This is a genomic window from Qipengyuania citrea (assembly GCF_009828015.1).
GTDB lineage: Bacteria > Pseudomonadota > Alphaproteobacteria > Sphingomonadales > Sphingomonadaceae > Qipengyuania > Qipengyuania citrea.
Map to the genome: position 1 here is coordinate 115,344 of NZ_WTYG01000001.1, position 56,368 is coordinate 171,711.

The following is a 56,368-nucleotide window of genomic DNA, read 5'->3' on the forward strand; positions in this document are numbered from 1 at the left end:
CGCTGGACGGTGCGCTCGACGATCTCTTCCTCGCCGCCGGTCTGGTTCCACAGTTCGATGAAGCTGGGGTCCTCCGATGCGGGCCGCTTGGATTCCTCGAGATTGTCGAAGCTCATGCGGATCGGGATTGCCACGCCTTCGCCGCAGATGATGCATTCCCGGTTGCGCAGCGCGGGGATCGCATCGAGAAAGCCGCGCGCGCCTTCGGGCATCGCCGCGCGGACGAAGTCCTGGTCGCGGTCGTTGTTGAGCCGCATCGACAGGATCGTGCCGCACTGCGACAGCACGCCTTCGGCAAGGTCGGACGGACGCTGCGTGATCAGGCCCAGGCTGATACCGTACTTGCGGCCTTCCTTGGCGAACCGCGACAGGATGGTGCCCACCGAATTGCCGTCGGCATTCTGTTCGTTGGGGACGTACCGGTGCGCCTCCTCGCACACCAGCAGGATCGGCGAGGTGCGTTCGTCGCGGCTCCAGATGGCGAAGTCGAACACCAGCCGGCTGAGCACTGCGACCACGGTCGCGGTGATGTCCGACGGCACGCCGGAAACGTCGATGATCGAGATCGGCTTGCCGTTCGAGGGCATCCGGAAGATCTTGGCGATGAAGTCGTTCATCGTGTCGGCCACCAGCATGCCCGAGAACATGAACTGGTAGCGCGGATCGCTCTTGATCTCGTCGAGCTTGTTCTTGATCCGCATGTAGGGCGCGGAGTTGGTCGCCTTGTCGAGCTTGCCCATCGCATCCTGCAGCTCGTTCGAGAGATCCGAGAGCAGGTAAGGGATCGGCGAATCGACGGTGATCTTGCTCATGTTCTCCGCCAGCCGGCTCTTCTGGCGCGACTTGAGCAGGCACTTGGCCAGAATATCCGCATCGACCTGCCGCTCGTTGCCATTGCTGGTCAGCAGCACTTCGCAGTGCTCTTCGAAGTTCATGATCCAGTACGGCATCTGCAGGTTCGACACGTCGAGGATCATGCCAGTGTTGCGGAAGGCCGAGGCATATTCGCCATGCGGGTCGACCATCACGATATGGCCGTCGGGCGCAGCTTCGCAGATCCGGTGGAGGATCAGCGCCGCGCTGGTCGATTTACCCGTACCGGTCGAGCCAAGCAGCGCGAAATGCTTGCCCAGCATCGCATCGACATAGATGCCGGCGCGAATGTCCTTGGTCGGATAGACCTTGCCGATGGTGATCGCGCTGCGTCCGTCGCTGGCATAGACCTGCCGCAGGTCGGCCGTGGTCGCAGGATAGACCATCGCGCCGGGTACCGGATAGCGGGTCACGCCGCGGCGGAAAGCGTGCAGCTTGCCGGTCAGCTTCTCTTCCGCGCCTTCGCCGAGGAAATCGATATTGGCGAGGATCGACCCCGCCTTGCGGTCCTGCTTCTGGTTCCGCACGCTGGCGAGCAGCCAGCTGTTGCCGACACGGATCTTGATCTGCGATCCGACCTGCCCGGCCATAGCAATCGTGGGATCGGCATCGGCCGCGCATTCATTGAGCCGCGCAAGGTCGATCGCCACCTGCGAACCCGCGCCCGAGATTTCCAGCACCACGCCAATGGGCTGATCGGCGTTCTCGCTGGTCGTCGGTGCGGGCGCCTGCGAAGCCGCTCGGCTCGGGGCGGCTGCCTCGTCGGCTGCCGTACCGTCGCGCCGCGCCTGTTCCTGCGCCGGGGCGGCCGGTTCGTCTGCGGTCGCTGAAGGCGGTGCCGGCTGCACTGGTTGGGGCCGGTCATCCGCCTGCGTTTCGGGCGGCTGGCTTTCGGTCCTTTCCGGCGGCTGGTGTACATAGCCCGACGGCGATGGGGCCGGCGCAGGCGCAGCCGCATCGCCGCCACGCATGATCCGGTCGCGCAGCGACCGCCTGTGCTTTTCCGGCGGCTCGGCCCCGGTTTCCTTCGACGGGTCGAACGTACGGTAAATCGGCTTGCCCATATCGGTCATCGATCCGGCGGTATCCTGCGTTGAATGCGCCCATCGCGCACGCAGCATGCCTGACCGAAAGTGCTTAAGATGTGGTCAATGCAAAAGCGCGCTTGCGCGTCAGATAAGCGCGAACAGGCGCCCGGCCGCCCAGCCCATCCCGACCGACAGCATCACCGCCAATAGCCCGTAGACCAGCGACCATTCCTGCGAATAGCGGGCCACCAGCCGTTCGAAACCGACCTTGCGCACTTCGACCTCAGCCTGCGCCGAAGCGATCACGCGGCCATCGCGCACGGCGAAGGTCTCGGCGGTATAGGTCCCCGTCGACACATTGGAAGGCAGCGAGATACGCGACTGGTAAAGCACCTGTTCGCTGATCTGGACGCCCTGAAAATCCTGCTTGTAGAGGTCTTGCCGCGTCTTGAGATCGACCAGTCCGGCCTTGAAGCGCGCCTGTTCCTCGGGTTCGATGACACCGCTGGGCGATAGCTGGATATAGGCGGTGCCGAATTCGTAGATCGCCGCGGTTTTCTCATCGACGATATCGGCGATCGGCTTGGAGGATGCGACCGCGAAATAGGACGGGACCGAGCGGAAATCGCTGCTGGCAGCGTTGACCCACACTCCGGCGAAGCGTTCCTTCTCGCGCAGCCGCACGGGTTCGGACGGTCCCTTGAGCACAACGACGATATCGTAGTCGCTACCCGCCGCGCGACCCTGCGGATCGAGCACCGCCCCGAACAGCAGCAGCTCGGTGCCGGTAAAGCCCTGCCGCACCTGCACTTCGTGCTGGCTGACCTCGGGCACCAATATGGGATCGCGCTGGCCCATCAGCGCGAAAGCGAAAGCAAGGAGCAGCAGCGCTCTCATAGCGGGTAGATCGTGTAGATTTCATCGGGCTGGTAGAACAGGCCGAGGAACATGCGAAAGGCCACCATCAGCACGATGGCGGCGAGGATCAGGCGCAGTATTTCGGGCTTCGCCTTGACCGCAAGCTGCGAACCGAACTGCGCCCCGGTGACCGAACCGACCAGCAGCAGGAAGACCAGCACGATATCGACAGCCTTGGTGGTGAGCGAATGCATCATCGTGGTCGCCATGGTGACGAACAGGATGTTGTAGAGCGAAGTGCCCACCACGACATTCGCGCTCATCCCGAGGATGTACAGCATCGCCGGCACAAGGATGAACCCGCCACCGACCCCCATCAGCATCGTCAGGATTCCCACCGCTATGCCGACGACCAGCGGTGCCAGCGGGGAGATATAGAGGCCCGAGCGATAGAAGCGCCAACGCATCGGCAGGCTCGCGACCAAGGGATGGTGGCGCCGCCGCGCTGCCTGGGCATTGCCCTTCCCGCGCAGCGTCTGGACCGATTCCCGGGCCATCAGCAGGCCGATCGTCCCCAGCAGGATCACGTAAAGCGCGCTAATGACCACATCGATCTGCCCGATCGACCGGAAAAAGCGGAACAATAGCGCGCCGAAGCCCGAACCGATAACGCCGCCGGCGACCATCACCATACCCATCCGGTAATCCACGCCGCCGCGCCCGCCATGCGCCAGCACGCCGGTAACGCTTGCCCCGGTGACCTGGGTCGAAGCCGAGGCCGCAGCGACGGTCGGAGGAATCCCGTAGAAGATCAGCAGCGGAGTCGTGAGGAAGCCTCCCCCCACTCCGAACAAGCCCGAGAGCACACCTGTCAGCCCCCCCAGCGCGACGATCCATAGCCCGTTGACGGACAGGTTCGCGATAGGGAGGTAGACGTCCATGCCTGCGCCCTATCGCAGCGGCGTGACGGATAAAAGCTGAACGATGTCAGAAGCCGGTTGAAAGCGTGATCAAGCCGCCGTTGCCCGGGGCAGCATTGCCCGCGACGCGCCACAGGTAAACGGCTTCGATCCGCGCCGGCGCCTGCCCCACCGTCAGGCGAAAGCTGACCTTAGGCCCCACATCCAAGCGTGCGGCCCCCTTCTGCGCCCCGCCCCGCGCGGTTGCGCCAAGCGCGACATCGCCGAGGTCGAATGCAGCGACGTCGCGTTCCACTACCAGCGCGCCATCGGCGAACGGTGTCGCGAAACTGCCGCCGACGAAACCGGCCTGCCCATATCCGCGTGCATTCAATCCTGCAGGCAACCCGCGCCGCTCGAACCCGCCGGCAACGAACGCGGCCGGTCTGAACTCGGCAGCCTCCCCCGGCCTGTGCGTGGCCCGAACCTCGGCATGGACGGCAAGCGGAACGCGCGCGAACGGGCGCAGGCGAAGCCCAAGGGCGGCTTCGGTCTCCCCATCCTCCACGAGCGCCCTGGTGGCGCGTGCATAGGCGCTTGGATCATGCGCCGTGCCCGGAGCGAGTCGGTACGACAGGAGTGCGCCCATCTGGCTGGCGCCATAGCTTGCCGGACGCACGCCACCTACCAGAGCCCCCGTATCGCCTTGCCGCAACACCACCCAGCTGTCGATCCGCCAGGCGGAGCCGGCGATCTGCGGCGAGAAGGGGTCGCGCGGCGCCGATCCGGCGTTGTCGAGCGCGGTCGCCACGCTGCGCGGCAGCGGCAAGGCCGCCATGCCGGCACTGAAGAGCAGCGCGTGGCCTGCAGCGCGGCGATGCGTATCGAAAGCGCGTTGCCGTGCGGTTGGGTCAGCGAACTGCGCGGCGATGTCCCGGTAACTTGCGCGCACGGCTGTTCGGTCCGCAAGGTATCCTGGTACATCAAGAAGCCGCGCGCCAGCTTCGGGGGCACGCGCTGACAGCGGAATGCTGCGTGTGGCGGGCCGCGGTTCGGCAACCGGCAGATTTGCCCCGGCGAACCGCAACGTCTCGGACAGCCGAAGCGTTTGCGGCCACGGGCTTTCCCACAACAGGAGCCGCGCGAGGCACCAGCCGGCGAGCAGCAATCCCAGAAACAGCACAGGCTGCCCCTGCCGCCGGGCGATCACATCGCTCATGCGACCTGCCCGTCCCGCTGAACGAGAGCAGGATGATCGCGGTGTTCGGTCTTGTCCCACACGATGGGCGCACCGCGCAGCGTGCCGATATAGGCGGCAAAAGCCCGGCGGCCGGCGATGATTGCAATGATGTTCGAGACGAAGGTCCGCGGGATGGCGAGCACCCCCTGCCGCCAGCCATATTCACGCGCCGTGCAGCAGAACCGCACCATGAACCGCAGCATCAGACCGGTCAGGTTGAGCCACAGCAACGCCTGCAAGAGAGGCGAAGCGGGCGGTGCCTGTGCGATACCGATCTGTTCGAGCACCAGTCGCACGGCGATCATGCACACCAGCACGTAAGCGATCACCAGCAGGATGGCGGCGAGCGGCCCGCGGCGGTCGCGCAGTTGCATCCACAGATCGACTGGCTGCCGGCCCCAACCGAGCCGGTCCCATCCCTGGAGCGCGATACCGTGCATCCAACGCGTTTTCTGGCGCACCGCCTGATCGAGCAGCGGGGGGAAGAACGCGCGCGTCGCAACCAACCGTCCTTCGGCAGTACGGACGCGCAGGAACCGTCCCTTCCCGCCTGCCTGGGCGATCTTGAGCCCGAGTTCGTAATCCTCGGTCAGCGATTCTTCGGCAAAGGGTTTGCCCTGGCTGGCGCGAGCCAGTTGGGCGAGTGAACCGCGCGCAATCGCGCAACCAACGCCCGCGCCCGGAATGGCTGCGCCCAGCGCATCGCGCACGACCAAGGCCTTGCCATGCGCCTCCGCGAATTCGTCGGAGTAATGCGAGCCGATCCAGCGGGAATCCGGCTGGGGCAGCGCAAGAACCGGTAGCTGCACGAAATCCGCCTGCCACAGGGCCCGGTCGAGCAGCGGCAGCGCGGCGGGGTCGACCATGTCTTCCGCATCGTGCAACACGATCAGCCGAGCGGTGACGCCCGTTCGCTGTTCATCCTCCTCCAGCGCATCGTAGAGACGGTTGAGGCAATCCGCCTTTGACGTCGGTCCATCCTTCCCGTGCACGACGAGCCGGACCCGCGGGTCGCCGCGCGTCGCCGCGATAATCGAGGCGATGGTGGCGGCGTCATTGCGATAGCACCCGATATAGACGGTGAGCTGCGCATAGGCCCATGCATCCAGCATATGCGTCAGCGTCGAGCCGATGACCTCGGCCTCCTGCCAGGTCGGAATGAAGACGGCCGCCGGCCCTGCCAGGCCTTCAAGCTGATCCAGCTCCCGCTCATCGATTCGCGGGGTCCGGATACGGCCCGTGATGCGGCACCAGAGATACGTGCAATCGAGGGCGAATTCGTCGATCATCCCCAGCGCGAAGAAGGCCGCCGCGAACAGCAGCAATTCGTGCTGCACCAGCAAAAACCATTCGGCCGCTGTGAAAGACGCGAAAAGCAACCCTTTACCCCCCGCCTTTCTCGATACCCGCGACTTTCAACACTTGCAACGCAGACAGCTTTGCGAAAGAGAGCATGCCCGAGATGACCGAACGTCCTTCAGCTTTCCGCCTCGTTTTTGCCCCCGTCCGCGCGCTCTTCGTGAGCGATGCGTCGGCTGGCATCCTGCTCATCCTCGTTGCGGCGGCGGCCATGCTGGCAGCCAACTCCCCGCTCGCGGGCGAATACGAACAATTGTTCTATGGCGAACTGCCGTGGACGCCGATCCCGAAGCTCGACGATCTTCACCTGTGGATCAACGACGGTCTGATGGCGGTGTTCTTCTTCGTCGTCGGGCTCGAAGTGAAGCGCGAATGGATCGAAGGACAATTGTCGACCGCCCAATCGCGGCGACTGCCGATTCTCGCGGCCATTGCCGGGATGGCCGTGCCTGCACTGGTCTATGTCGGCGTGGTGGGCGGCGATGCCGAACTGCTGCGTGGCTGGGCCATTCCCGCAGCGACCGACATCGCTTTCGCGATGGGCGTTCTCGGGCTGCTGGGCAATCGCTGCCCCGCCTCGCTCCGCCTGTTCCTGCTGACCGTGGCAATCGTCGACGACATCGGGGCGGTGCTGGTGATTGCGCTGTTCTACACCGCCAACATCAAGCTGGGCTGGCTGGCTGCATCGGGCGCGGTGGTGATCGCCATGATGGTGCTCAACAAGATGCGCGTCGCGCGCTACTGGCCCTATATCCTGCTCGCGTTGGTGCTGTGGTACTTCGTGCTCAATTCGGGCATCCATGCCACTATCGCCGGCGTCGTCGCAGCGCTGTGCATTCCGATGGTCGGCCCCGACGATCAGACCATGGTCGAACGGATGGAACATGGCCTCGCCCCGTGGAGCGCTTATCTGGTCGTACCGGTATTCGGCTTCGCCAATGCCGGGGTGCCGCTGGCGGGCATGGGCGTGGACCAGCTGCTTGCCCCCCTGCCGCTGGCCATCGCGGCGGGCCTGTTCCTGGGCAAGCAGGTCGGCATCTTTGCGGCCATCTTCGTGGCCGACAAAATCGGCTTCGCGCCGCGTCCCGACCAGGCGACCTGGCCCGAGATCTGGGGCGTATCGATCCTTTGCGGGATCGGTTTCACCATGTCGCTGTTCATCAGCGGACTGGCCTTCGCCGGGCAGCAGCTGCTCATCAACGAAGCCAAGATCGGTATCCTGCTGGGCTCGCTGATTTCGGCGCTTGCCGGATACGCCATCATCCGGATGTCGGCCAAACATCCCGACGATGTGCGCTCACCCTATATCGACTGACCCTTCGGTCGCATGACGAGTGCGCGGCGGGAGCTTACCAGCTCCCGCTGTTCTCCATGCTCGCCCAGGGTTCCTGCGGCTCCAGATACCCGTCCTGCAGCAATTCGATCGAGATACCGTCGGGCGTCTTGACGAACGCCATGTGCCCATCGCGCGGCGGACGATGAATGATGTGTCCGGCATCCATGATTGCCTGGCAGGTCTCGTAGATGTTCTCGACCCGGTAGGCGAGGTGGCCGAAGTTGCGCCCGCCGGTGTATTCCTCGGGGTCACTGCCGTCCTCGGGGGGCCAGTTGTAGGTCAGTTCGACCTCGGCGACGCCCTCCTGCCCCGGGGCGGCCAGGAAGATCAGCGTGAACCGGCCGGCCTCGACGTCGAAACGCCGCGTTTCTTCCACGCCGATCAGCTTGAAGAAGGCCAGCGTGGCATCCGCATCGGTCACGCGGATCATGCTGTGCAGGAATTTAGTCAAGGGACACTCCGTTCGTTACCAACCGGTGGGGCTGTGATCGCGCAACGGCGACCGGCGACCGGCATCAAGCCGCGCCCTGCCACATCGAGCCGGCGCGATGCAATGCGCCATCAACGATGTCGCGGTCGCCCGCCGGGCACCGCGAGAGGCACATAGCGGATAGCTCATACCAAAAGGGGCGCGCCATTGCTGGCACGCCCCCGCTTTCCCGCCCGGTGGTTCCTTAGAAACTGGCGGAGATGGTCCCCACGATGGCATCGTCGGTGAAGCCGTCGACCGACGGGCCTTCGACCCCGACATAGGAGACACCGACTTCGAAATTGCCTTGCGCTACCGCCAGGCCGAGCGCCCAGTCGAGCCCGGTATCGTCGGCTGCACCAGCCAGCAGCGGCGGAGCCAGCGCGCCGTCGGTATAGCCGAGGTGGCCGGTCACGCTGAACGGCGAATCGGCAATTCCGAAACCCACATCGGTATAGATGTAGAGGTTGTCGTCGCCGCCGAGCGAATCCTGTTCGGGCGCATAGGCAACACCCAGCGTCGCTTCCGCCGGGCCCAGGTTCGCACTGATCGAGGCATAGGGTTCGATATAGTCGGTATCGAGCCCGAGGTCCTCGGTTGGATACATGTAATAGAGCACCCCGACGTCGATGCCGACTGCATCGCTCAGCGAGCCACTCCACCCGGCATAGAGATCCAGTTCGACATCACCATAGGACGGGCCGCCCTTGATCGAACTGGCCCAGGTGCCGATGTAGAAACCGCTGTCGTGTGCGACATCGAAACCGCCCTGGATCGCCGGATCGCCGCCCGAGAGCGAGACCCCGCGGAAGCGGTAGTCGGTGGTCAGGGCAACATTGGCGGATGTGGTGAAGCCGCTGTCTTCGGACTGCGCCATCGCCGGCGTTGCAAGGGAAAGGCCCGCCGTAGCGAGAGTTACGGCCATCAGGCCGCGAAAGGACGTGAGCATTACAAACTCCTGTACGAGTGTCGCTTCGTCCCACCTGCGAATCCGCCGGGGCCATTTTATTAGGCCTCTCATCCGGATACAGTTACAAACCTGCACGTAGCTGCGCGTTTGCGCAAGATCGCGCCGCCCAGTTTTCGCATATGCAACAAAAGCTGTGGTTTTCTCGCAACGGCAACACGGCGCAATCCGGGCATTTGTTGCCCCCGTCACGGCAAGCGCCTATCTGGAGCGTCCCCTTTCAAGAACCCGCAGAAAACCAACGATTTTCACCATGATCAAACTCGCCAGACTGTTCAGCAAAGGCAAATCGGCAAAGGTTTTGCCGAAAGTGCCCGAGGGCGAGCGCTACTACGTCATCGGCGACATTCACGGGCGCTGCGACCTGTTCGACGAACTGATTGTCGCGATCGAAGACGACGATCGCCGCGCAGGGCCTGCGCAAACGACGGTGGTCCTTCTGGGCGACCTCGTCGACCGCGGGCCCGAAAGCGCCCGCGTGATAGAGACAGCCATGCAATGGGGCGAGCGGCGCAGCGTCCGCTATATCGCGGGCAATCACGAGGAAATGTTCCTCGAAAGCTTCGAGGACAAGGAGATGCTACGCCATTTCCTCAAACACGGCGGGCGTGAAACCGTGCTCAGCTACGGGATCAAGAAAAAGCGTTATAACGAACTGTCGCTGAAGGAACTGCAGGCCGAACTGCACAAGCTCGTACCCGCAGAGCACCGCAACTTCCTGGCCGCGATGGAAGATATCATGATCGCGGGCGATTATGTCTTCGTCCACGCGGGAATCGATCCCAAGCGCAGCATCGAGGACCAGAAAAGCTCCGACATGCGCTGGATCCGCGATCGGTTTCTCAAGCACCGCGAGCCGCTTAGCCATGTCGTGGTTCACGGCCACACCATCTTCGAAGACGTCGAACACACCGACTACCGCATCGGGATCGACACCGGCGCCTTTCGTACCGGCAACCTGACCGCACTGGTGCTGGAAAACGACGAGAGGCGCCTGATCCGGGCACTCGAAACCGATGGCACGATCACGACCGAGAGTCTGGCGTTCGGCTGACGGCGTGACCGCTGTGCACGGATAGCCGACCACGCTCTCCGCTTCTTCGAGAAAATTGCCAGGGGGCCTGTAAGCCGGGTTCTGTCCTGCGCGCGGTATGCTTGCACACCAGCCACGCGGGGGCAGCCATTCGTCTAGGCTTCGGATTGCTCCGAAGCTCAAGCAGCCAACCCGGGCGGTCGATGCGAAACGCACCTGCCCGCTTGCGCGGGCGCGCCGCCCCTATTCGGCCTTGCTCCGGGTGGGGTTTGCCATGCGGGCCGCGTTGCCGAAGCCCCGGTGCGCTCTTACCGCACCCTTTCACCCTTGCCTGGACCTGCAAGCAGGCCATCGGCGGTTTGCTCTCTGTGGCACTTTCCCTCGGCCGCCATCCGAGGACAGCGACCGGGCGGGCGTTACCCGCCACCCTTGTTTCGTGGAGCCCGGACTTTCCTCGTACCTTGCGGCACGCGGCTGCCCGGCCCCCTGGCGGTACGCGCGATAGGGCAAACCGGGTGTGGCGCCAAGCCCGCCATTGGCCCCGTGCCCGTTCGCCGGTCCGGCACATCGGACGCGCGGGCTTCTTTGATCCCCCACCCCCTCCAAATCATTCGATTTCCTTAACCTTTCCCGCTTAGGCGCCCCACGTTCTGCGAATGGATGCAGAGGGAATTTCAGAAGCTTCATGCGAATCATTGGCTGCATCGTCGAAGACCACAATCTGTGGTTCGTGCTGATCGCCGCGATCATGTGCGTTGCAGGATCGATGGTATCCGCCACGCTCTTTCGCCGGACGATGGCTGAAGAGGGTCCAGCGTGGGTCCATTGGTGTTTCCTTTCTGCCGTAACCGCCGGGGCGGCTACCTGGGCGACGCATTTCATCGCCATGCTTGGCTATCAGACCACCGCCCCGGTCTCGCTCGACGGCGTGCTGACCGTTATCTCCGCGCTCATCGCTGCGGGCGGCATCGGCCTGGGCCTGGTCCTCGCTTCATCGACTTCCGCGCGCATCGCGGTTCTGGGCGGGGGGGCAACCATCGGCTTCGCGATCAGCGCGATGCACTACGTCGGCATGTTTGCCTATCGCGTCGACGGGATCGTCAGCTGGGACTGGCGCTATGTCCTCGCCTCTCTCGCAATCGCCATGGTCTGCGCTGGCTCCGCCATCCATCTGCTGCGCGATCAGGACAACGGATATCGCGTATGGCAGGCCGGAATGTTGCTCGCCTTGGCTATAATCGGCCTGCATTTCAGCGGCATGGCAGCATTTTCGGTGACCGCGATGGCTGGCTATTCGCAAAACGGCGACAGCGATGCCTTCGCTGCCCTGGCTGCGGCCATCGGCATGGTCGCGCTGCTGATCGTGGGCACCGGCATCTCCACCTATTTGGTCGAACGCAAGGCCAGCTCGGACGGAGAGAACCGCATCGCGCATATCGCCATGCACGATGCACTGACGAACCTGGCCAATCGCCGACAGTTCACCGAAGCACTAGCGGGTGAATGCAATGCCATCGATAGCGGGGGCCAACCGTTCGCGCTGATGATGGTCGATCTCGATCGTTTCAAGCCGATCAACGACACACTCGGACATCCCGCCGGCGACCTCGTGCTGCAACGTATCGCCAATCGGCTCAAGTTGGCAGCGCGCAGTGGCGACATCGTTGCGCGGATCGGGGGCGACGAATTCGCGATCATCGCATTCGGGGTCACGGGAGTCGCGACTGCGGCGGAAATCGCCGAACGCGTCGTCGAAGTGCTTTCGCGTCCGATGGTCATCGATGGAAATGTCGTGGAAATCAGCGGCAGCGTGGGCGTGGCGCTGGCGCCCGACCATGGCACCGAGCCCGACGCGCTCGTCCAGCACGCCGACATTGCGCTGTATTCGGCCAAACATCATGGCAAGCAGACCTACCGGGTATTCGAACCGCAGTTGATGGAGGTGATCCAGCGCCAGCGCTCGCTCGAGGCCGCGCTGCGTCGCGCCTCGATGCGCGACGAATTCCGCATCGTGTATCAACCGGTGTTCTGCTCGGCGAAGGGTGAGATTACCGGTGCCGAAGCGCTGCTGCGCTGGACCTGCCCCGAGCATGGCGAAATTTCGCCGACCGAATTCATTCCCATTGCCGAAGAACTCGGGCTGGTTGCACGCATCGGCGCGGATGTCCTGCGCAAGGCCTGCAAGGACGCCGCCTCATGGCCTGCCCACATCGACCTCGCGGTCAACGTATCACCGGTCCAGTTACTCGACCCGCGACTGCCGCAAACCGTTGCGCAGGCGCTGGCCGACTCGGGCCTGTCCCCGTCCCGCCTCGAACTCGAAATCACTGAAACCGCACTGCTCAACAATGACGAGGCAGCGCTGCGCACGCTGACGCAGATCCGCGATCTCGGCGTCCGCATTTCGCTGGACGATTTTGGCACGGGCTATTCCTCGCTCAGCTACCTTCACCGTTTCCCGATCAGCCGCATCAAGATCGACAAGAGCTTCGTCCAGAAGCTGCCTGACGACGTCGGCAGCGCTTCGATCGTTCGGGCAATCGCCCAGCTTGGTTCAAGTCTCAGCATGAAAATCACCGCCGAAGGTATTGAAACCGATTCGCAGCTGTCCTTCATCAAGGAACACGGGTGCGACGAGGTGCAGGGCTTCCTTACCGGGCGACCCATTGCCCTCGCCGACTTCCTGGTCCTTACCGGCCAGCAGGCCGAAAACGTCGAAGCCTAGGAAGGAAGCGAAACATGCCGATCAGCAGGCTGCTCTATACCAGCTCCGCCCGCCTCGAACCGGGCCCGCAGACGATCGACAAGCAACTGTGCCGACTGGCCGGGGAAGCCGCGCTGCTCAACGAGGAAGCGGGAATCACCGGCGTGCTCGTTTATGTCGAAGAGCAGTTCATTCAGGTCCTCGAGGGCGAGAGCGCCGTGGTCGAGGAAGTCTTCGAACGCATCTGCTGCGATTTCCGCCACGCGCAGATCAAGCTGATCGACCTCATCCCGGTCAGGCAGCGGATGTTCGCGCGCTGGCACATGGCGCGGTTATGCGAAGGCGCGGATCCCGAATCGATGCTCGACGACGATTTGAAGAACATTCGCTACCTGCTGGGCGTGAACGCGCGCGCCGCGGTCGAACGAATGTACGAAACGCTCATATCGTATGAGGATATCGACAGCTAGGATCAGCCTGCCGCGGGCGCTGCGTGAGGCGAGCCGAAACCCGGCCTAACGCGTAAGGCCGCGGTCGCGGTCGAGCAGCAGCTGGAACAGGATGGCGCGCACCTCGCCGTCGATTTCGCCGTTGATCTTTTCGGGCCGCCAGCGGCGCTGGAAGGCTTCCACCGCCTTGTGGCCATCGGTTACATCGTATCCGAACCGCTCGAGTGCGAGATAGAAGGCCGCGTCGTTGTCGAACGGGTCGCCCCGTTCGAGCTTCTGGGGCCGCGGCAGGCACAGGCCGTATTCCGCCAGCCGGTCCCATGGGAAGAGTTCGCCGGGATCGATCTTGCGCGCCGGTGCAACGTCCGAATGGCCGATCACATTGGCCCGCGGGATATCGTACCGCTTCACGATCCGCGCCACCAGCGGGACCAATGCCTGGAACTGGGCCTCGTTGAATTCGCGGTAGCCGTATTTGTGACCGGGGTGGTCGAGTTCGATACCGATGCTCGCCGAATTCACGTCCTTGTGTCCGCGCCAATAGGCGACCCCGGCGTGCCAGGCGCGCTTTTCCTCGGGCACCAGCCGGACGACCTCGCCCTGTTCACCGATCAGGTAATGCGCGGAAACCTGCGCTTCGGGATCGCACAACCGTTCGATCGCGAAGCCCTTGTCCTGCATCTCGGTGTAATGAATCACCACCATCTGGATGGGCATGGTGCGTTCGTTGTGGTTCGGCGACAGCACCTCGCGGTCGACCAGTTCGTCTTCGCTGACGGGCAGCTTCTCCCCCGGCGTGCCGAAATCCGAACTCAACCGATCAGCCCTTCGGCTTCGGGCAGGACCGCGCCGAGCACCAGCGCATCGTCACCGCGGTGATACTGCAGCCCGCCGCCGCTTTCGCTGGCAAGCAGGTGGATCATGTGCGCGGCGGCAGTGCGGCTGGTGAGGTCGGACCGATCGAGCGATCCGTCGAGCGCCCTGCCGATGGTTTCATCGAAGGCGATCTTGGGCCCGGCGGCGCGCACCACGATCTCGCAGGCTCCGTCGCGGCGTTCGGCCCCGATGTCGAGCGTACCGCCACGCACCAGCGCATCGATGGCAATCTGGGCGAAATTCAGCAGGACCTTCACCGCCGGCTTGGCCAGCGTGGCATCGGCCAGCGCCCAATTGAGGCTGATCTTGCCATTATCGGTCACCAGCGCCTCGATCAGCGCCTGCGGTTCGGTCACTTCGACGCGGTCGCCGAACCCCCCGGCGGCGCCGAAAGCGAGCCGGAAGAACTTGAGCTTGCTGGTGCTGACATGCGCACTCTGTTCGAGCAGTTCGACCACATTCGCCCGCATTTCGGGATCGGTTTCCATCGCCAGCAGCTCGAGCCCGTTGGACAGCGCGCCCACGGGGCTGAGCATGTCATGGCACAGCCGCGAACACAGCATTGCGGCGAGATCGATCGATTGGCGGTCGTCCATTGAGGTCCCGATTGGTGAAGAATTCATGAGCGTCTTAGCGAGGGGTGACCTCATAGGGAAGCGGTTCGAACCCGGCATCCCCCGAACGCCACAGCGTGATTCGGCCCACCGCGATTATCGCCCAGATCGCCCCGTCGTTCGCTGCCAGCGCGCTGTCGGTCGCGGACGGCCGGGCCAGTCCATTGGGGTGCGAGTGGTAGTAGCCGATAACGCGCGGGCCGCCCGAACGCGCCGCGCGGTGCGCGTCGATCAATACCTGCGGATCGATTTCGAAATGCCGCGCGGGATCAGGATGGACATTGCGCGCCGGCAGCGACCCGGTGACGCCATCCTCCGACCCCAGCAGCACCCCGCAGCATTCCAGAGGGTGCGCACGCTGTGCTTCTGCAAGCATGCAGGCGACGACATCACTTGAGAGTTCGAACGGCATCGCGCATGGCCCTAGCATGGCCGAAGCCGATATCATCACCGGAAAGCTGGCCAGCGGCGGCCGCCTCGACAAGGCGCTGGCTGACGCGACCGAACTGTCGCGCGAACGGATCAAGGGCCTGATCGCTGCGGGGGCCGTCACCATCGGCAAGACGCTGGCCCGCAGCGCATCGGCGAAGGTGCAGGGCGAAGAGCGTTTTGCCATCGCCCTGCCCCCGCCCGAACCGCTGGCCGCACTGGCGCAGGACATACCGCTCGATATCGTCTTCGAGGATACCCACCTGCTGGTGGTCGACAAGCCCGCGGGAATGGTGGTGCACCCGGCAGCGGGCAATCAGGACGGTACGCTGGTCAATGCGCTGCTCCACCATTGCGCGGGCCGCCTGTCGGGGATCAACGGCATTGCCCGCCCCGGTATCGTCCACCGTATCGACAAGGACACGTCGGGGCTCTTGGTGGTCGCCAAGTCCGACGCCGCGCATGAAGGCCTGGCGCGGCAGTTCGCCGATCATTCGATCACGCGCCGGTATCTGGCGGTCTGCGCCGGACACCCCGCGCCGCCGGCAGGCACCATCGCGGGCCGGATCGGGCGTTCGGTTCACGACCGCAAGAAGATGGCGGTGTTGCCCGACGATACGACGCGCGGGAAGCACGCCGTCACGCATTTCGAAACGCTGCGCCACCTCAATCACGCGGCGCTGCTCGAATGCCGTCTTGAAACCGGGCGCACGCATCAGGTCCGCGTTCACTGCGCGTCAATCGGTCATGCGCTATTGGGGGATCCAGTATACGGTCGGACTCCCAAGCCCTTGCGGCAGGTGCTCGAATCACTCGGGTTCCACCGCCAGGCGCTGCACGCGGCACGGCTGGGCTTCAGCCATCCTATCAGCGCTGAAACCTTGGATTTCCGCGCCGAACTGCCAGCAGATATGCGGGAACTCATCGACGAAACCGCACGTTGAAATCGATGAAACGCGTGTGCAATTTGGGCCGTGTCCGCTATACGTAAACCTAGTGGCCCGAAGGTTGGATGCCCGTCAGGGGTCCGACGAGCGAGGTCGACGCAAGAAAGGTCAGGGTACAAGTGAGCAATACCAAATCTTTGAGTGTCCCGGCACTCGGCGGCGAGCAGAGCCTCAACCGCTATCTTTCCGAAATCAAGAAATTCCCGGTGCTGACGCAGGAGCAGGAATACATGCTCGCGAAGCGCTATGAGGAACATGACGATCCCGAAGCTGCGGCGCAGCTCGTCACCTCGCACCTGCGGCTGGTGTCGAAAATCGCCATGGGCTACCGCGGCTACGGCCTGCCGGTGTCGGATCTCATCTCCGAAGGCAATGTCGGCCTGATGCAGGGCGTCAAGAAGTTCGAGGCCGATCGCGGCTTCCGCCTCGCGACCTATGCCATGTGGTGGATCAAGGCGAGCATCCAGGAATATATCCTGCGCTCGTGGAGCCTCGTCAAAATGGGCACCACCGCCGCGCAGAAGAAGCTGTTCTTCAATCTGCGCCGGATGAAGAAGAATCTCGACGCTTACGAGGACACCGACCTCCATCCCGAGGATGTGAACAAGATCGCTACCGATCTCGGCGTGCCCGAGCAGGAAGTGGTCAATATGAACCGCCGCATGATGATGGGCGGCGACGGGTCGCTCAACGTGCCGATGCGCAACGGCGAAGACGGTTCGGGCGAATGGATGGACTGGCTCAAGGACGATGGTCCTTTGCAGGACGAGCTCGTCGCCAATGCCCAGGAATCGGAAGTCCGCCACGACATGCTGATCGAGGCGATGGACGGGCTGAACGAGCGCGAGAAGCACATTCTCACCGAACGCCGCCTGACCGAGAACCCCCAGACGCTGGAGGAACTCAGCCAGGTCTATGACGTCAGCCGCGAACGCATCCGCCAGATCGAAGTTCGCGCGTTCGAGAAAGTGCAGAAGGCAATGAAGGCCATCGCCGGCGAGAAGCTGCTGGCCGGCGTGGCCTGACCGGACATCGCTTCGTCAATCCCTATGAAAAGGCCGCCGACACCTCCGGGTGTCGGCGGCCTTCTTCATTCGAACGGTCTAGCTGGCGGGTGCCAGTTCCAGCACAGCCGCCACCATCGCCTCGGTGCCCAGCGTTACCGACTCGCGCGGGGCGATCTTGAACAGGGGCGAATGGTGCGAAGGCACCGGGGGGCCGCCGGCTTCAGCTGCATCGAACGCCGCCTGCGGTGTGCCCCCGACAGCGAAGTAGTAGCCGGGGACGCCATATTCCTCGGCGACGAAATAGGCGAAATCTTCCGCACCCATCCCGCGCTGCTGCCATGGGATGAGCACCTCGTTACCCAGATCGCGCTGCAGTGCCGCGTTGAGTCGCCGCGCGAGTGCGGGGTCGTTGTTGGTTACGGGGGTTCCTTCCGACACCGCGACCTGCACTGGCATCTCTTCGGGCAGTCCATGCGCCCTGCCCGTATTGACGGCTATGCGCTCGATCGCGGCGAGCAGCTGCGCACGCGTGTCCTCGTCATTGGCGCGCACCGTGAGCTGCAGATCCGCCCGGTCCGAGATAATGTTGTGCTTGGTACCCGAATGGAACGCCCCCACGGTGATCACCGCGGGCGACAACGGCTCGATCTCGCGGCTGACGATCGATTGCAGCGCCGTGACGATCTGCGAGGCGATATAGACCGGATCGCGGCCCATGTGTGGGCTGGCCCCATGCGCGCCGACGCCCGGCACGATGATATCGACCGAATCCGCGCTCGAATACTGGATGCTTTCCGAGGCCGAAATCTTGCCCGCCGGCAGGATCGAGGCGACATGGAACGCCAGCGCGTAGTCGGGCGTGCCGAACCGGTCGTAGAGGCCGTCTTCCAGCATCGCAGCCGCGCCGCCGACCCGCTCTTCCGCCGGCTGCACCACGAACATGAGCGTTCCCGACCATTGGTCCTTCATGGCCATCAGGCGCCGCGCGGTGCCGACCATCGCGGTGATATGCACATCGTGGCCGCAAGCATGCATGACAGGGTATTCCGTGCCGTCCTGACCAACCTGCGTCACCGTCGATGCGTATTCGAGCCCGGTCTTCTCGGGCATCGGCAGGCCATCCATGTCGGCGCGCAGCAGGATCAGCGGGCCTTCGCCGTTGCGGGCCATGGCAACGACCCCGGTCCCGCCGACGCCTTCGGTCACGTCGAGCCCGGCAGCCCGCAATTCGGCAGCCATCCGCTTGGCGGTCTCCGTTTCGAGGAAGGACAGTTCGGGATTGGCGTGAAAATGCTCGAACAGATCTTCGAGATGGCTGTCGTAATCCGCGGCCACCGCCTGTTTTACCTGTGCCGGATCGGCGGCGGCGGGTGTGGCACCCAAGGACAGGGCCAAGGCCGAAGCGGCCAATCCGAAAATCGCTTTGCGCATAGATACTCCCTCACGGCTCCCCATGGCCGAAGGGGCAGGTAAGCATGCATGGTCGCCGGTCGCAAGCAGGCTGATTGCGCCCGCCCGCCCGGCCAGCTAGATGCCCGGGAATGCGCTGGGTGATCCGCTTCCTTTTCAAGGCCCTGATCGGCTTCCTGGGTCTGAGCCTGGCCCTGGTGCTGGTGTTCAAATTCATCCCGGTACCGGTAACCGCCACCATGCTGATGGATTCCAACGGCATCACCAAGGACTGGACCGCGCTTTCGAATATCGACCGCACCATGGTTCGCGCGGTGATTGCCGCTGAAGACGGCAAGTTCTGCAGCCACGAGGGTTTCGACCATGAAGCGATCGAGGACGCGCTCGAGAACAACCGCCAGGGTGGCAGGATCCGCGGCGGGTCGACGATCAGCCAGCAAACGGCGAAGAACGTCTTCCTGTGGCAGGGCGGTGGCTATGTCCGCAAAGGCTTCGAAGCCTGGTTTACCGTGCTGATCGAACAGATCTGGGGCAAGCGGCGGATCATGGAAGTCTATCTCAACGTCGCTGAAACGGGCCTGGGCACCTATGGTATGGAGGCCGGGGCGCAGCGCTACTTCGGCAAGTCCGCCGCTTCGCTGACTCCGCTCGAAGCGGCCCGGATGGCCGCCGCATTGCCGCAGCCCAAGCAGCGCGCCGTCAGGAACCCGAGCGGCTGGCTGGCGCGCCATGGCAACACGATTTCTGCGCGCATCGGTTCGGTAGCCCGTGACGGCCTCGATTCCTGCGTCTATCGATAACGGCGATGGGAGCGGGCCACAGCCATTCGCATGATCACGGGCACGGGCACAGCCATGCCCCCGCCGATTTCGGCAACGCCTTCCTGATCGGCATCATTCTCAACACCGCATTCGTCATCGTCGAAGCAGCCTATGGCTGGATTTCCGGATCGATGGCGCTGATCGCCGATGCCGGGCACAATCTGTCCGACGTCCTCGCGCTGCTGCTCGCATGGGGGGCAAGCGTCGCGGCCAGGCGCCCCGCTTGCGAACGTTTCACTTATGGCTTCAAGAGTTCCACGATCCTTGCAGCGCTGGCCAATGCCGGATTGCTGCTGGTCGCGATCGGCGCGATCCTGTTCGAGACGCTGCACCGCATGGCCGAACCGGCACCGGTCCAGGGGGAAACGATGGCGATCGTCGCGGGCATCGGTATCCTCGTGAATGCCGGTACCGCTGCGCTGTTCCTGCGCGGACAGCACGATATCAATATCCGGGGGGCGTTCCTGCACATGGCGGCCGATGCGCTGGTCAGCCTGGGCGTGGTCATCGCGGGGCTGGCAATCATCTGGACCGGTGAACGCTGGATCGATCCCGCGGTCAGCCTCGTTATCGTCGCCGTTATCGGCTGGGGGACCTGGGGCCTGCTGAAGGACAGCGTCGCCATGAGCATGCTTGGCGTGCCCAAGGGGATTTCGGAGAACAAGGTGCGCGCCTATCTGTCCGGCCTGCCAGGGGTCGACGCGGTGCACGACCTGCATATCTGGCCGATGAGCACGACCGAGACCGCGCTGACCGCGCATCTGGTCATGCCCGCGGGCCACCCGGGCGACGGGTTCCTCCGGCAACTGGCGGGCGAACTGGATCGCCACCACCGCATCGGGCATCCCACCATCCAGATCGAAACCAGCCGCGCGGCGTGCGGGACGGGTTGCTGATGCGCCGGTCCACGTCCCAGGCGCGCGAAATGCTAAAGGCGGCGATGCGCCGCCTGGCCGCCGGCGATCGCTCGGCTCTCGAAGAGGTCTACCGCGCCACATCGGCGAAACTATTCGGCATCTGCTACCGTATCTTGGGCGATGAGAAAGAAGCCGAGGACGCATTGCAGGACGTTTACCTGACGCTATGGCGGCGCGCGGATCGCTACGATCCCGAGCGCGCCAGCCCGATATCGTGGCTGGCCACTTTTGCGCGAAATCGCGCGATCGACCGGTTGCGCGCAGGGAAAGTCCGGCTGGCCGCAGTCCCCGAGGACCAGGCTGGGCCCGTTCCCGACGATCGCCCCCTTGCCGAAGCGATGATGATCGATTCCGAACGCGAAGCGCGCGTCCACACCTGCCTCGAAACTCTCGACGAAACCCCGCGAGAGGCGATCCGCACCGCCTTTTTCGACGGCCGCACCTATGCCGAGCTTGCCGAGCGGATGGATGTACCTCTGGGGACGATGAAGAGCTGGATCCGCCGCGGGCTCGCGAAGCTCAAGGGTTGCATGGAGATGGGCGAGTGAACGCCGACCAACTGCTTGCCGCCGAATATGCGCTTGGCCTGCTGGAGGGCGAGGATCTGCTCGCCGCTCGGGCACGCGAATCCGCCGATCCCGCCTTCGCACGAGATGTCGCAGAGTGGCAGGAGCGTCTCGCTCCGCTGGCCGACGATATCGATCCCCGCATGCCCCGCGAAGAGGTGTGGCAACGCATCGAAGCCGAACTTGGTGCCGATAGCGGCAACGCGCAGGTCGTCGCGCTGCGCCGCAGCCTGCGCCGTTGGCAATGGGCGGGCGGTCTCAGCGCGGCGGCGGCGATTGCGCTCGCTTTCCTCGCGCTGCCGCAATTGATCGGCCCCGCCGGGGAGACCCGCCCGGACCCGGCCACCGAGCGCATGGCCCGGGCACCGATGACGGCAACCATGCCGATAGGCGGCACCCCGCTCAATCTCGATTTTACCTATCTGCCGGACGACCGCAGCTTGCTGGTCGGCGCGGTCGGCCTCGAAGCAGATGGCGTGCACGATCACGAAATCTGGTTCGTTCCGCCCGAAGGCGAGCTGGTCTCGCTTGGCGTGGTGACTCCGGGCGAGGTCGTCGCGCACAGCGTGCCGGAAAGCGTCGCCCGCACCTTGCACGATGGTTCGCAGCTGCTGCTGACACGCGAACCGCTCGGCGGCAAGCCAGAGGATTCCGCAGCCGGTCCGGTTGTCGCCGAAGCCGAATTCGCCACGATCTGATTTTTTTACCCGGCATGCATCCGCAAGGACGCAGCCCTCGTAACTCTTCGCACAGGCAGGACGGGGCCTGACGCAAAGGAGAGTTACAATATGGCGTTTTCTACCTCACTGAAGGCTTCGGCCCTTGCTTCGATCGCGGCGATGGGCGCTTTCGCACTCGCTACCGGGAGCCCGGCGCTGGCCGACCATCACGGCAAGAAAGCCGAAATGAGCCAGGCGAACATCGTCGAGACCGCGATGGGCACGGGAATGCACGAGACACTGGTGGCTGCTGTAAAGGCTGCCGGACTGGTAGACACGCTGGCCGCTCCGGGGCCGTACACTGTCTTTGCGCCGACCGATGATGCCTTTGCAGCATTGCCCGCCGGCACGGTCGACACGCTGCTCCAGCCCGAGAACAAGGGCCAGCTGACCAGCATTCTCACCTATCACGCAGTGGCCGGGCGCGTTCCCGCATCCGCGCTCGCGCAGGCGATCACCGACGCTGGCGGCACTTACGAATTCCAGACCCTCGCCGGCAACACGCTGAGCGCGTCGTTCGACGGTCAGAGCATCGTGGTTACCGATGAAGCCGGTCGCACGACCAATGTGGTCAAGGCCGATGTTAACACCAGCAATGGCGTGATCCACGTGACCGACGGGGTCTTCCTCCCCGGCTGATCGATCCCCCCGGATGCCGTGTAACGACCCTTCTGGCACGGCATCCTCCTGTCCCCCGTCCGGCGCTCCGCAGAGGCCGGGCGGGGTTTTTTTGACCTGAAACCAGAAGCGCGCCGCCTGACCCGGTCAGACGGCGCGCTTTGTGTTCGCTACGAAGGAAGGCCTGTTCAGGCGGCTTCTTCCTTCTTGTCGTCCTTCTTGCCGCCATGGACCTGGACCGGCTCTTTCTTGCCTTCGACCACATCCTTGTCGATGACGATTTCGGTCACCCCGTCGAGATCGGGAAGGTCGAACATCGTATCGAGCAGGATACCTTCGACGATCGACCGCAGGCCGCGGGCCCCGGTCTTGCGCATGATTGCCCGTTCGGCGATCGCGCGCAGCGCTTCGTCGGTGAACGTCAGTTCGACGTCCTCAAGCTCGAACAGCTTGTGATACTGCTTGGCGATGGCGTTCTTGGGCTCCTGCAGGATCGTTACCAGCGCATCGACATCGAGGTCGTGCAGCGTGGCGATGACCGGCAGACGGCCGACGAATTCGGGGATCAGGCCGAATTTGAGCAGGTCTTCCGGCTCGCTCTTCTCGAGCAGTTCACCCACCCGCCGCTTGTCCGGATCGGCGACATGTGCACCGAAGCCGATCGAGCGCTTCTGCAGGCGGTCGCCGATGATCTTGTCGAGCCCGGCGAAGGCGCCGCCGCAAATGAACAGGATATTGGTCGTGTCCACCTGCAGGAATTCCTGCTGAGGGTGCTTGCGACCGCCCTGCGGCGGGACCGAAGCGGTGGTCCCTTCCATCAGCTTGAGCAGCGCCTGCTGGACACCCTCGCCCGATACGTCGCGCGTGATCGAGGGGTTTTCCGCCTTGCGCGTGATCTTGTCGATCTCGTCGATGTAGACGATGCCGTGCTGGGCTTTCTCGACATTGTAGTCGCTGGCCTGAAGCAGCTTGAGAATGATGTTCTCGACATCTTCGCCCACGTAACCCGCTTCGGTCAGCGTGGTGGCGTCGGCCATGGTGAACGGCACGTCGAAGGTGCGCGCCAGCGTCTGCGCCAGCAGCGTCTTGCCCGAACCGGTCGGACCGACGAGCAGGATGTTCGACTTCGCCAGTTCGACATCGCCGGCTTTCGCGCCATGCTTCAACCGCTTGTAGTGATTGTGCACCGCGACCGAGAGCACGCGCTTGGCGCGATCCTGCCCGATCACGTAATCGGCGAGCGTGGCGCAGATTTCGGCGGGCGTGGGAACGTCGCCTTCCTTCTTGCCGGTCAGTCCCGCCTTGGTTTCCTCGCGGATGATGTCATTGCACAGTTCGACGCACTCATCGCAGATGAACACCGTCGGGCCCGCGATGAGCTTCCTCACCTCGTGCTGCGACTTGCCGCAAAAGCTGCAATAAAGGGTCGATTTGCTGTCGGTTCCGCTCAACTTGGTCATATCCTAACGTCTTTCCCACGCCCCGCCGGCCGAAGGCCGACTGTAGGGACCATGGGATTTGGGTCAATATCGTAGGTACCACACTGCCCTTGCTACAGGCTGAAGTGTCAGGGTTGCCAAAACCCTACGACATTCTCGCACCATTCCCCCACGCGCATCGTGCCCGTGCGGGGATTTGCCACCCGAATTACTCGGGCGCGCCGCCCGAACCTTCGGCATCGCCGCCGTCGTTTTCGGGCCGGGTTTCGAATACCTTGTCGACGATGCCGAACTTCATCGCTTCATCGGCTTCAAGGAAGGTATCGCGGTCCATCGCCTTCTCGATATCGTCGAGGCTCTGGCCGGTATATTTCACATAGAGATCGTTCATGCGCTTCTTGATGCGCAGGATCTCGCGGGCCTGAATCTCGATGTCCGAGGCCATGCCGCGTGCGCCGCCCGAAGGCTGGTGCACCATGATCCGGGCATTCGGCAGCGCGATGCGCATGCCGGGTTCGCCTGCCGCCAGCAGGAAGCTGCCCATCGAGGCGGCCTGGCCCATGCAGACGGTCGAGACGCGCGGCTTGATGTACTGCATCGTGTCGTGGATCGCCATGCCGGCAGTCACCACGCCGCCGGGCGAGTTGATATACATGCTGATCGGCTTCGAGGGATTTTCGCTTTCGAGAAACAGCAGCTGCGCGGTGATCAGCGAAGCCATGCCGTCTTCGACCTGCCCCGTCACGAACACGATGCGTTCGCGAAGCAGGCGGCTGAAGATGTCGAAGCTGCGCTCGCCGCGGCTGGTCTGTTCCACCACGACCGGCACCAGCGCACCGGTAAGCGGATCGCGGGTGAACTGGCCCTGGGTGCCGTGGGCGTCGCTGCCGAGCAGGTCGATCATGAGTATTCCTCTTGTCGGGTGAATCGGTCGCCTATGTCGCCATGGTGCGAGCGATGTTCAAGGGCCTTAACCCACGAAAGGCACGGATATGTGGCCCTTGCCCAAGAACGGGGCGCTTTCCTCCGCGCTTCCCCCCGCCCCGGCCCAGAGCCGACACGGAAGATTCCGTTTGTCGGCTGCCGAACGACGCCGGTCGAGCGTCCGTTGGCCTTGACGGTTACAAACGTAGACGAAGTGCCGGAAAGCAAGAACAGGACAGTGGGAGGCTGCCGTTTTCAAGTCATCGACATCAGGGCTTCTGGGCGCTTCGCTCGCGGCATTATGCGCTTGGGTCCATGCCCCGGCGCAGGCGCAGGATGCCGTGGCACCCGCAGCCACCCCGCCCGCTGTCACCGCAGGGGCGCAGGTTTTCGAACCACCCTATTTCGCGCAGTTCGCACCCCGCAACGCGCTCGACATGGTCGACCGGATTCCCGGATTCTCGATCAGCGGTGGAAATAACCAGGGCCAGCGCGGACTGGGACAGGCAACGCAGAATGTGATCGTCAACGGCGAACGCCTGTCGAGCAAGTCGGAAAGCGTCAGCGACCAGTTGCGGCGCATCCCGGCCACCGATGTCGTGCGGATCGAAATCCTCGATGGCAATGCGACCAGTATTCCCGGCCTTACCGGCCAGGTTGCGAATGTCGTCTATACGAGCACCGGAGCATCCGGCCAGTTCAGCTGGACCGCCGGGTTTCGCCCGCACAATACTGCGGCACAGCTTTATGGCGGCGAGATATCCGTCATCGGCAGCAGCGGCGCACTGGATTACACCGTGTCGCTTTCGAACGACAACGATCGCTTCGGTGCCGATGGGCCCGTGGCGATCGCCGATCGCGAAGGTATTCCGCTCGAGCAGCAGTACAGCAAGTTTTCGGGCAAGTTCGACAACCCGCGCCTGTCGACCGCTTTCGCCTACGATTTCGGCGGGAATGTCGTCGGTAACCTCAATCTCAGCTACGGTGAAGACTTCTACGTCCGCCGCGAACCTGAAACCGCCACGCGGGCGCAGGGCCCGGTGCGGTTTCGTGATGTCCGGGTCGACGAGGACGGCCCCGAATACGAACTGGGCGGTGATATCCAGTTTCCCTTGGGGCCAGGCAGGCTCAAGCTGATCGGTCTCGAACGGTTCGAGCGCGACAATTACACGTCCACGCTGATCGACAGCTTTTCCAACGACAGCATTCCAACCGGATCGCGCTTCCAGCAGACCAATGCCGCCGGCGAGCGGATCGGGCGGTTCGAATACGACTGGAAGCTGTGGAATGCCGATTGGCAGCTGTCGGGAGAAGCGGCCTTCAACCGGCTCGAACGGCGCTCGCGCCTGTTCGAGCTCGTGCCCGGCGGCGAGTTCGTCCAGCTGCCCTTCCCGCAGGGCAATGGCGAAGTCCGCGAAGACCGCTACGAAACCAGCCTGAGCATGTCGCGCTCGCTATCGCGCACCCTGTCGCTCCAGCTGATCGGGGCGATGGAATTCTCCACCATCGAGCAGACCGGCTTCGCAGCCAATTCGCGCAGCTTCAAGCGCCCGAAAGGTTCGTTTGCTGCAACCTGGAAACCGCGCGAGGATTTCGACATCTCGATTACCTTCGCCAAACGCGTCAGCCAGCTTTCCTTCGGCGACTTTCTCGCCTCGGTTTCGCTAAACGACGACAACCAGAACGGCGGCAACAACGAACTGGTCCCCTACCAGAGCTGGAACATCGAGCTCGAGGCCAACAAGACCCTGGGACCGTGGGGATCGATCCAGCTGCAGGCGAAGCGTGCCTGGTTCGAGGATTTCATCGACTGGTTCCCGCTCGCCAATGGCGGCGAGGCCCGCGGCAATATCGGCGATGCCGAACGGTTGCACCTGCAGGCCAATGCCACGCTCAATCTCGATCCGTTCGGGTTCGCGGGCGCGCGCCTCGACGTGGAAGTGGTCAAGCGGTTCATGGATGTGACCGATCCCTTCACCGGGCTGTCCCGGCCGTTCTCCTACGATTCCGAGGGCAGCTTCGACATCGACTTCCGCCATGACATTCCCGCGACCGACTGGGCCTGGGGCGTCAATCTGAACCATTTCGACCAGGCGCCGTATTCGCGCCGCTACGAGAACGGGCGCGAGTGGGAAGGGACGGTGTTCGGTGCGGTGTTCGTCGAGCACAAGGATCTCTTCGGCCTCACCATCCAGGCACAGGCGAGAAACCTGCTGGGGGCACGCGATTACTTCCGGCGGACGGTCTATGACGGACCGCGCCCCGACGCCGGCATCCGCTTCACCGAATTCCGTGATCGGCGGATCGGGCCGATCTTCCGGCTGGTCGTCAGCGGAGATTTCTGACTCGCGCGGACCCGCACCCGCGCTTGCGCGTTAGGCAAGCGAGGGAGATCACCTTGGAATTCGATCCGCGTATCCTGATGTTCGTCGTCTTCGGCGCGGGGCTGACGCTTACCGTCACGCTCGAACGCTGGCTGGCCCGCTACTGGCTGTCGCTGCCGATCCTCTATGTGGCCGTCGGTTTTGCCGTTTGGTCGCTGCCGCTGGGCCTGCCGCACTTCAATCCGACCGTCGACGGCTTCGATGCCATCACGCTCGAATATGCCACCGAATTCATCGTCATCGCCTCGTTGATGGCTGCGGGGATTGCGATCGATCGCCCGGTTAGCTGGGCCAATTGGCGCCAGATCTGGCCATTGCTGCTGATCGCCATGCCGCTGACCATCGCCGCAGTCGCGCTGCTCGGCTGGTGGGCTCTGGGTCTCGCACCGGCCAGCGCCATCCTGCTGGGTGCCGCATTGGCTCCGACCGATCCGGTCCTCGCGCGCAGCGTCCAGGTTGGCCCGCCCGGGGAAGATCAGCGACACGATGTGCGCTTCAGCCTGACGGTCGAGGCCGGGCTCAACGACGGCTTCGCCTTTCCCTTCACCTATCTCGCGATCGCCGCGGTCGGGATGACCGCTCTGGGTGACTGGACACTGGAATGGGCGGCGCTGGACCTCGTCTGGCGGATCGTCGCCGGCTGCGCCGTCGGCTATGCGGTCGGCCGCATCGGCGCGTGGTATGTCTTCGAACGCGAAGTCGACGCGCCGATCGAGGACATCGATGAAGCCAGCGACGAGGCGGAGAACCCCAGCTATTCGACCAGCGAAGGCCTGATCGTGTTGGGTACGCTGTTGCTCGCGTACGGACTTGCCGAATTGGCCGAGGGCTATGGATTCCTGGCGGTGTTCGTCGGGGCAGTGACCGCGCGGCAACGCGAAAACCGCAGCCGCTATCACAAGATCAGCCACCATTTCATCGATCAGATCGAGCAGATCGTACTGGTGGCGGTCCTGTTCGGCTTCGGCGCGATGCTTGCCAGCGGCGTGCTCTCGGCACTCACCTGGCCGGCAGCGCTGGTGGGACTGGCGCTGATCTTCGTCATCCGCCCGATTTCGGGCTTGCTCGCGGAGGCCAATTGCGACCTGCCGATGATCGGCAAGCTCGCCGTTGCCTTCCTGGGCGTGCGCGGGATGGGTTCGATCTATTACCTTGCCTATGGCCAGAACAACGCCAATTTCGCGCAGATCGACCTGCTCTGGGCGACCGTGAGTTTCGCGATCCTGGTTTCCATCATCGTGCACGGCGTGGTTTCGGGCCCGCTCATCCGCCATGTCGAAGACCGCCGTGCACATGTCCACGCCGGGCAGGATACCAGCATGGCCGCGCTATCGCCCGATGCCCCGAGGCGGCGCTCGAAGGCGGACTGAAACGCCGCGGAACGGCGCCCCAAACGACAAGGGGCGGCGAACCGCAGTCCGCCGCCCCTCAAGCGATCCGTATGAACGGACTTACTTCTTTGGCGCGGCCTTCTTGGCAGCAGGCTTCTTGGCTGCCGGCTTCTTCGCCGTAGCCTTGTCGTCGGCCTGCTTGTCATCGGCCTTCTTGGCGGCAGGCTTCTTCGCTGCGGCTTTCTTGGCCGGCGCCTTCTTGGCTGCGGGCTTGTCTTCCGCATCCTTGTCGGCCGCCTTCTTGGCAGGAGCCTTTTTCTTGGCTGCCGCCTTCTTCTTCGGCTTTTCCTCGGTGCTTTCTTCCGCCTCGATCGCGGCTTCGAGCTCTTCACGCGTCACTTCGCGGTCGGTAATCTCGGCCTTGTCGAACAGGAAGTCGACGACCTTGTCCTCATACAGGGGCGCGCGCAGCTGGGCGGCGGCCATGGGTTCGGACTGGACATACTGGACGAACCGCTCGCGGTCCTCGGCGCGATACTGCTGGGCCGCCTGCTGGATGAGCATGTTCATCTCGTTGGCATTGACCTCGACACCGTTCTTCTGGCCGATTTCGGACAGCAGCAGGCCCAAGCGGACGCGGCGTTCGGCGATCTTGCGATAATCGTCCTTCTCGTCGTCCATTTCCTTGAGCATGGCTTCGGCATCGTCCGACTGCGCGGCTTCCTGCTGCAGCTGGCCCCAGATCTGTTCGAACTCGGCATCGACCATGCCCTGCGGCACGGCGAAGTCGTGACCGGCTGCCAGCGTGTCGAGCAGCTGGCGCTTCATCTGCGTGCGGGTCAGGCCCGAGGTTTCCTGCTCGAGCTGGCCGCGCAGCAGTTCCTTGAGCTTGTCGAGGTTCTCGAGGCCGAGATTCTTGGCGAACTCGTCGTCGATCGCGGTGTCGGTGGGGACCTTTACCTGCTGGACCGTGACGTCGAATTCCGCGTCCTTGCCCTTCAGGTTTTCAGCCGGATAATCTTCGGGGAAGGTCACAGTGATGGTCTTTTCATCGCCGGTCTTCACGCCCGTCAGCTGTTCTTCAAAGCCGGGAATGAACTGGCCCGAACCGATGACCAGCGGCGTGTTCTCCGCCTTGCCGCCTTCGAATTCGACGCCGTCGACGCGGCCGACGAAATCGATGATCAGCTGGTCGCCGTCGCCGGCCTTCTTGGTCTTGGCGGCGTCCTTGTAGCTCTTGTTGTTCGACGCGATGCGCTCGACCGCTTCGTCGACCTGTTCGTCGGTCACCGGAACGGTCAGGCGTTCGAGCTTGAGGCCCTCCACTTCGGGCGCTTCGATTTCGGGCAGGATCTCGACGTCGACGTTCAGCGTCGCGTCCTTGCCTTCTTCATAGCCTTCGTCGAGCTCGACCTTGGGCTGCATCGCAGGACGCAGCTTGTTCTCTGCCATGACCTTGTCGACCGATTCGCGGATCATGTCGTTGACCGTCTGCGCGTGGACCTGCTCGCCGTGCATCTTGCGCACGAGGTTGGCGGGCACCTTGCCGGGGCGGAAGCCGGGCATTTTCACCTGCGGAGCGATCTTCTTCACTTCGCCGGTAACGCGCTCGTCGATTTCCTTGGCGGGAATCGTGATGGTGTAGGCGCGCTTGAGGCCCTCGTTGGCGGTCTCTTTGATCTGCATGGGTTGAAACTCGTAACTTTCCAAAAGCGATAGGTGCAGGGGGTATCACGACGGCGGCGGCACTGGTGCGGGCGAAGGGACTCGAACCCCCACATCTTTCGATACTGGTACCTAAAACCAGCGCGTCTACCAGTTCCGCCACGCCCGCTAACCCGAACGAAGCTGCGCGAGGCGCTAGTCCTTCGCGTATAGGCGCGTGCCTCTAGTCGGATGCGACCAATTGCGCAAGCGTGGCGACCGATGAAGGAACGCTGCGGGGTGTTGGCCCGTTCAACAGGCATGCGTGACTACGACACCCCCAAGAAACCCGAAGACACTCCGCCCGTGATCAATCCCGGTGCCAAACAGGAAAATTCGCACGATTCCGGCAAGGACGACGGCGAGGAAGCACCATCAGGCAACCGGCCGGCCGGCAGCCCGCCCAATGCTGCAGAACAGGCACTGGCGCCGGCACAGGAGGGTGGCCGCGACGGAGCGGGCGAGGCTGCGCTCGATCACCCCTCCCGCGACTGAGGAACATTACCATGGCGACGCAACCCGATCCCAATCCCGATACGATCAATCCCGGTTCTCCCGACGAAATGCCACCGACAAGTCCGCCGAACGAGGCGCCGATGGAAGAACCGCCGGGCTTCGAACCGCCGCAGCCCGACATCGACACCCCCGATCGCGGCCCGCTGGAAACGCCGCCTCCTCCCGATTGATCTTGCCCGTGGCCGATTGATCTTGCCCGTGGGCGCGCCGCGCAGTATCGGCGCGCGCCATGAGCGAAGAAACCACCAGCCAGACCCCGCCCGACCATCTTTCGGTCAACCCCAAGAGCGAGCACTTCCAGGTGGATGTGCTCAAGCGCGGAGTGGGTATCCGTTTCAAGGGCAAGCAGCGGACCGATATCGAGGAATATTCGATCTCGGGCGGCTGGGTGCGGGTTCAGGCGGGCAAGACCGTCGATCGCAAGGGCAATCCGCTGACCATCAAGCTGAATGGCCCAGTCGAAGCCTGGTACGAAGATCTCGGCGAGGATACGCCGGTCGCCAAGGCCGACTGATCAGTCGGAGAAATTGGCGAAGGCGCTGAGAAAGCGCTTCGAGGTCTGTTTGCGCGCTGGCGCCATGGCAAGCTGCTGGCGCGCCTGCGGCCGGCCCTCTCCGTAGATGAAGCCTGCGACCGGCCAAGCGGTCGTGCCGACTTCCCCGAGCGGGGCGTACCACACGCGCACTGCGCTCCAGTCGTTGGCCGGCGATACGTCAATCGCCAGCACGTCCTTTTCGACCTGCCCCCGGCGCCCGTTGATCGGCGACCAGTTGGCATGATCGAGCAAGACCCGCCGCGTGTCGAGAACGCGGCTCACCGTTGCGACATGACCCAATTGCATGCTGCGATGCGGACGGAAGGCCATGACGGCCCCCGGACGCGGCGCCGTACCGGTGGCATAGCGTCCCTGCGCCTGCTCCCACCAGGTATGGGCATCGCCGTAGATCTGGATCCCCGACACTTCTCGTGCGTAGGGTACGCACTGGAGATAAGCATCCAGTTCGGCACCCCGATTATCGAACGCACCGAAATCGTCCGCCGCGGCGGGCGTGGCACAGGCAAGCAAGGCGAAAGCGGCAAGTTTTTTCCTCATGCCGGCAGAGGTATGCCGCTTATCCTTGCCGACATCCTTCGCGTTAAGGTTAACCGATATTAACCCTCTCCTGCGCCGGAGCTTGCAAAGCGGAGCGCAAAGCGCCACTTCCCGCGCCATCATGGTGCCCAATTCCTCGAAGCCCACGGTGATCATCATCGGGCGGCCCAACGTCGGCAAATCGACTTTGTTCAACCGGTTGGTCGGCAAGCGCCTTGCGCTGGTCGACGACCAGCCCGGAGTCACGCGCGACCGCCGCTTCGGCGACGCGGAGATCGCGGGGCTCGAATTCCAGGTGGTCGATACCGCCGGTTGGGAAGATGAGGACCCGGCCAGCCTGCCCGGCCGGATGCGCATGCAGACAGAAGTCAGCCTCGAGGGCGCCGATGCGGCGATGTTCGTGTTCGACGCACGCGTCGGGCTGACTCCGCTCGATGAGGAAATCGCCCGCTGGCTGCGCGGACAGGCCGTGCCCGTGGTCCTGGTCGCCAACAAGGCCGAAGGCAAACAGGGCGATGCCGGGATCTACGAGAGCTTTTCCCTCGGTTTCGGCGAACCGGCCGGAATCAGCGCCGAACATGGCGAAGGGATCGGCGACCTGTTCGAACGCCTCTGGCCGATCATCGGCGAGAAGGCAGAAGGTGCGGCCGAAACCCTCGAACTGAGCGAGGAAGATGAAGAGGCGCTGCTCGCCGGACCGCTGAAACTGGCCATTGTCGGCCGGCCAAACGCCGGCAAGTCGACGCTGATCAACCGCATGCTGGGCGAGGACCGGCTGCTGACCGGTCCCGAAGCCGGGATTACACGCGATTCGATCGCGGTCGATTGGGAATGGCGCGACCCGCGCAGCGGGGAAGAGCGGGAAATCCGGCTGATCGACACGGCCGGAATGCGCAAGAAGGCGCAGGTCGTCGACAAGCTCGAACGGCTTTCGGTGGCCGATGCGCGCCGCGCGGTCGATTTCGCGGAAGTCGTGGTGCTGCTGCTGGACGCCACCCGCGGGCTCGAATCGCAGGATCTCAAGATTGCCAGCATGGTGCTCGAGGAAGGGCGCGCGCTGATGATCGCAATCAACAAGTGGGATGTCGCCGAAGGTGCCAGCGCGCTGTTCAACGGTATCCGCGAAGCGCTCAACGAGGGTCTCGCCCAGGTTCGCGGAGTGCCGCTGTTCGCAGTAAGCGCGAAAACCGGCAAGGGTATCGACCAGATGATGGGGGCGGCGTTCGACCTGCGCGAAGCATGGAGCCGCCGCGTGCCCACCGCCGCGCTCAACCGCTGGTTCGACGATGCGCTCGAAGCCAATCCGCCGCCCGCACCCAAGGGCAAGCGGATCAAGCTGCGCTATATCACCCAGGCCAGCATCCGTCCGCCGCGTTTCGTGGTGTTCGGTACCCGGCTCGACATGCTGCCCAAGAGCTATGAACGTTATCTGGTGAACGGCATTCGCGACAAGCTGGGGTTCGATGCAGTGCCGGTGCGCGTGGTGCTCAAGAGCCCCAAGAACCCCTTCCAGAAGGAGTAACACCGGTGACGCTCGATCTCCTGGCAGGCATCGGCGCCTTCGACCTCATCGAGCGGACCAGTTCGACCCTGCGCGTGCAGCAGGTCGTCCAGCTCAGCCTCGCCCCGGCCTTCCTGCTTGCGGGGATCGGCGCGGTCATGAATGTCATGACCAACCGGCTGATCTGGGTTGCCAACAAGATCGAGCGTATCCTCAACGCTGGGGAAGATGGCGATGTCAAAGCCATGCGGGCCGAGTTGCCCGCGCTCGAAATGCGGCGCATCTACGCGCAGCGCGCGGTCATGTTCAGCACCGCGTCGGCGCTTGCCATCAGTGTCGTGATCGTACTGCTGTTCATCAGCGCATTTGTCAGGACCGCACTGGGCACTCTGGTCGCGACGACATGGGTGATCTGCATGGGACTGCTGGTCGCAGGGCTCGGTTCGTTTCTGATGGAAACCCGCACCGCGGCAAAGCGCAACCGCGAACGCATGCGCGAACGCCGGAACGCCGCATCGGACTGAAGCCGATCATGCTCGCTTAGCATCGCAGAGCCGCCCGCAGGCGGCCCCGCAACGCGGTCAGCCGCCCTCGCCTTCGCCTGCCGGCTTGCTGTTGAGCTGGACATAGTTTTCCAGCCCCATGCGCGCGATCATGTCGAACTGGGTTTCGAGGAAGTCGACATGCTCTTCCTCGCTCGCCAGGATGTCTTCGAAGATCTGCCCGGTGGCGAAGTCGCGAACGCTCTGGCAATATTCCGCGGCTTCCTTGAGCAGAGGGATCGCCTCCATTTCCATCGCCAGGTCGGCCTTGAGGATTTCCTCAACCGTCTCGCCCACCTTCAGCTTGTGGATCGCCTGAAAGTTGGGAAGTCCGTTCAGAAACAGGATGCGCTCGGCGAGGATGTCGGCGTGCTTCATCTCGTCGATCGATTCGTGCCGCTCGTATTCGGCCAGACGGCTGACACCCCAATCGGCGAGCACCCGGTAATGGAGCCAGTACTGGTTGATTGCGGTCAATTCGTTGGTGAGCGCCTTGTTAAGGAACTCGATGACCTTCGGATCGCCTTTCATGGCGCTGACTCCTTGCCTGCTGAACGGCGCTTCCTATGCGCCCCAGACGGGGCTTATGGCAAGGGTAGAAAGGGATAAAATCGGCGGAATTCCGCCAGTTGCAAGCGATTTGCGTTAGCCGGCGATCACGCCGCGGCGGCCACGCATCCCATCTCGCGTTCTTCCCGGAGGATCTCGTCAGCCTCATCGAGGCAGGTGCCGCAGCAAGCCGGCTTGCCAAGCGCGGCATAGCAGGTTTCGGCATCGCCCGAGACATGGCGCGCGGCGCGGCGCAGGTCGCTTTCCCGGATTGCGTTACAGATGCAGACGTACACTCGAACACTCCTGCGATTGACTCGCAGGAGCACCTCTAGTGAGAGTCGTTCTCAGTAGCAACCCCTCTCGTCACCGCCGCAGGGGGAACAGCCGCCAATAGGTCAGGCACCGCCAGAGCCATTCGAGCGGACCGAAGCGGAACCGGTCGAGCCAGGGCTTCGACCAGGCGAGCATGACGAGCCAGCTTGCCGCCATGACGAGGTACAGCTCGGTACGCCCCAGAGCGCCGAACAATCCGCCGCCCCAACCGTGGAAGACAAACAGCATCAGCACCGATGTGCCGAGGTAATTGGTGAAAGCGGCCCGCCCCGCAGCGGAAACCCGCTCCGCCAGCCAGCCCGAGGCACGCGCACCGACCACCGCCAGGACCGCTGCCAGCCCGAGCACCACGGGCAGGCGGGGCAGTGCCGACAGGCTCATGAATGCAGCCAGCGTGCTCCAATAGGAAAATCCCGCATCCCTCACCCACAGCGCCACCAGCAGGGTAACCCCGCTGCCCAAAACAATACCCGCACTGCCCCAGCGCAGCATCCTGCCGGTATTCATAGCGCCGCTGAACAGGCCGAACCGGTACAGCGCCATGCCGATCAGCATCAGCGGCAGCGTTTCGAACCCAAATACGAAAATATTGAACGGCAGGTCGCCCTTATGGTCGATCACGTTGTGCGCGACGAAATCGCCATAGGAACCCTCGGAGATGATGCGGTATTCGACCATTTCGTGATCGAGTGCACGGCCCTTGTCGGCTGCCAGTTGCTCGCGCATTTCGGCATAGGCCGGCTGCTCGCCGAATTCGGTCTCGGCGATCACATAGGGCGACAGCATGAAGCTGCCGACCAGCACCACGCCTGTGGCATAGCCGAGCAGCCCGACGACCAGCTGCGTTTTGGCCGCCCAGCGGATCGCGGCGAGGGAGACAAGACCGAACAGTGCATAGAAAGTGAGGATATCTCCGCGCCAGATAAGGAAGAAATGCCCGAGGCCGAACAGCAGCAGCCAGCCCAGCCGGCGCGCCTGCAACGCCCGCCCTTTTCCGCGCGACCAAGCCTTTTCCATGAACAGATACAGGCCGACGCCGAACAGCAGCGTGAACAGGCCGCGCATCTTGCCGTCGATCAGCACGAATTGCGCGATCCACATCCATTCCTCGGCCTCGTTGTGCGGCACGAGGAAGGCGTCGGGATACATATAGGCGGCGAAAGGCTGGCCGAAGGCGATGATATTGGCGGCGAGAATTCCCATCACCGCGATGCCGCGAATGAAGTCGAGACTGGCGATCCGGTTTCCCGCCATCGCGCGCGGCACCGCCTGGTCGGGCGCAGCGTCGCTGCGAGTGTCGATCGGATCCATGCATTTCCCCTTGGCCGCTCTTAATATGGGCCGTGGGGGCGAGCGTCTATCGCGGTGCGGTGGCCGGGGGAAGCGCGATCACGAAATGGCTAGCGCGTGACGAGACATTCCTGCCCGCTGCGCTTGAGCGAGGCGCAGGCCGCGGCGGCTTCGCCGCGCGTGGCATATCCGGCCGCCAGCAGGCGCGTGAGATTGCCCGATTTGAGCAGCATCTGCTCGCGCCCGGCGATCTCCGATCGGCCCGCGAGCAGGCCCCACAAGCGCTGCGCATTGCCGGGTACGCCGAAGGCGCCAAGCTGGACTTTCCACGGGCCCGTTGCGGCCGGCGCGACGCGCGTCGCGCTTGTCCGGGCGGGCGTGGAAGAAGGTACGGCGGCAGCGGCGGTCGATGCTGCGGGCGGCACCGCCGGACTGGCAGCCACTGCCACCGCTTCGCGGGATAGCGCCTCGTCCTCTTGCCGCGCGACCACGGTGGGCGCGGGTGCAGCGGGCAGTGTGTAATCCGCGCCTGCAGTCTGCGAGGCGGGCGCTTCAGCAGTCGCCGGCGGCAGGGGGACCGGACGCGCTGCCGCGGTCTGGGGAACGCTGGCCGTGACCACGGGTCCGCTGGGCGCATCGGTTGCGAGTCCGAGGTCTGCTGCAGCAAGCTGACGCGAACGCGCCGCCTCGGCTTCGGCCTTGAGCGAGGCGGCCAGCGGCTGCGCTGCCTGGCGGTCTTCGATCGAGATATACTGGTCCATCTGGGCCAGGGCGCCGCGCGCCTGCGGCAGGCCCGAGGAATTCGCCAGCGTCAGCAGCGCATAGGCGCGGCGCCAGTCCTTCTTGACCAGATCACCGTTGAAATGGGCGATTCCCAGTAAGTACTGGGCGCGGGGATCGCCGCGCATCGACGCGGCGGAGATATAGGGCAAGGCTTCCTCGCGGGCGCCGCGCTGGAACAGCAGCAGGCCATAATTGTCGGCCGCCTTCACATGGCCCTGCGCCGCAGCCTTGGCATAGAGCGCTTCGGCCTGTTCGACATCGGTTTCGACCCCGCGGCCAAGCCGGTAGGCCTGCCCCATGTTGAATTGCGCGTCGGGATCACCCTGTGCGGCGGGCCCGGCCCACTCGCGCACGGCCCCGGCAAAGTCTCCTGCGGTCCAGGCATCGACCCCGGCCTTGACGTCGGCATGGGCAGGCACCGCGGCCAGGCCCGCCAGCGTCAGCATTCCGGCCATCCAAGCTGCTTTTGCCGAATGTCGCATCCTATCCCTTTCGCATTGCGGGGCCCGCGAAACGCGCCCGATTGGCGACATCCTATAGTAAATCGACCGTTAGCAAAGGGTTGCCAGGGATTTTGCGGCCTTGGGCCCATGTCAAACCGCCATCCGGTTAACCCAAAATTAGGGGTAGTCTGCGATCTCCATGACAAGATCGCTGCGGACGATTGCAGCACGAGTGAGTAGATTACAGGCGCAACCCAGGGGGACCAAGTCTTGCGTGTACTGGCATTGGCATCGCAGAAGGGCGGATCGGGCAAGACCACCCTCTCGGGACATATGGCCGTTCAGGCGCAGCGCGCCGGTGCGGGTCCTGTCGTCCTGATCGACATCGATCCGCAAGGATCGCTTGCCGATTGGTGGAACGAGCGCGCCGACGAATATCCCGCCTTCGCCCAGACCACCGTTGCACGGCTGGCCACCGATCTGGCGATCCTGCGACAGCAGGGGTTCAAGCTGGCGGTGATCGATACCCCGCCCGCGATCACCATGGCGATTCAGTCGGTGATCTCGGTCGCCGAACTGATTGTCGTCCCGACTCGCCCCAGCCCGCATGACCTGCGCGCCGTGGGCGCCACCGTCGACCTGTGCGAACGTGCGGGCAAGCCGCTGGTCTTCGTCGTCAACGCGGCGACCCCGAAAGCCAAGATCACATCGGAAGCCGCCGTTGCGCTGTCGCAGCACGGCACTGTGGCCCCGATCACGCTGCACCACCGCACCGACTTTGCCGCCTCGATGATCGACGGCCGCACGGTCATGGAAGTCGACCCCGAAAGCCGGTCCGCTGCCGAAGTCACCGCGCTGTGGAAATACATCGCCGACCGGCTGGAAAAGAACTTCCGGCGCACGGTCTTCGCCGCGCCCAATTCGCAGTCCGCGATGTCCGGCGTTCATCGTCCCGCCGGCGGCTTCGGCCGCCGTGTGGCCCAGTAGTAGCGGAAGGCGGGCTGCCGAATGTCTGACGCCAACTTCGCCTCTCTCTCGTCCACCCTGCTTGCACGCAAGGGTGGAGCGAAACCGGCCATGCGCCCGCAATCGGGCATCGTCGGACCGGTCGATGGCAAGGAAGCCGCGGCCAATCTCGAGGATCTCGGCTGGAACGACATGGGCGACGGCGCCAGTGATGAAACCGATACGCGGCCCCGGCCGCGGCTGGAGCCGGTGCCGGAGAACGTCGTGCCGCTATCGCCTCAAGCGGCGAAGGAAACCGATGCACCCAACCAGGTGCGCGCTTCGCTGAACAAGATCCAGGCGCAGCTCGACGAACCCGCTCCGCGCAAGCCGATCGTACGGCGCCCTGCCACAGCGCAGGGCAAGCGGGCCGCATTCACGCTGCGGCTCGACCAGGAACGCCATCTCATGCTGCGCCTTGCCTGTACCGTTCGCGGACGCAGCGCACAGCAACTGGTGACCGACGCGCTCGACGCGTTGCTCGCCGAAATGCCCGAAATCGCAAGCCTCGCTGCCCAGGTGCAGCGCAGCGAAAAATGAACTCGAACGACGCGGAATCGCCTTCAAAGGGGGGAAGAATGAGCATCGAGACGAAAGCCAGGAACAAGCGGTTCGTCCAGCTCGCCGTCACCACGGCGCTGGCGACCACTGCGCTTACGGCGTGTACGGGCAAGACTGCCCCCAGCCATTCCTATTCGGCCGCGCATGCCGAACAGGCGCTGACCATGGGGAACGCTTCGAAAGCCGTGCGCCATGCCGAAGCCGCCGTACTGGCCAGCCCGCGCGACGCTTATACGCGCACGCTGCTTGCCAACGCCTATCTGACCGATGGGCGTTTCGCGTCGGCCGCGACGACCTTTGCCGAAGCGATCGAACTGGGTGATACCGCCCCGCGAACAGTGATCAGCCATGCCCTCGCGCAGGTAGCGATAGGCGACCAGATGGGCGCTCTGGGCACGCTCAGCCGCTTCGAAGACAAGCTCGATGCAGCCGATTACGGGCTCGCCATGGCGCTGGCCGGCCGGCCCGACCACGGCGTCAATGTCCTCGGCAACGCGCTGCGCGGCGGGCAGAACACGCCCAAGGTGCGGCAGAACCTCGCCTATGCCTATGCCATGCAGGGCAACTGGCGCGCCGCTCGCCTCATGGCCGCGGAAGATGTCCCCGCGGGCGAGGTCGGCGACCGCATGGCCGAATGGGCGGCCCTGGCGCGCCCCGAAGCCTTCACCGGACGCGTCGCCACCGTTCTGGGGGTCCAGCCGCAAGCCGATCCCGGCCAGCCGCAGATGCTGGCCCTGTCCAATCATCCCAGTGTCGATATGCTTGCAGCGAGCGGCGAAGCCGAACCGGTCGCAGCACCGCGCGGCGACTTTGCTTTCGCCGAAGAACTGCCGCCGGTCGAAGCCGCGCCTACGGTAGACGATGGCGCCGATGTCGCATTGGCCGACGCCGGGCTTGCCCCGGCAGGCGGCATCCGCTTCGTCGGTCGCGAAGTGGTGCAGGATACGCCGATCCACGCTGCCAGGCCGGCTGCTTCGCGCACCGCCCGCGCAGCCGCTCCGGCGAGCGCCGCTCCGCGCAGCAGCAGCGGCGATTACAATGTCCAGCTCGGCTCGTTCTTCTCGATGTCGGATGCCAATGAGGCGTGGAAGCAGTTCCAGAAACGCTATCCCGAACTCGCCAGTTCCGAGCGCGTGATCACCAAGGCCCGCGTCAATGGCAAGATCTATTATCGCGTTGCGGCTGCCGGCTTCGCCAAGGCCTCCGCCGATTCGATGTGCCGGACGGTCAAGGGCCGCGGTGACGGCTGCATTGCCTACGCTGCCAGCCGCAAGCTTCCGGGAGCAATCGCCGTGGTCGATGCGGGCGTTCGGGTCGCTTCCCGCTAATCCATCAGTTTACCAAACCACCGAGAGGCCCCGTCCGGACACGATCCGGGCGGGGTTTTCGCTGGCCTAGTGCCTGATCGGCACGCCGCCCTTGTAGAGATGCAGCACCCGCCCCTGCGTCGGCTGGCCGTCGAACGGCGTATTGCCCGCAGTGGCTTCCATCTTCGCGCTCTGGATGATCCACGGCCTGTCCGGATCGATGATGGCGACATCGGCTTCGAGCCCGGGAGCAATCGCGCCCGCCGGGACGCCCAGGATTTCAGCGGGCTTCGTCGCGACCAGTTCGAACGCGCGCCCGATATCGATGACCTCGTCGCGCACCAGCGACAGGGTCATCGCGAGCAGCGTTTCCGCCCCCGCCATGCCCGGTTCCGCATCGGAGAAGGGGAGCCGCTTGTCTTCGGGCCCGCGTGGATCGTGGCCGCTCGCGATCACGTCCACCGTACCGTCGCCGATCGCCTCGCGGACCGCTTGACGCTCGTCTTCGCTGCGTAGCGGCGGCGACAGGCGGGCAAAGGTGCGAAAATCGACCGTGGCCAGATCGGACAGCATGAAATGGGCCGGGGTCACCCCGCAGGTCACCGACACGCCGCGCGCCTTGGCCTGGCGCACAATCTCGAGCCCGGCGCGGGTGGTCACCTGACGGAAGTGGATCCGCGCGCCGGCCATTTCCGCTAGTGCGATATCGCGGGTCAGCGCGATGGATTCGGCTTCGGCAGGGGCGCTGGGCAAGCCGCGGCGGGTGGCCACTTCGCCTGCCGTGGCGACAGCGTTGCCGGCCAGCGCGGCGTCCTCGGGATGCGCGACCACCACGAGGTCGAGCATGGCGGCATATTGCAGCAATCGCAGCATGGTGCCCGAATCGGCGATCCACTGCCGGCCGGTTGCCACGCCGCGCGCCCCAGCTTCGCGCATCAGGCCCAGCTCGGCGATTTCGGCCCCCGCCAGATCGCGCGTGGCGGCGGCGAGCGGGTGGACCCAGAAATCGGGCTTACCGCTCTTGGCAATATAGGAAACACGGCTCGGCAGATCGAGGCGTGGCGACTGATCGGGCATCAGCGCAGCGCGGGTAATCCCGCCGAAATGGAAGGCCGGCTTGTCGATCGCGAAGACGCCGAGATCGACTAGCCCGGGAGCGACCAGCGCGCCCCCCGCATCGATCACTTCGTCACCGTCCTGCGCGGCCGTGCCGACGCCGTCGATGCAACCGTCGACCAGCCGGAGCGCGCCGCCCTGCACGCCAGCGGGCGTGACCAGCCGGCCACCTTCTATCGTCAGCGGTCGTTGCTGCTTCATGCCGCGTCTCCCCACCCGGGGACACCGCGTGAACGGCGTGTCAACACGTCGAGCGCAGCCATGCGGATCGCGACTCCCATTTCCACCTGCCGGGTGATGATCGAGCGGTCGATCATGTCGGCCACCTCGCTGTCGATCTCCACCCCGCGGTTCATCGGCCCCGGATGCATGACCAGCGCGTCTCGCGATGCCTGCCTGAGCCGGGTCTTCGTTAACCCGTAGAGATGGTGGTATTCGCGCGCGGAAGGAATGAACTGGCCGCTCATCCTTTCGTTCTGGAGGCGCAGCATCATGACCACATCGACACCGTCCAGCGCCGCATCGAAATCGTGATAGACCTCCGCGCCCATCGCTTCGATGCCGGCGGGCATGAGCGCCGGCGGGGCACATAACCGCACGGTGGCCCCCAGCGCCTGCAGGCCCAGCAGGTTGGAGCGCGCGACCCGGCTGTGCAGGATGTCCCCGCAGATCACGATCTTCAGTCCGGTGAAATCGTCCGCCGCCTCGCCCCTGTCGCGCAGCGCATGGCGCAGCGCCAGCGCATCGAGCAACGCTTGGGTCGGATGCTCGTGCTGCCCGTCGCCCGCATTGAGCACGGGGCAACCGACCTTGTCGGCGATCAGCTGGGTTGCCCCGCTCGAACCGTGGCGGATGACGATCGCGTCGGCGCGCATCGCGTTGAGGGTGATCGCGGTATCGATCAGCGTCTCGCCCTTTTTCACCGACGACTGGGCGGCATGCATGTTGACGACATCCGCCCCCAGCCGCTTGCCCGCGATCTCGAAGCTCAGCAGCGTGCGCGTGGAATTCTCGAAGAAGGCGTTGATCACCGTCAGCCCGGCCAGCCGGTTCTCGCGCTTGGTCGCCTGCCGGTTGAGCGCGACCCACTGCTCCGCCTCGTCGAGCAGGAACAGGATCTCGTGCCGTTCGAGCTGGCCGATCCCGATCAGGTCGCGATGCGGGAAAGCGAGCGCGCCCGCGGGATAGCGGGCGGCGTGAGGCGAGGTTTCCGTCGATGTCATTGAGACCACGCCCTTAGTCGAGCTGCGTGGGGCGCTCAAGCGCTTTCCAGTGGCGTTGGCCGCAGCGCTGCCCTAGTTCGATTTCCAACAGGAGATTTGACGCATGCAGTTTGCTGGTAAGGTCTGGCGGCTTTTGGTTGGCATCAAGGACGGGCTGGTGCTCGTCTTCATGCTGCTGTTCTTTACCGCCCTGTTTGCCGTGCTGACTGCGCGCCCCAGCCCGGCCGCCGTGCGCGATGGCGCCTTGCTGCTCGATCTGAGCGGCGCCGTCGTCGAGGAGCGGACCGAGATCGACCCGATCGCCGCCCTGCTTTCGGGCACCGCGCCGGTCGGCGAATACCAGGCCCGCGACGTGATCCACGCGCTTGACGAAGCTGCCGGAGACGAACGGATTTCGGCCGTGGTGCTCGATCTCGACCGTTTCCTCGGCGGCGGACAGGTGCATATGCAGGCGATCGGCGAAGCGCTCGACCGGGTGCGCGCCGCGGAAAAGCCAGTGCTGGCCTATGCCACCGCCTATACCGACGACGGCATGCTGCTCGCTGCGCATGCCAGCGAGGTTTGGGTCAACCCGCTGGGCGGCGCAGTGATTGCCGGCCCCGGGGGCGAGCGGCTCTATTACGCGGGCCTGCTTGACAAGCTCAAGGTGAACGCACGCGTCTACAAGGTCGGCGAATACAAGAGCGCGGTCGAACCCTACAGCCGGGCCGGCATGTCCGACCCCGCGCGCGAGAATGCCCGAGCGCTGTATGAGACGCTGTGGGAAGAATACCGCGCCAATCTCAAGAAGGCCCGCCCCGCCGCCGATGTCGCACGGATCACCGACCAGCCTGTCGCTTGGATCGAAGCGGCGGGCGGCGATCTGGCTACCGCCGCCTTGCAGGCGGGGCTGGTCGACAAACTTGGCACTCGCGCCGATTTCGAACAACGTGTGGTCGAACTCGTCGGCGAAGACGACTGGGCGGAGGGTCCCAACGCCTACCCCCACACCGAACTCAACGCCTGGCTCGAAGACAATCCGCTGCCCGATGCCGGGCGGCCCATCGGGGTGATCACGGTGGCGGGCGAAATCGTCGATGGCGATGCCGGACCTGGCACCGCGGGCGGCGACCGGATCGCCAGGCTGCTCGACGACGCGCTCGAGCAGGAGCTTGCCGGGCTGGTCGTACGGGTCGATTCGCCGGGCGGTTCGGTGCTCGCCAGCGAGCTGATCCGCGATGCTATCCTGCGGCACAAGGCGCGCGATATTCCCATCGCGGTGTCGATGGCCAATGTGGCAGCCAGCGGCGGTTACTGGGTGTCCACGCCCGCCGATCGCATTTTCGCCGAACCCGAGACCATTACCGGTTCGATCGGCATTTTCGCAGTGATCCCGACGTTCGAGGAAACCGCGGCGACGGCGGGTGTCACCAGCGATGGCGTGCGCACGACGCCATTGTCGGGCCAGCCCGATCTGATCGCCGGGTTCACCCCCGAAACCGATGCTATCCTGCAGGCCTTCATCGAAGACGGTTACGAGGATTTCCTCGACCGCGTGGGCGAGGCGCGCGGCCTGACGCGCGAACAGGTCGATGCGGTCGGCCAGGGCCGGGTATGGGATGGCGGTACCGCCCGGCAGCTACGGCTGGTCGACGAATATGGCGGTATCGAGGAAGCGCTGGCCTGGACCGCCGAACGCGCCGAACTCGGCAGCGACTGGCACGTGCTCTATCTGGGCGAAGCGCCGTCGACCTACGACACGCTGCTGCGGCAATGGCTGATCGGCGACGGGGAAGAGGCCGGCTCGGGCGGCGATGTGATTGCCCGCATGACGCAGAGCCGGTCGGCGTTTGTCGCCCGCATCGCGGCGGATGCGGATCGCTTGCTGGGAACGCGGGGCGTCCAGGCCTATTGCCTTGCCTGCCCCGCCCCGCAGCCCACTGCAGCGCAGGACCGGGCCGCCACCGGCTGGCTCGCGCGGATTGTGCAGCTGGTGATCGGCTAGGGCGCTTGCCACGCGGCGATTCCCACAGTAAAGGCGCGCCCCTGCCCTTCCGCTGCGAACGCCGCGGACAGCACCGGGCGGGCGCGTAGCTCAGTGGTAGAGCACACCCTTCACACGGGTGGGGTCGCAAGTTCAATCCTTGCCGCGCCCACCATTTTTTCAATGACTTAGAAGAGATGGCCCGCGTTTCCATGAAAAAAACATGAAAAACATAGGTGGACTTCCGCGAACATTGGCAGTGGTCCGCGCTCGCTGAGGGTTCGGTCTTCGGCAGGGGCGACATGCCAGATTTTCGTCACTGAACCAGAAGGTTACCGCTTTTTCACGATTGATTGGCATACAATGCCGACAAGAACCGAGAGAAAGCATGTCTGTCCATCAACCGATTCCTCCGACCAAAGCCATCGAGCTTGTGGAACTCAGAAACCTCGATGGAGCTGATTGTCTTCTTGCCGATTTTGCTGCTGCCGGTCTGATTAAAACATATGCGCTTAAGCGGGAAGTAAGACCCGTTGGAGGTCCGACAGAAATGGTGCGCGATGCCCAAATTCCGCCCGAGGATTGGGAAAGGATTATCGCATGCAAGAAGGTCAGCGTCGCATTGAAAGGTGGAACTGTCCGGCTTGAAGGATCGACTCTCCACGGCGGAACACCTTCGGTGCGAATTACCGGCATCAGCTTTTCCGAAACCTCGCTCGTCAAGGTTCTCGATCGTTACTGCGTCACCACGCCCACTAACTTTGCGAAGCGAACCCCCACTCCGAATTCGGATACGACGCTAAACGAACCCTTTTCGCCCTCCAAAAGTTGCAAGCCAACAAACGAGGATGTCCAGCCGATAAAGCCAGGAGCGCTGACTGTTTCTGTCGCGCAAGCCATGCAAGCGACTGGATTGGGACGAACCACAATCGATAAGCTTATGCGGAACGGCACGCTCCACAGAACGAAAGCCGGCAGGCGCACACTGATTACCGTCGAGAGCATCGAACGATATGTCGGCGTGAAGGTGAGACAATAGAACACACTCGCTGATGTCGCATGATCCTTCCCTCGCAGTCGTTTAACGGCGGCTGCTTTGCGCCCTCATTCCGGCCAATAAAAGAGGGCGCCGATCCGCCTGAAAGCGGACGCGGCTATGAAGTCCTTGAGCCTGCTAGGCCGGATGGTCGATACCCTGCGAACCTCGGCGGGCGCTTCTCCAGGAAGTGCGCCACTCCCTCTTTGAAGTCCGCGCTTTGCAGGCTCAGCTTCATCTCCCGGTCGGCCTCTTCTATTGACGTGGCCAGGTCGACAAACAACGCGTCCCACAGTTGCCGTTTCATTATCTGGAGCGATCGCGGCGACACAGACTCAGCCAGGTCCTGCGCATACGCCTGGGCTTCTTCGAGCAGGCGGTCCCGATTAACCACGCGGTCTGCAAGACCGATCCGATACGCCTCCTCGGCACCAACCTTGCGGGACGAGAACATCAGGTCGATTGCCCGGCTATGACCCACAAGTCGGGTGAGCATCCAGCTTGTACCATGTTCGGCCACGAGACCGCGGCGTGAAAAAGAAGTCACGAAAGCCGCCTCGCTGGAAGCAAACCGAAGGTCGCAGAACAGCAGGAGAGCAAAGCCCAAGCCTGCCGCCGCCCCGTTCACAGCGGCGATCACCGGTTTGCCGATGGAAGGAAGCCATGTCATCGGATGCTGAAAATCGGCGCGCGCGTGTTCGTCAAGCGGCTCGAATCCTGCAGACTCGGTCTTGCCGGTCTCGGTCATCCCCTCGAGCGCTCCCATGTCGACGCCAGCGCAAAATCCTCGGCCCGCGCCTGTGATGATGACCGCTCGGACCTGCGGATCGTCGTTCGCGCGCTCCATGGCCTGCCGGAATTCCCGCGCCATGACCGGCGTCCAGGCGTTAAGCCGTTCGGGTCGGTTAAGGGTGACGGTGGCTACGCGGCCCTGAAGCTCGTAGCGGATCTGGGTGTAATCCACGTTCACTCTCCGCCCTGTGCGCTGTGAAGGAGCGGTTCGGAGCCCGGGCCCAGAACCGAAACCGACATGCCCCATAACCTGAGCTGACCGGCTGGTGATGTGAGACCGCGCTGCGCCGCTCGTTCCACGATGGCCTCCGGTTGGGCGCATCGCACGGCGATGGCGCGCAGGCCTTCGCCGCGACCGTCGCTATCCAGAAGAAAGAGCAGTTCGCCCTCGTCGAGCGCGATTCGCCAACCGGTCCCATGCTCGGAACACGGCAAGCCAAGTATCCTCGACCAGCGCCTCGCCATGATCTCAGGCTCGGGTCCGTGCATCTCGACCGCGACGATCGAACAGTCGGGCGACGGATGACTTTTCCAGTCCGGACCGCCCCATTCCCATTGATCCCATCGAGACATGTAATCGATCGACAACAGGATTCCGCCGACATCCCGCGGATGCAGGTGGGTAAAACCGCAGCCATTCCGATCGAGTTGGTCCACAACCCGAACACCGGCTTCCTCCGCGCGAGATCGGGCCTCGTCAATCCGGTCGGTCTGCAAGATGACCATGTAGCCGCAATCGCCCCCCTGCTTGGCGAGGAGGCGACCCACGGTGGTGCCTTCGGTGAGCGGGGTCAGAAGCTCGAGGAAAGTATCTTCCAGCCGGTATACGGCATTGCGGAGGTTATAGCGGGCGACCCCGGGGTCTTCGTGGGGATGACTCGCGCCAAAGATCGCTTCGGCATCGGCCTGCGCGCCTTCGAGGTCGGTTACCGCAACCGCGATCTGTCGCAATCGAAGGGTCATGTACGTTTCTCCTCACGCCATTTCCGAACAGGGACATTCACTGATGCTGCAGCGCTCGTAGTATCCCCGGGTCTAGAACTGTGAGGCTGCGGTACCCCACCTGCACCACGCCTTGTCGCTCCCACTGCTTGAGGACGCGGTTGATACTCTGTCGCGACGCACCAACCATGGCGGCCGCTTGTTCCTGTGAGAACTGTAAGGCGACGGGGTTACTCGGTGAAAGTGTAGCTAGCACCCGTTCACACGACTGAAGAACTACCCGGGCCAGCCGCGCCGGGAGGGGGCGCAGCACGGTATCGTCGATGCGGTCCAGGGCGTCGCGATACCGCTGGCCGATCATTGCGAGGAACTGCAGCAGATAGTCCGGCCGTTGGTCGACGATCCTATGGACGGCAGCTGCAGGGACGATTGCTATCGTACTCTCCAGGACAGCGTCAGCGTCGTTTCCGCGCGGTTCGCCTGCAAACAGAGAAGCTTCACCAAACCACTGGCCCGGCGTGACGAGACCCAGCACCGCCTCCCGTCCGCTTTCGCTGGTAACGCTCAAACGAACCAATCCACTTTCAAGCCAGAAGAGGGCGTCGGGACCAGAAGCGCGGGAGTAAAGCCGGTCGCCCTTTTTGAACTCTCTACGCCTGGCATGCGTCAGCAAACCGGAGGTCAGCTCCTCGCTCAAATCTCGGCGGCAAGAACTAGGATGGCTCGTCAAAGCGCGTTGGACCCGTGGGGTCTGCGAGAAGCATGCCTAGGCGAGTTCGTCGATCCCTTGCAGGGTGGTGGCCCCCGCCTGTGGATCCAAGCCTCATTCGACAAGCGCAGCTCGCAGCCGATCCCGGCGCTCCTTGAACATGGGGATGTCGTTGTAAGGAATATCGGGATTCGATCCTTCGGCGATGTGGTCGAGGCGACTTTTCACAATCGGCATCAGCTCTGGTGTCGGGTAGATATAGAACCGACCCGCCTCGATACCGGCGAACGTGATCGCGGCGATCTCGTCAGGGGTCAGCGCGCCATTCGCCAGGTCCCTGCTGGAAATGGCCTGAGTGGCCAGCTGAGCTTTGGTTGGCCCACCCTCGTTCGCAAGGCCCGGCGGACGGTTGCGGAAAGACTGATTGATATTGGTGTTCACGTAGGAGGGGCATAGCACCGATGTGCAGACCTGCTCACCAACAAGTTGCAGGTCGTGATAGAGACACTCGGACAGCGCGATCACTGCGTGTTTCGACACCGCATATATCCCCATCCCCGGCGCCGTGACCAGTCCCGCCATGGAAGCTGTGTTGACGATGCAGCCTTGGTAAGACGAATCGCCGGCCGCCGCTTTGAGCATGATTGGGACGAAAGTTCTCACGCCGTTGGCAACGCCATGAACGTTGACGTCAAACAGCCACTGCCAATCCTTCTCGGTGCTCTCCCAGATAGGTCCGCCCGAGGCGACGCCTGCGTTGTTAAACAGCAAGTTTACCGGACCAAAATCATGCGTCACGCGGTCGGCAAGCGCTTCCACGGAGGCGGCATCCGTGACGTCGGTCTGCACCCCGATTGCTACTGTTCCGCGTGCACGCAGATCCCCAACGACCCCGTCCATAGCCCCTGCTTCGACGTCTGCGATGACAACCCGCATTCCTCGTCGAGCCGCCTCTTCCGCAATTGCCTTGCCAAGCCCCGACGCGCCTCCGGTAACTACCGCGACGCCGTTCTCAAACTGGTTCATTTTCTTCGCGCCTTGCTCTTGCTCGAACGGGTGGAGTGGTTTGGTAGCCGTACGAAAATAACGGATCGGTTAGATCGATGCGAGGAATGGCTTCACTCTCGTACAGGTAATCCTGACTGTGCTGCCAATCGGGTCTGTCACCGCGCTTGGGCAACCGATCGAGGCTCCGCAGCAGGTATCCAGGGTTGAGGTATTCGGTGTCGGCCCACGGTTTGAGTTCCATGGATTCCTCTCCGGGCCGCAAACTGGGCACGACGCTTATCGCGCCTGTTCTGTTCATGTGCTGCAGGAGGCGACAGACGAATTGCCCGACCAGATCGACACGCAGCGTCCAGCTGTAATGTCCGTAGCCATAAGTCCATGCCAGGTTCGGCACGCCGGTGAACATGATCCCACGGTACGTAACGGTCCGCGCGAAATCGACGGGAGCGCCATCGACGGTGAAAGGGATCTCGCCCATCACCGCCATCTCGAATCCGGTCGCGGTCACAACCACGTCGCAGTCGAGGCGATTACCCGACTCGAGCACGATCCCGGTCTCATCGAAACTGGCAATCCGATCCGTGACTACAGAAGCTTTTCCGGCGGAGATCGCCTTGAAGAGGTCAGCGTCCGGCACGAAGGCGACGCGTTGCTGCAACGGCCTGTAGGGCGGCGTGAAATGGGTTTCGACATCGAAGCCTTCCGGGAGGCAGGCTTGGACACCGCTGATGAGGACATCTTTGACCTTGTCGGGGGCTCGTACGGCTCGCGCCAAGAGGTCAGCCCGTTCCTTCACGACCTTGCGACGCATGATCTCATGGATCCACGCGTCATCGATCTCGAGGCTCCTCAGTTCGTCCGCGAGGGTGTCGGCATTTCTGCCCGCTGCAAAATATGTAGGCGTCCGCTGGAGCATGGTGACATGCTCGCAACGCTCTGCAAGCGCCGGTATCAGTGTTGCAGCGGTCGCACCTGAGCCGATCACAGCCACCGTCTTTTCTGCAAGGTCGACTTCATCAGGCCAGTGCTGAGGGTGGATTACCTCCCCGCGGAACCGGTCGAAGCCAGGCCAGTCCGGAGTATATCCCCGGCTATGCCGGTAATAGCCCTGGCACATCCACAGGAAGCGGGCGTTAATCTGTATCGCGTCCTGCTGGTCGGTCCGATCGACTTCAAGCTTCCACAAGGCATCTCCGCTCGACCAATCGGCTGATCGAACTGTGTGACCATATCGGATGTATGGCGCTAATCCGGCATCCTCGATCGCTTCACCGAGATAATCGAGAATTTGCTGCCGGGAGGCGATCGGGTCGCCTTTCCAGGGCTTAAACCCGTATCCAAATGTGAAAAGGTCGCTATCCGACCGTGTCCCAGGATATTTGTGGAGCAGCCACGTCCCGCCGTGGCCATCCATCGTCTCCAGGATGGCGAAGCTAAGGTCGGGGCAGTGCCTGCGCAGCAACGTGGCGCTGCCAATTCCCGAGATGCCCGCCCCGACGATGATGACGTCGAATTGCTCTGTCTCCACATCCGGCTCCGAGTTGGCGTGATCTTTCACATCTAGGTCCTGGGCTTTGGCCGGCATTCGGCCGTCAGTTGACGTGACTTAGGAGAAATTCGCCCGGCGAACTGTCGCCTATTGGCAGTCTTCTCGGGTAAGCCCCGCGATGCGACGGCCCCGCGTCTCACTCTCGCTTGCGGAGCGCAATATTGCTGACTTTGAACTGCGTTTGACTGATGGGCGCCGCTCAGCACGCGAATGGACCGCGGGTAATGGAAACCGGCACGCTCGCGAAACGGCAGCTTCAGACGCCTAGGGCCCGAAAGCCGTCAGTCTGCTATCGGCCCAGTTTCAGCCGGTCTGCAAAGCGCCCCAAGTGCGTTCATGGCATTAGAGTTCGTCCTGCAGAACCATGTGCTGGCTTCCGTCAGCACTCCGCAGCCAGCAACCTAAGATGCACGAGGTGATCGGCAGATAACTTCATTGCATCAAATTACCGGTCTGAGCATTCGCTGGTCACTGCGAAGAATTACGGCTGAATGGAAACGGGGGAATTCTTGAAGTTCACCACCCGCTTCCGCTTGCCCATTGCAAATGCGCTGCGCGCATTTGGAGGACGATGTTTCTTGGAAACTTTGGAGGATTTTTTTGCTGCTTGCGGCAGCGCCTTCCATCCCACGCTTCCTATAAGGCGGGTCAGATCGACGGGCCGAAACTTTCTGTAATAGCCCTTTCTTTTCTTCGGTAGCGGATCTCGCCCGGCGGCTTTTGCACGCTTACGCGCGGTTGGCCCTAACGAACGTGAGATGATCATCCTGCGATGGGCAATTGGCCCTTGCGGGGCGTGATCTATGTGGAAGTGTTTCGCGAATGGTGCATCGATGCCTTTCGCAAGATAGGCAGCTGCTCTTGGACCATACCGCACCCGTTGCATTCGAACGGAACTTGGGAGCGCAACTCCAAACTCCCGTTGGAATTGTCGCCGTAGGAAGAACTGCAGACGCTTGCATTTCCTGAAAGGCCAACGGAGCATCCAGTGCACATGGAGCGGGCCATGATGCCTTCGCCCGAGCTTGCTCGATGTCGGCGGATTTTCGAACACCGCAATCGCGTCAAATGGAGAGAACGCCCTGTTTTCCTTGACCATCGTATTCCAACGTCTTCTTGTATTCTCCCAGAACTTTTTGCGGAAAACGTCATAAGGTTTGTCGCCAGACTTGCTGACCTTAGGGAATTTCATGGTAATGAAAACATTGAGCGGCCTTCTTGCGGCATAGGCATACCGCTCTGCGTGAAGGATTGCGCGGGCGCTTTCTGGGCGCAGGCATGTCCCTTTCCGCATGCGTTTCATGAAGGGGGTCATATCGGATTTCCGCATCGGAATTCTGATACCCCTAAATTCTTACTAAATCCTTTTATTGCATGGGGTTATAACAGAACCGTCGGTACTACGCCCCCGGTGCAGGATTCCCCTTCGGGGAGGGGCGCGATGCAGGAGCGATTTCAGAGTAAGGTCTGGGACGAGTGTGGATATAAAAAAGGGGCGCGGATCACCGCGCCTCTTTCCGTCAGACAGTCGAACCACACCCTTTCGCTTTTTGCAGCTTTGTCCAAGCCACATAGCCTGCCAAAACGCTTCTGCGCATGCGTGGCGGGCAGGCTGCGATCACCCAGAACAACCACGTGGCTTGCGCCTCGGTGTGGAGGCGGCCGATACGCTGAATTGCTGTCGGGTTCGGTCCATGGATCGAAATTCCGCCGACCCGTGCTGCGTGAACCAGTTGATCGTGCGGGATCACCGCGTGGATGTTCCGTCTGAGCCCGCATCGGGGAATGTACCTCGAGTAGGAGGAAGAATAAGGCAATGGTGCCAGTTTATGACGCCGTGAAAACGATGGTGCGGCAATGTGGATCAATGCCGTTGTCTCCGGCGTGAAGAGCGTTTCGATGTGGCTACGCATGCGCTCAGGGTCGTAGCCTGCGCCGTAGCCGTGCGCATATGAGGCAAACTCGGCCTCGTCGCGCCAGCGACGGTTTATGATGAATGCCCCGAAACCGAATGGCGCTTGCCGGTCGAGAGCCAGAGGCGGGGGAAGTATGGAAAGCACGACCATGCGTTCGGGGAAGCGCGAATAATTTCGATATGGCATCTGAAAATATCCTAGGAAAAGCGCAACGGGCGGATCCTTTCGAGAACCGCCCGCTGCTGATAGGATTAAGAATAAAGGCTTGCGGTCAGCTCAGGTCGATTGTCTCGTCGGCGAACCGCAACCGCAGGATATGCTCGGTAAACGCCTGTGCTCCGTCCTTGCTCGCAAGCGCCGTCCACGCTTCCCAGCGGTCGATCCGGTGAACCAACCAGGCGAACAGGCGATCGCGCGCGTACTGGTCGGGAAAAGTCATGGTCCAGAGCACGCGGCCGAGCGGGATATTCGCCCCTTCGGGCGCACCGATGAGCTTGATTCCCCATTCCCTTCCGATCTGTTCCCGGACGAACCGGCCCGGCAGATTTTCGGCGAATGCTTCGTTGACCCCCAGCACGCGTTCGCGCTCGTCGTGGGTCTCTCCGCCATCGAGACCACGCCACGGTGCGACCGTGGGATGGCCAATCGGTATGGGCGCTGCCTCGGCACTGCGCGTGCTGGCCAGCGCAACGAGGATGGCTCTTCCCTCAGGGGTGAGGTCGCCGGTCAAGCCTTCGGCGAGCTTGTGTCCTTCGAGCCACGACGCGTAATTGCGAGCGATGTCCCAGGCGCCGGCAAACAGGTCGTTCACGCTTTCCTCGATGTCGACGACGCGTCTATCGATCGCAGCGAGGACGGCGAGCAGGAACTCAGTCGTGGCGGTGAACTCCCAGTTGGAGCCCCGCGCCATGCCAAGGCGACCGCACCAGATGTATTCGCGCAGCGACGGCCAGCGTCGCCCAAGCTCATCGATGAGGTGCGGGTACCCTTCCGGGTCCGCGATACACCAGTAGCCGAACGGCAAGCTCGGGTTGCGGCGTTGTTCGTAGGGGATCTCGTGCTGATCCATGATCAGCGCCCTCCCGGCTTGCCGAGCCGCGGTGGCGGCGGTGCCAGAACGGGGGCGGCCTTGCCGTCGATGCTGTCCTCGATCGCTTTCAGCTGCCGAGCGAGCTGCACGGTTTCCGAGTACATGTAGTCGATGCCGCGGTAGATCTCGCCCTCTTCGCGCGCGAGGATCGGCTTGGAATCCGATGGCACCAAATCGCCCGGCTTGTCGGCAGCGAAGCCGAACCACCACGCATTGTCCCCTGTCTGATCCTCAGCTTGTGGGGCATCGGGCCTGCTATGGACGTGGCAAACGCGCACGGCCTCGTCCTCGTACCGCGAGCAGGCTTCGGCGTAATCGATGCCCCCATGCGGCGCGAGGCCGATAGCTGCCGGGATGGCATCCTCGCGATATCCGTAGAGCGGGTGGCCGGGAGAAACCGCGACGAACCCGCCCCAGACACCCGATGCCTGGCGCAGCAGAATGCAATCGAGACCTGTAGCTGCATCGTTCCAGGCGACCTTGTCGAACTTCTCATCGATCCAAGGCCCCGCCCCTCGCGGCTGGCGCTTCTTGATGATGTAGAGTTGTTGGGGCCTCACCTCGTGATCGCCGATTGCGATGCGCTTAGGCAGGCGAGCGAGGTTGGTGTTTTTGGCGGTCGCGACAGCACGGCCGGCGTTCGAATTCTTCTTGGGCATTCTAAGATTCCTTCAGGCATAAAAAATGCCGCGCATCCTCGGTGGACGAGCGGCTCGTGTACGATCTGCTTGCGGCAGATCTTTCGCAGCACGGTAATGTGTTTCGAGGCCCGTGCCGGCCTCCTCTTGGCATTTCCTAAGTCATCTATTCCTCCTGTTTCAGATCACTCTTTCTCTTTCCGCTATGCCGCGGCCCGGTAGACCTTACCGCGTAGGCCGCTTTCGGCCTTCTTGCCTCGTACCCACGGTGCAAAGGTCCGACGGATGAATTCGCTGTTCGGCAGGGCCGCGCCTGCGGCGTCCGCGATAGCCACCAGCGTATCGGGCTGATGGCATTCGATCTGGCGGTGCGCGGCCAGGTGCCGGACTGTCAGAACGGCCGTGGTGAGGACATCAGCGAGCACCTGGTCACGCACCGTTGCCCAATTGCCCGCTTCGCAATGCTTGCCGATGTCTTCCGATGGTGTCGGCTTGGATGGAACACCGACCGCGGCCGCCAGCTCGGGTAGATGCACACTGGATGCCTGAACGCAGCTAGCCCGGCAAAGATCGAGCCGCTCCCTCGCGTGCGGAGATCCGTCGATCAGCTGGTGGGGCAACACCAGCCCATGGGTCGCCGCTGCACGGCGCAGGACGGCAAGGTCGCGAGCCTCCCCTCCCCACGTAGTCGCGACCGCACCGGGATCCTGCTCGAGCGCGTCGAACAACGCCGTGACCATGTCACGCTCGTCCGCATTCTCGGCAGTCAGGACGAACGGTCCTGCGATCGCCGGAACAGCTCCATCGGCGACGAACTCCAGCGTCATCCAGCTGACCGCTGCGACCTGATGGAACGGCCAACGGATCGACAGCTCGGCGTCCTTTCCTTCGGACTTCGTGTAACCTTTGTGACGCGAGCGATCGAAAACAAATTCCAGATCGAAGATCAACCAGCGGCGCGCTGTATCAAAACGGCCGTCACGCTTGCGCGCTAGGAACATCTGCGCTTCGTGCTCGAGCTTGCGAGACAGGCGCTCGAGTTCGCCGCCCAGCGGTACGATATTGGTCATGATGTATTTCCTTGTTGCGCACCGGTGCCAACCCAGAAATGCACCGGCGCATTTGCGTCGAATTGTGAATGTAGAAACGGCCGCGTTCAGCGATGCCGCTCGCGCGCCGTCACGGTGCGCGTGGTCATCGTTGGAAGACCGTTGCGATAGCCCCATGCTTGTTCGTGCTCGACCTTCTGCGGCGGCAGTTCGATCTGCCAGAACGGGCCGTCGGGATTCCATCGATAGCCGCGCGCTTTCAGCATCTCTTTCTTTGAGTACGGCGCGCGTTCGGCCTGCACGATGGCCGAGGGCGTGTCGGCAGCGTCGATGAGGCGCGCTAGGTGCGTGCGGATTGGCCCACCGCCCGGATTACGCTGACGATGCTGCAGCAGCCAGAAAAGCGCCCACACATCGGCGGCTGCGCGATGTGCCGCGCTGAACCATCCAAGGTGGGTGAGAAGCGCGGGTTGCGAGCGACCTTCGAACCCCAGTTTCAGCCAATCGATTTCGCTGCACGAGCAGGCCCAGGCTTTGCCCGCCAGATCGGGATAACGGCGCTCTATGAATTTGGAGTCGAAGCGCGAATTGTGAGCGACGATCAGGTCAGCGCGATCGAGCAGACCGCGCGCGAAAGTATCGTTGATCTTCTGGCCCTTCAGATGCTGCGCGCCGAGCCCTGTGATGAGGCTGATCCTGGGGTCGAGTTCACTGCCCGGATCCTGCAGCCAGCTGAACGGTCCGAGGTGGCCTATGAGCTCGCCACCATCGTCGACGAAGCAGAGCATGATGGCGAGCTCGATGATGACGTCATTCTCTGCCGAGAGGCCGCTCGTTTCCGTGTCGACAATGGCAATGCATCGGCCTTCGGGCATAGGCCCCATGTGCGGCATCGATGGGAAGGGTTTCGGGACACGTCGCAGCACGCGGTAATCGTTTCTGCTCTCGAGCTCGGTCGCCAGCGCTTCGGCGTCTGGCGACAGGTGGTCAGTGTTGATCATTACTATTCTCCGGTTTCATCGAAACCGGCGAGGCGCGGGACGCGCTTTTCGCATCCCTTTTCCTTCCACCTGCCGGCTTCAACCGGCGGATCTCTCTTCAGTCATTATTCTACCTTATGAGACGGATCTCCGTTCCGGTGTCTGAGGCTTTTCGGCGCAACCGTTGATAGTTTGAAACAGATCTATCGCCCGTTTCTATCCTTTGTCGCCGCACCAATGTGGCGGGACCTTTGGTCGCGTGCATACCGCTTCGGCGGACGGATCGAGGCCCATGGGAATTGCGCAAAAACGGTCGCGGTCACCGAACGTGTTTTGGACAATGCTTCGCGCTCATTACGGCTCAGTGGCCCAGCGACCAGTTTCCGGAATTCGTCTGCAGCATCGTTACGGAGGGTCGCTAAAGTCTTGCCAGCTTTCGCTTCGGCGCCATGCGGTACGCTCACCTCGCCATGTTTGATTGCCATTCTGTCGAGTTCATACGCAATGTAG

The 56,368-nt window shown here is 63.4% G+C and carries 56 protein-coding genes, 2 tRNA genes and 1 other RNA gene (2 of these 59 only partly in view); 24 read left to right on the forward strand and 35 right to left on the reverse strand.

From position 1 onward, the window contains the following. From GRI55_RS00530 to GRI55_RS00550, 5 genes are all read right to left on the reverse strand, one after another. Positions 1–1,946 carry the 5' portion of an ATP-binding protein gene (locus GRI55_RS00530; protein ID WP_237452360.1) on the reverse strand. The gene continues 19 nt to the left of window position 1, outside the view, so the window shows 1,946 of its 1,965 coding nt (coding positions 1–1,946); it begins with the start codon at positions 1,944–1,946; the stop codon falls past the left edge of the window. Between the two features lie 99 nt (positions 1,947–2,045). Further along, positions 2,046–2,798 (reverse strand): TIGR02186 family protein, encoded by a 753-nt coding sequence (locus GRI55_RS00535; RefSeq protein WP_050600820.1) that lies wholly within the window; start codon positions 2,796–2,798, stop codon positions 2,046–2,048. After that, positions 2,795–3,700 (reverse strand): sulfite exporter TauE/SafE family protein, encoded by a 906-nt coding sequence (locus tag GRI55_RS00540; protein WP_050600821.1) that lies wholly within the window; start codon positions 3,698–3,700, stop codon positions 2,795–2,797. Before GRI55_RS00540 ends, GRI55_RS00535 begins: the two co-directional genes overlap by 4 nt. 46 nt (positions 3,701–3,746) lie before the next feature. Further along, positions 3,747–4,877 (reverse strand): hypothetical protein, encoded by a 1,131-nt coding sequence (locus tag GRI55_RS00545; protein ID WP_160765851.1) that lies wholly within the window; start codon positions 4,875–4,877, stop codon positions 3,747–3,749. Then, on the reverse strand, positions 4,874–6,277 hold the full coding sequence (locus GRI55_RS00550) for a glycosyl transferase family protein (RefSeq protein ID WP_160765852.1): 1,404 nt from the start codon (positions 6,275–6,277) through the stop codon (positions 4,874–4,876). The genes GRI55_RS00545 and GRI55_RS00550 overlap by 4 nt, the downstream gene beginning before the upstream one ends. Before the next feature lie 83 nt (positions 6,278–6,360). Here GRI55_RS00550 and nhaA point away from each other — a divergent pair, with 83 nt between their 5' ends. Continuing rightward, entirely contained in the window at positions 6,361–7,572 is a 1,212-nt protein-coding gene (nhaA, locus tag GRI55_RS00555; RefSeq protein ID WP_050601002.1) for a Na+/H+ antiporter NhaA, read from the forward strand. Between the two features lie 34 nt (positions 7,573–7,606). Here nhaA and GRI55_RS00560 read toward each other — a convergent pair whose 3' ends face one another. Beyond that, complete coding sequence (locus GRI55_RS00560; RefSeq protein ID WP_063510979.1) at positions 7,607–8,044, reverse strand: VOC family protein; 438 nt, start codon at positions 8,042–8,044, stop codon at positions 7,607–7,609. 223 nt (positions 8,045–8,267) lie between these two features. Beyond that, positions 8,268–9,011: a TorF family putative porin gene (locus GRI55_RS00565; protein WP_063506542.1), complete on the reverse strand. Its 744-nt coding sequence runs from the start codon at positions 9,009–9,011 to the stop codon at positions 8,268–8,270. A 271-nt stretch (positions 9,012–9,282) separates the two neighbouring features. Between GRI55_RS00565 and GRI55_RS00570 the strand changes: the two genes are divergently transcribed. Beyond that, the gene (locus GRI55_RS00570) at positions 9,283–10,083 is read left to right on the forward strand and encodes a metallophosphoesterase family protein (RefSeq protein WP_050600826.1); all 801 of its coding nucleotides are present in this window, start codon (positions 9,283–9,285) and stop codon (positions 10,081–10,083) included. 54 nt (positions 10,084–10,137) lie between these two features. On the opposite strand, the gene rnpB is transcribed toward GRI55_RS00570, so the two are convergent. After that, positions 10,138–10,552, reverse strand: an RNA gene (gene rnpB / locus GRI55_RS00575) — RNase P RNA component class A. A gap of 195 nt (positions 10,553–10,747) precedes the next feature. Here rnpB and GRI55_RS00580 point away from each other — a divergent pair. After that, positions 10,748–12,787: a putative bifunctional diguanylate cyclase/phosphodiesterase gene (locus GRI55_RS00580; protein ID WP_160765853.1), complete on the forward strand. Its 2,040-nt coding sequence runs from the start codon at positions 10,748–10,750 to the stop codon at positions 12,785–12,787. 14 nt (positions 12,788–12,801) lie between these two features. Next, positions 12,802–13,236 carry a BLUF domain-containing protein gene (locus GRI55_RS00585; RefSeq protein WP_050600828.1) on the forward strand — a complete coding sequence of 145 codons (435 nt, stop codon included), beginning with the start codon at positions 12,802–12,804 and terminating at the stop codon, positions 13,234–13,236. Positions 13,237–13,281: 45 nt separating this feature from the next. Here GRI55_RS00585 and GRI55_RS00590 read toward each other — a convergent pair whose 3' ends face one another. The 3 genes from GRI55_RS00590 to GRI55_RS00600 all read right to left on the reverse strand — a co-directional run bounded on the left by GRI55_RS00590 (position 13,282) and on the right by GRI55_RS00600 (position 15,117). Further along, the gene (locus GRI55_RS00590) at positions 13,282–13,932 is read right to left on the reverse strand and encodes an N-acetylmuramoyl-L-alanine amidase (protein WP_160766422.1); all 651 of its coding nucleotides are present in this window, start codon (positions 13,930–13,932) and stop codon (positions 13,282–13,284) included. A gap of 95 nt (positions 13,933–14,027) precedes the next feature. Continuing rightward, the gene (locus tag GRI55_RS00595) at positions 14,028–14,687 is read right to left on the reverse strand and encodes a histidine phosphotransferase family protein (RefSeq protein WP_050600829.1); all 660 of its coding nucleotides are present in this window, start codon (positions 14,685–14,687) and stop codon (positions 14,028–14,030) included. A gap of 34 nt (positions 14,688–14,721) precedes the next feature. Next, positions 14,722–15,117 carry a M67 family metallopeptidase gene (locus GRI55_RS00600; protein ID WP_160765854.1) on the reverse strand — a complete coding sequence of 132 codons (396 nt, stop codon included), beginning with the start codon at positions 15,115–15,117 and terminating at the stop codon, positions 14,722–14,724. A 16-nt stretch (positions 15,118–15,133) separates the two neighbouring features. On the opposite strand from GRI55_RS00600, the gene GRI55_RS00605 reads away from it, so the two are divergent. Continuing rightward, on the forward strand, positions 15,134–16,078 hold the full coding sequence (locus GRI55_RS00605; RefSeq protein ID WP_160765855.1) for an RluA family pseudouridine synthase: 945 nt from the start codon (positions 15,134–15,136) through the stop codon (positions 16,076–16,078). A 68-nt stretch (positions 16,079–16,146) separates the two neighbouring features. Continuing rightward, on the forward strand, positions 16,147–17,106 hold the full coding sequence (gene rpoH, locus GRI55_RS00610) for an RNA polymerase sigma factor RpoH (RefSeq protein WP_237452361.1): 960 nt from the start codon (positions 16,147–16,149) through the stop codon (positions 17,104–17,106). A 78-nt stretch (positions 17,107–17,184) separates the two neighbouring features. On the opposite strand, the gene GRI55_RS00615 is transcribed toward rpoH, so the two are convergent. Beyond that, positions 17,185–18,519: an amidohydrolase gene (locus GRI55_RS00615; protein ID WP_160765856.1), complete on the reverse strand. Its 1,335-nt coding sequence runs from the start codon at positions 18,517–18,519 to the stop codon at positions 17,185–17,187. A 110-nt stretch (positions 18,520–18,629) separates the two neighbouring features. On the opposite strand from GRI55_RS00615, the gene mtgA reads away from it, so the two are divergent. From mtgA to GRI55_RS00640, 5 genes are all read left to right on the forward strand, one after another. Then, positions 18,630–19,298: a monofunctional biosynthetic peptidoglycan transglycosylase gene (mtgA, locus tag GRI55_RS00620; RefSeq protein ID WP_160765857.1), complete on the forward strand. Its 669-nt coding sequence runs from the start codon at positions 18,630–18,632 to the stop codon at positions 19,296–19,298. A 5-nt stretch (positions 19,299–19,303) separates the two neighbouring features. Further along, positions 19,304–20,215, forward strand: coding sequence for a cation diffusion facilitator family transporter (locus GRI55_RS00625; protein ID WP_160765858.1), 912 nt, complete (start codon positions 19,304–19,306; stop codon positions 20,213–20,215). After that, positions 20,215–20,784, forward strand: a complete 570-nt coding sequence (locus GRI55_RS00630; protein ID WP_160765859.1) for a sigma-70 family RNA polymerase sigma factor — start codon at positions 20,215–20,217, stop codon at positions 20,782–20,784. Before GRI55_RS00625 ends, GRI55_RS00630 begins: the two co-directional genes overlap by 1 nt. Further along, complete coding sequence (locus GRI55_RS00635; protein ID WP_160765860.1) at positions 20,781–21,500, forward strand: anti-sigma factor; 720 nt, start codon at positions 20,781–20,783, stop codon at positions 21,498–21,500. The genes GRI55_RS00630 and GRI55_RS00635 overlap by 4 nt, the downstream gene beginning before the upstream one ends. 90 nt (positions 21,501–21,590) lie before the next feature. Next, positions 21,591–22,160, forward strand: a complete 570-nt coding sequence (locus GRI55_RS00640; RefSeq protein ID WP_160765861.1) for a fasciclin domain-containing protein — start codon at positions 21,591–21,593, stop codon at positions 22,158–22,160. Positions 22,161–22,327: 167 nt separating this feature from the next. Here GRI55_RS00640 and clpX read toward each other — a convergent pair whose 3' ends face one another. Together clpX and GRI55_RS00650 are read right to left on the reverse strand one after the other, a co-directional pair. Continuing rightward, positions 22,328–23,599 (reverse strand): ATP-dependent Clp protease ATP-binding subunit ClpX, encoded by a 1,272-nt coding sequence (gene clpX, locus GRI55_RS00645; RefSeq protein WP_050600838.1) that lies wholly within the window; start codon positions 23,597–23,599, stop codon positions 22,328–22,330. A 187-nt stretch (positions 23,600–23,786) separates the two neighbouring features. Beyond that, the gene (locus tag GRI55_RS00650; protein WP_050600839.1) at positions 23,787–24,482 is read right to left on the reverse strand and encodes an ATP-dependent Clp protease proteolytic subunit; all 696 of its coding nucleotides are present in this window, start codon (positions 24,480–24,482) and stop codon (positions 23,787–23,789) included. A 361-nt stretch (positions 24,483–24,843) separates the two neighbouring features. Between GRI55_RS00650 and GRI55_RS00655 the strand changes: the two genes are divergently transcribed. Together GRI55_RS00655 and GRI55_RS00660 are read left to right on the forward strand one after the other, a co-directional pair. Then, positions 24,844–26,847: a TonB-dependent receptor plug domain-containing protein gene (locus tag GRI55_RS00655; RefSeq protein WP_307019670.1), complete on the forward strand. Its 2,004-nt coding sequence runs from the start codon at positions 24,844–24,846 to the stop codon at positions 26,845–26,847. A 53-nt stretch (positions 26,848–26,900) separates the two neighbouring features. After that, positions 26,901–28,256 carry a cation:proton antiporter gene (locus tag GRI55_RS00660; RefSeq protein ID WP_237452362.1) on the forward strand — a complete coding sequence of 452 codons (1,356 nt, stop codon included), beginning with the start codon at positions 26,901–26,903 and terminating at the stop codon, positions 28,254–28,256. Between the two features lie 81 nt (positions 28,257–28,337). Here the strand turns inward: GRI55_RS00660 and tig are convergent, their stop codons facing one another. After that, positions 28,338–29,903 carry a trigger factor gene (gene tig / locus GRI55_RS00665; protein WP_160765862.1) on the reverse strand — a complete coding sequence of 522 codons (1,566 nt, stop codon included), beginning with the start codon at positions 29,901–29,903 and terminating at the stop codon, positions 28,338–28,340. A 63-nt stretch (positions 29,904–29,966) separates the two neighbouring features. Further along, positions 29,967–30,051 (reverse strand) — tRNA-Leu (locus GRI55_RS00670). A 113-nt stretch (positions 30,052–30,164) separates the two neighbouring features. Here GRI55_RS00670 and GRI55_RS00675 point away from each other — a divergent pair. From GRI55_RS00675 to GRI55_RS00685, 3 genes are read left to right on the forward strand one after another with little or no spacing between them, the layout of a single operon-like run. Further along, complete coding sequence (locus tag GRI55_RS00675) at positions 30,165–30,416, forward strand: hypothetical protein (RefSeq protein WP_160765863.1); 252 nt, start codon at positions 30,165–30,167, stop codon at positions 30,414–30,416. A gap of 11 nt (positions 30,417–30,427) precedes the next feature. Then, positions 30,428–30,607 (forward strand): hypothetical protein, encoded by a 180-nt coding sequence (locus GRI55_RS00680; RefSeq protein WP_160765864.1) that lies wholly within the window; start codon positions 30,428–30,430, stop codon positions 30,605–30,607. A gap of 59 nt (positions 30,608–30,666) precedes the next feature. After that, positions 30,667–30,951 (forward strand): DUF3297 family protein, encoded by a 285-nt coding sequence (locus GRI55_RS00685; protein ID WP_160765865.1) that lies wholly within the window; start codon positions 30,667–30,669, stop codon positions 30,949–30,951. Here the strand turns inward: GRI55_RS00685 and GRI55_RS00690 are convergent, their stop codons facing one another. Continuing rightward, positions 30,952–31,689 carry a CHAP domain-containing protein gene (locus GRI55_RS00690; protein ID WP_307019674.1) on the reverse strand — a complete coding sequence of 246 codons (738 nt, stop codon included), beginning with the start codon at positions 31,687–31,689 and terminating at the stop codon, positions 30,952–30,954. Here GRI55_RS00690 and der point away from each other — a divergent pair. After that, positions 31,652–33,052, forward strand: a complete 1,401-nt coding sequence (gene der, locus GRI55_RS00695; protein WP_160765867.1) for a ribosome biogenesis GTPase Der — start codon at positions 31,652–31,654, stop codon at positions 33,050–33,052. The two genes, GRI55_RS00690 and der, sit on opposite strands and share 38 nt — an antisense overlap. A 5-nt stretch (positions 33,053–33,057) precedes the next feature. Further along, positions 33,058–33,555, forward strand: coding sequence for a DUF2721 domain-containing protein (locus GRI55_RS00700; RefSeq protein WP_050600846.1), 498 nt, complete (start codon positions 33,058–33,060; stop codon positions 33,553–33,555). A gap of 57 nt (positions 33,556–33,612) precedes the next feature. Here the strand turns inward: GRI55_RS00700 and bfr are convergent, their stop codons facing one another. The 4 genes from bfr to GRI55_RS00720 all read right to left on the reverse strand — a co-directional run bounded on the left by bfr (position 33,613) and on the right by GRI55_RS00720 (position 36,986). After that, a complete protein-coding gene (gene bfr, locus GRI55_RS00705; RefSeq protein ID WP_050600847.1) occupies positions 33,613–34,104 on the reverse strand; it encodes a bacterioferritin in 492 nt (163 codons plus the stop codon). A 125-nt stretch (positions 34,105–34,229) separates the two neighbouring features. Beyond that, positions 34,230–34,418 (reverse strand): (2Fe-2S)-binding protein, encoded by a 189-nt coding sequence (locus tag GRI55_RS00710; protein WP_160765868.1) that lies wholly within the window; start codon positions 34,416–34,418, stop codon positions 34,230–34,232. 70 nt (positions 34,419–34,488) lie between these two features. After that, on the reverse strand, positions 34,489–35,769 hold the full coding sequence (locus GRI55_RS00715; RefSeq protein WP_237452363.1) for a DUF418 domain-containing protein: 1,281 nt from the start codon (positions 35,767–35,769) through the stop codon (positions 34,489–34,491). A gap of 89 nt (positions 35,770–35,858) precedes the next feature. After that, entirely contained in the window at positions 35,859–36,986 is a 1,128-nt protein-coding gene (locus GRI55_RS00720) for an SPOR domain-containing protein (protein ID WP_237452364.1), read from the reverse strand. Positions 36,987–37,244: 258 nt separating this feature from the next. On the opposite strand from GRI55_RS00720, the gene GRI55_RS00725 reads away from it, so the two are divergent. The 3 genes from GRI55_RS00725 to GRI55_RS00735 are packed head-to-tail and all read left to right on the forward strand — an operon-like array spanning position 37,245 to position 39,868. Next, the gene (locus GRI55_RS00725) at positions 37,245–37,961 is read left to right on the forward strand and encodes a ParA family protein (protein ID WP_050600850.1); all 717 of its coding nucleotides are present in this window, start codon (positions 37,245–37,247) and stop codon (positions 37,959–37,961) included. Positions 37,962–37,982: 21 nt separating this feature from the next. Further along, entirely contained in the window at positions 37,983–38,519 is a 537-nt protein-coding gene (locus GRI55_RS00730; RefSeq protein ID WP_160765869.1) for a hypothetical protein, read from the forward strand. Positions 38,520–38,557: 38 nt separating this feature from the next. Continuing rightward, positions 38,558–39,868, forward strand: a complete 1,311-nt coding sequence (locus GRI55_RS00735; protein WP_160765870.1) for an SPOR domain-containing protein — start codon at positions 38,558–38,560, stop codon at positions 39,866–39,868. A 66-nt stretch (positions 39,869–39,934) separates the two neighbouring features. Here the strand turns inward: GRI55_RS00735 and GRI55_RS00740 are convergent, their stop codons facing one another. After that, positions 39,935–41,164 carry a dihydroorotase gene (locus tag GRI55_RS00740; RefSeq protein ID WP_160765871.1) on the reverse strand — a complete coding sequence of 410 codons (1,230 nt, stop codon included), beginning with the start codon at positions 41,162–41,164 and terminating at the stop codon, positions 39,935–39,937. Beyond that, positions 41,161–42,186 (reverse strand): aspartate carbamoyltransferase catalytic subunit, encoded by a 1,026-nt coding sequence (locus GRI55_RS00745; RefSeq protein ID WP_160765872.1) that lies wholly within the window; start codon positions 42,184–42,186, stop codon positions 41,161–41,163. Before GRI55_RS00745 ends, GRI55_RS00740 begins: the two co-directional genes overlap by 4 nt. Positions 42,187–42,289: 103 nt before the next feature. On the opposite strand from GRI55_RS00745, the gene sppA reads away from it, so the two are divergent. The 3 genes from sppA (at position 42,290) to GRI55_RS14815 (ending at position 45,188) form a co-directional block, all read left to right on the forward strand. Beyond that, complete coding sequence (gene sppA, locus GRI55_RS00750; protein ID WP_160765873.1) at positions 42,290–44,170, forward strand: signal peptide peptidase SppA; 1,881 nt, start codon at positions 42,290–42,292, stop codon at positions 44,168–44,170. A gap of 79 nt (positions 44,171–44,249) precedes the next feature. Further along, a tRNA-Val gene (locus tag GRI55_RS00755) sits at positions 44,250–44,324 on the forward strand. A gap of 213 nt (positions 44,325–44,537) precedes the next feature. Continuing rightward, entirely contained in the window at positions 44,538–45,188 is a 651-nt protein-coding gene (locus tag GRI55_RS14815; protein WP_202392385.1) for a helix-turn-helix domain-containing protein, read from the forward strand. 115 nt (positions 45,189–45,303) lie between these two features. On the opposite strand, the gene GRI55_RS00765 is transcribed toward GRI55_RS14815, so the two are convergent. The 12 genes from GRI55_RS00765 to GRI55_RS00820 all read right to left on the reverse strand — a co-directional run. Then, positions 45,304–46,149 carry an enoyl-CoA hydratase gene (locus tag GRI55_RS00765; RefSeq protein WP_160765874.1) on the reverse strand — a complete coding sequence of 282 codons (846 nt, stop codon included), beginning with the start codon at positions 46,147–46,149 and terminating at the stop codon, positions 45,304–45,306. A 2-nt stretch (positions 46,150–46,151) separates the two neighbouring features. Beyond that, a complete protein-coding gene (locus tag GRI55_RS00770; protein WP_160765875.1) occupies positions 46,152–46,940 on the reverse strand; it encodes a VOC family protein in 789 nt (262 codons plus the stop codon). Positions 46,941–46,977: 37 nt separating this feature from the next. After that, complete coding sequence (locus tag GRI55_RS00775) at positions 46,978–47,616, reverse strand: Crp/Fnr family transcriptional regulator (protein WP_160765876.1); 639 nt, start codon at positions 47,614–47,616, stop codon at positions 46,978–46,980. 126 nt (positions 47,617–47,742) lie between these two features. Beyond that, positions 47,743–48,654, reverse strand: a complete 912-nt coding sequence (locus tag GRI55_RS00780; RefSeq protein WP_160765877.1) for an SDR family oxidoreductase — start codon at positions 48,652–48,654, stop codon at positions 47,743–47,745. Further along, positions 48,641–50,194 carry a flavin-containing monooxygenase gene (locus GRI55_RS00785; protein WP_307019684.1) on the reverse strand — a complete coding sequence of 518 codons (1,554 nt, stop codon included), beginning with the start codon at positions 50,192–50,194 and terminating at the stop codon, positions 48,641–48,643. The genes GRI55_RS00780 and GRI55_RS00785 overlap by 14 nt, the downstream gene beginning before the upstream one ends. A 472-nt stretch (positions 50,195–50,666) precedes the next feature. Then, positions 50,667–51,500 (reverse strand): hypothetical protein, encoded by an 834-nt coding sequence (locus GRI55_RS00790; RefSeq protein ID WP_160765879.1) that lies wholly within the window; start codon positions 51,498–51,500, stop codon positions 50,667–50,669. Positions 51,501–51,705: 205 nt separating this feature from the next. After that, complete coding sequence (locus GRI55_RS00795; RefSeq protein WP_160765880.1) at positions 51,706–52,287, reverse strand: hypothetical protein; 582 nt, start codon at positions 52,285–52,287, stop codon at positions 51,706–51,708. An 85-nt stretch (positions 52,288–52,372) separates the two neighbouring features. Continuing rightward, entirely contained in the window at positions 52,373–53,170 is a 798-nt protein-coding gene (locus tag GRI55_RS00800; protein ID WP_160765881.1) for a hypothetical protein, read from the reverse strand. 2 nt (positions 53,171–53,172) lie between these two features. Continuing rightward, positions 53,173–53,850: a hypothetical protein gene (locus GRI55_RS00805; protein WP_160765882.1), complete on the reverse strand. Its 678-nt coding sequence runs from the start codon at positions 53,848–53,850 to the stop codon at positions 53,173–53,175. A 182-nt stretch (positions 53,851–54,032) separates the two neighbouring features. Continuing rightward, on the reverse strand, positions 54,033–54,899 hold the full coding sequence (locus GRI55_RS00810; protein ID WP_160765883.1) for a hypothetical protein: 867 nt from the start codon (positions 54,897–54,899) through the stop codon (positions 54,033–54,035). Between the two features lie 86 nt (positions 54,900–54,985). Next, complete coding sequence (locus tag GRI55_RS00815) at positions 54,986–55,879, reverse strand: 3'-5' exonuclease (protein WP_160765884.1); 894 nt, start codon at positions 55,877–55,879, stop codon at positions 54,986–54,988. A 182-nt stretch (positions 55,880–56,061) separates the two neighbouring features. Then, positions 56,062–56,368: the end of a relaxase/mobilization nuclease domain-containing protein gene (locus GRI55_RS00820; protein WP_160765885.1), read on the reverse strand. 2,450 nt of this gene lie beyond the right edge of the window; 307 of the gene's 2,757 nt are visible here — the last part of the coding sequence; its start codon lies beyond the right edge, outside the window — the gene reads right to left on this strand; its stop codon occupies positions 56,062–56,064.

Coding starts and splice junctions, on each gene's coding strand:
- GRI55_RS00535 (WP_050600820.1), bottom strand. CDS start 2,798: ATGAGAGCGCTGCTGCTCCTTGCTTTCGCTTTCGCGCTGATGGGCCAG.
- GRI55_RS00540 (WP_050600821.1), bottom strand. CDS start 3,700: ATGGACGTCTACCTCCCTATCGCGAACCTGTCCGTCAACGGGCTATGG.
- GRI55_RS00545 (WP_160765851.1), bottom strand. CDS start 4,877: ATGAGCGATGTGATCGCCCGGCGGCAGGGGCAGCCTGTGCTGTTTCTG.
- nhaA (WP_050601002.1), top strand. CDS start 6,361: ATGACCGAACGTCCTTCAGCTTTCCGCCTCGTTTTTGCCCCCGTCCGC.
- GRI55_RS00565 (WP_063506542.1), bottom strand. CDS start 9,011: ATGCTCACGTCCTTTCGCGGCCTGATGGCCGTAACTCTCGCTACGGCG.
- GRI55_RS00570 (WP_050600826.1), top strand. CDS start 9,283: ATGATCAAACTCGCCAGACTGTTCAGCAAAGGCAAATCGGCAAAGGTT.
- GRI55_RS00580 (WP_160765853.1), top strand. CDS start 10,748: ATGCGAATCATTGGCTGCATCGTCGAAGACCACAATCTGTGGTTCGTG.
- GRI55_RS00585 (WP_050600828.1), top strand. CDS start 12,802: ATGCCGATCAGCAGGCTGCTCTATACCAGCTCCGCCCGCCTCGAACCG.
- GRI55_RS00590 (WP_160766422.1), bottom strand. CDS start 13,932: ATGCCCATCCAGATGGTGGTGATTCATTACACCGAGATGCAGGACAAG.
- GRI55_RS00595 (WP_050600829.1), bottom strand. CDS start 14,687: ATGGACGACCGCCAATCGATCGATCTCGCCGCAATGCTGTGTTCGCGG.
- GRI55_RS00600 (WP_160765854.1), bottom strand. CDS start 15,117: ATGCCGTTCGAACTCTCAAGTGATGTCGTCGCCTGCATGCTTGCAGAA.
- GRI55_RS00605 (WP_160765855.1), top strand. CDS start 15,134: ATGGCCGAAGCCGATATCATCACCGGAAAGCTGGCCAGCGGCGGCCGC.
- rpoH (WP_237452361.1), top strand. CDS start 16,147: ATGCCCGTCAGGGGTCCGACGAGCGAGGTCGACGCAAGAAAGGTCAGG.
- GRI55_RS00615 (WP_160765856.1), bottom strand. CDS start 18,519: ATGCGCAAAGCGATTTTCGGATTGGCCGCTTCGGCCTTGGCCCTGTCC.
- mtgA (WP_160765857.1), top strand. CDS start 18,630: ATGCGCTGGGTGATCCGCTTCCTTTTCAAGGCCCTGATCGGCTTCCTG.
- GRI55_RS00625 (WP_160765858.1), top strand. CDS start 19,304: ATGGGAGCGGGCCACAGCCATTCGCATGATCACGGGCACGGGCACAGC.
- GRI55_RS00630 (WP_160765859.1), top strand. CDS start 20,215: ATGCGCCGGTCCACGTCCCAGGCGCGCGAAATGCTAAAGGCGGCGATG.
- GRI55_RS00640 (WP_160765861.1), top strand. CDS start 21,591: ATGGCGTTTTCTACCTCACTGAAGGCTTCGGCCCTTGCTTCGATCGCG.
- clpX (WP_050600838.1), bottom strand. CDS start 23,599: ATGACCAAGTTGAGCGGAACCGACAGCAAATCGACCCTTTATTGCAGC.
- GRI55_RS00650 (WP_050600839.1), bottom strand. CDS start 24,482: ATGATCGACCTGCTCGGCAGCGACGCCCACGGCACCCAGGGCCAGTTC.
- tig (WP_160765862.1), bottom strand. CDS start 29,903: ATGCAGATCAAAGAGACCGCCAACGAGGGCCTCAAGCGCGCCTACACC.
- GRI55_RS00680 (WP_160765864.1), top strand. CDS start 30,428: ATGGCGACGCAACCCGATCCCAATCCCGATACGATCAATCCCGGTTCT.
- GRI55_RS00685 (WP_160765865.1), top strand. CDS start 30,667: ATGAGCGAAGAAACCACCAGCCAGACCCCGCCCGACCATCTTTCGGTC.
- der (WP_160765867.1), top strand. CDS start 31,652: ATGGTGCCCAATTCCTCGAAGCCCACGGTGATCATCATCGGGCGGCCC.
- GRI55_RS00690 (WP_307019674.1), bottom strand. CDS start 31,689: ATGATGATCACCGTGGGCTTCGAGGAATTGGGCACCATGATGGCGCGG.
- bfr (WP_050600847.1), bottom strand. CDS start 34,104: ATGAAAGGCGATCCGAAGGTCATCGAGTTCCTTAACAAGGCGCTCACC.
- GRI55_RS00715 (WP_237452363.1), bottom strand. CDS start 35,769: ATGGATCCGATCGACACTCGCAGCGACGCTGCGCCCGACCAGGCGGTG.
- GRI55_RS00720 (WP_237452364.1), bottom strand. CDS start 36,986: ATGGCCGGAATGCTGACGCTGGCGGGCCTGGCCGCGGTGCCTGCCCAT.
- GRI55_RS00730 (WP_160765869.1), top strand. CDS start 37,983: ATGTCTGACGCCAACTTCGCCTCTCTCTCGTCCACCCTGCTTGCACGC.
- GRI55_RS00735 (WP_160765870.1), top strand. CDS start 38,558: ATGAGCATCGAGACGAAAGCCAGGAACAAGCGGTTCGTCCAGCTCGCC.
- GRI55_RS00740 (WP_160765871.1), bottom strand. CDS start 41,164: ATGAAGCAGCAACGACCGCTGACGATAGAAGGTGGCCGGCTGGTCACG.
- GRI55_RS00745 (WP_160765872.1), bottom strand. CDS start 42,186: ATGACATCGACGGAAACCTCGCCTCACGCCGCCCGCTATCCCGCGGGC.
- sppA (WP_160765873.1), top strand. CDS start 42,290: ATGCAGTTTGCTGGTAAGGTCTGGCGGCTTTTGGTTGGCATCAAGGAC.
- GRI55_RS14815 (WP_202392385.1), top strand. CDS start 44,538: ATGTCTGTCCATCAACCGATTCCTCCGACCAAAGCCATCGAGCTTGTG.
- GRI55_RS00770 (WP_160765875.1), bottom strand. CDS start 46,940: ATGACCCTTCGATTGCGACAGATCGCGGTTGCGGTAACCGACCTCGAA.
- GRI55_RS00780 (WP_160765877.1), bottom strand. CDS start 48,654: ATGAACCAGTTTGAGAACGGCGTCGCGGTAGTTACCGGAGGCGCGTCG.
- GRI55_RS00790 (WP_160765879.1), bottom strand. CDS start 51,500: ATGACCCCCTTCATGAAACGCATGCGGAAAGGGACATGCCTGCGCCCA.
- GRI55_RS00795 (WP_160765880.1), bottom strand. CDS start 52,287: ATGCCATATCGAAATTATTCGCGCTTCCCCGAACGCATGGTCGTGCTT.
- GRI55_RS00800 (WP_160765881.1), bottom strand. CDS start 53,170: ATGGATCAGCACGAGATCCCCTACGAACAACGCCGCAACCCGAGCTTG.
- GRI55_RS00805 (WP_160765882.1), bottom strand. CDS start 53,850: ATGCCCAAGAAGAATTCGAACGCCGGCCGTGCTGTCGCGACCGCCAAA.
- GRI55_RS00810 (WP_160765883.1), bottom strand. CDS start 54,899: ATGACCAATATCGTACCGCTGGGCGGCGAACTCGAGCGCCTGTCTCGC.
- GRI55_RS00815 (WP_160765884.1), bottom strand. CDS start 55,879: ATGATCAACACTGACCACCTGTCGCCAGACGCCGAAGCGCTGGCGACC.